The organism is Nonlabens sp. SCSIO 43208 (assembly GCF_050703575.1).
In the GTDB taxonomy this organism is placed as follows: domain Bacteria; phylum Bacteroidota; class Bacteroidia; order Flavobacteriales; family Flavobacteriaceae; genus Nonlabens; species Nonlabens tegetincola.
The window spans coordinates 1,038,089-1,095,759 of the sequence record NZ_CP065365.1 but is presented as its reverse complement, the minus strand read 5'-3'; the positions used below and the strand labels follow the sequence as shown (position 1 = coordinate 1,095,759).

The 57,671-nt window shown below is 35.7% G+C and carries 49 protein-coding genes and 2 pseudogenes (2 of these 51 running past the window's edge); 19 read left to right on the top strand and 32 right to left on the bottom strand.

Features of this window, described 5'->3' with window-relative positions; translation table 11 throughout:
- The 9 genes from ruvB to I5168_RS05190 form a co-directional block, all read right to left on the bottom strand.
- Positions 1 to 177 carry the 5' end (the start) of a Holliday junction branch migration DNA helicase RuvB gene (gene ruvB / locus I5168_RS05230; RefSeq protein ID WP_105018015.1) on the bottom strand. It extends 852 nt beyond the left edge of the window, so only the first 177 of its 1,029 coding nucleotides appear in the window; the start codon lies at positions 175 to 177; the stop codon falls past the left edge of the window.
- A 168-nt stretch (positions 178 to 345) separates the two neighbouring features.
- Complete coding sequence (locus I5168_RS05225) at positions 346 to 2,169, bottom strand: cytochrome c oxidase subunit I (RefSeq protein WP_060523684.1); 1,824 nt, start codon at positions 2,167 to 2,169, stop codon at positions 346 to 348.
- A gap of 4 nt (positions 2,170 to 2,173) precedes the next feature.
- Positions 2,174 to 3,253, bottom strand: coding sequence for a cytochrome c oxidase subunit II (locus I5168_RS05220; protein WP_042279518.1), 1,080 nt, complete (start codon positions 3,251 to 3,253; stop codon positions 2,174 to 2,176).
- A 27-nt stretch (positions 3,254 to 3,280) separates the two neighbouring features.
- The gene (locus I5168_RS05215) at positions 3,281 to 4,642 is read right to left on the bottom strand and encodes a quinol:cytochrome C oxidoreductase (RefSeq protein ID WP_105018014.1); all 1,362 of its coding nucleotides are present in this window, start codon (positions 4,640 to 4,642) and stop codon (positions 3,281 to 3,283) included.
- An 18-nt stretch (positions 4,643 to 4,660) separates the two neighbouring features.
- Positions 4,661 to 5,359, bottom strand: coding sequence for a c-type cytochrome (locus tag I5168_RS05210; protein WP_060523680.1), 699 nt, complete (start codon positions 5,357 to 5,359; stop codon positions 4,661 to 4,663).
- Entirely contained in the window at positions 5,359 to 5,895 is a 537-nt protein-coding gene (locus tag I5168_RS05205) for a DUF3341 domain-containing protein (protein ID WP_042279511.1), read from the bottom strand. Before I5168_RS05205 ends, I5168_RS05210 begins: the two co-directional genes overlap by 1 nt.
- A gap of 5 nt (positions 5,896 to 5,900) precedes the next feature.
- The gene (nrfD, locus tag I5168_RS05200; protein WP_042279509.1) at positions 5,901 to 7,337 is read right to left on the bottom strand and encodes an NrfD/PsrC family molybdoenzyme membrane anchor subunit; all 1,437 of its coding nucleotides are present in this window, start codon (positions 7,335 to 7,337) and stop codon (positions 5,901 to 5,903) included.
- A 27-nt stretch (positions 7,338 to 7,364) separates the two neighbouring features.
- Positions 7,365 to 10,436, bottom strand: a complete 3,072-nt coding sequence (locus tag I5168_RS05195; protein WP_431472617.1) for a TAT-variant-translocated molybdopterin oxidoreductase — start codon at positions 10,434 to 10,436, stop codon at positions 7,365 to 7,367.
- A 20-nt stretch (positions 10,437 to 10,456) separates the two neighbouring features.
- Complete coding sequence (locus I5168_RS05190) at positions 10,457 to 11,794, bottom strand: c-type cytochrome (protein ID WP_431472616.1); 1,338 nt, start codon at positions 11,792 to 11,794, stop codon at positions 10,457 to 10,459.
- A 189-nt stretch (positions 11,795 to 11,983) separates the two neighbouring features.
- Here I5168_RS05190 and I5168_RS05185 point away from each other — a divergent pair, with 189 nt between their 5' ends.
- Positions 11,984 to 12,349: a translation initiation factor IF-2 gene (locus I5168_RS05185; protein ID WP_042277213.1), complete on the top strand. Its 366-nt coding sequence runs from the start codon at positions 11,984 to 11,986 to the stop codon at positions 12,347 to 12,349.
- Between the two features lie 150 nt (positions 12,350 to 12,499).
- Here the strand turns inward: I5168_RS05185 and I5168_RS05180 are convergent, their stop codons facing one another.
- From I5168_RS05180 to I5168_RS05170, 3 genes are all read right to left on the bottom strand, one after another.
- A complete protein-coding gene (locus I5168_RS05180) occupies positions 12,500 to 13,864 on the bottom strand; it encodes an OmpA family protein (RefSeq protein ID WP_431472615.1) in 1,365 nt (454 codons plus the stop codon).
- A gap of 117 nt (positions 13,865 to 13,981) precedes the next feature.
- Entirely contained in the window at positions 13,982 to 15,175 is a 1,194-nt protein-coding gene (kbl, locus tag I5168_RS05175) for a glycine C-acetyltransferase (protein ID WP_431472614.1), read from the bottom strand.
- A gap of 33 nt (positions 15,176 to 15,208) precedes the next feature.
- On the bottom strand, positions 15,209 to 18,349 hold the full coding sequence (locus I5168_RS05170) for a UvrD-helicase domain-containing protein (RefSeq protein WP_431472613.1): 3,141 nt from the start codon (positions 18,347 to 18,349) through the stop codon (positions 15,209 to 15,211).
- A 150-nt stretch (positions 18,350 to 18,499) separates the two neighbouring features.
- Here I5168_RS05170 and I5168_RS05165 point away from each other — a divergent pair, with 150 nt between their 5' ends.
- Complete coding sequence (locus I5168_RS05165; RefSeq protein WP_042277203.1) at positions 18,500 to 19,108, top strand: superoxide dismutase; 609 nt, start codon at positions 18,500 to 18,502, stop codon at positions 19,106 to 19,108.
- Positions 19,109 to 19,185: 77 nt separating this feature from the next.
- Here I5168_RS05165 and I5168_RS05160 read toward each other — a convergent pair whose 3' ends face one another.
- From I5168_RS05160 to I5168_RS05150, 3 genes are all read right to left on the bottom strand, one after another.
- Positions 19,186 to 21,084 (bottom strand): amidophosphoribosyltransferase, encoded by a 1,899-nt coding sequence (locus I5168_RS05160; RefSeq protein WP_431472612.1) that lies wholly within the window; start codon positions 21,082 to 21,084, stop codon positions 19,186 to 19,188.
- Between the two features lie 66 nt (positions 21,085 to 21,150).
- Positions 21,151 to 22,071 (bottom strand): PfkB family carbohydrate kinase, encoded by a 921-nt coding sequence (locus I5168_RS05155; protein ID WP_042277198.1) that lies wholly within the window; start codon positions 22,069 to 22,071, stop codon positions 21,151 to 21,153.
- A 68-nt stretch (positions 22,072 to 22,139) separates the two neighbouring features.
- A complete protein-coding gene (locus tag I5168_RS05150) occupies positions 22,140 to 23,660 on the bottom strand; it encodes a GH3 auxin-responsive promoter family protein (RefSeq protein ID WP_105018009.1) in 1,521 nt (506 codons plus the stop codon).
- Between the two features lie 64 nt (positions 23,661 to 23,724).
- Between I5168_RS05150 and I5168_RS05145 the strand changes: the two genes are divergently transcribed.
- Positions 23,725 to 24,519: a DUF2797 domain-containing protein gene (locus I5168_RS05145; protein WP_431472611.1), complete on the top strand. Its 795-nt coding sequence runs from the start codon at positions 23,725 to 23,727 to the stop codon at positions 24,517 to 24,519.
- Here I5168_RS05145 and I5168_RS05140 read toward each other — a convergent pair.
- The 3 genes from I5168_RS05140 to hflX form a co-directional block, all read right to left on the bottom strand.
- The gene (locus I5168_RS05140; protein ID WP_431472610.1) at positions 24,516 to 29,921 is read right to left on the bottom strand and encodes an AAA domain-containing protein; all 5,406 of its coding nucleotides are present in this window, start codon (positions 29,919 to 29,921) and stop codon (positions 24,516 to 24,518) included. The genes I5168_RS05145 and I5168_RS05140 overlap by 4 nt on opposite strands.
- Positions 29,908 to 31,149, bottom strand: a complete 1,242-nt coding sequence (locus I5168_RS05135) for a M48 family metalloprotease (RefSeq protein ID WP_431472609.1) — start codon at positions 31,147 to 31,149, stop codon at positions 29,908 to 29,910. Before I5168_RS05135 ends, I5168_RS05140 begins: the two co-directional genes overlap by 14 nt.
- 198 nt (positions 31,150 to 31,347) lie before the next feature.
- On the bottom strand, positions 31,348 to 32,556 hold the full coding sequence (gene hflX / locus I5168_RS05130) for a GTPase HflX (RefSeq protein ID WP_105018005.1): 1,209 nt from the start codon (positions 32,554 to 32,556) through the stop codon (positions 31,348 to 31,350).
- A 169-nt stretch (positions 32,557 to 32,725) separates the two neighbouring features.
- On the opposite strand from hflX, the gene I5168_RS05125 reads away from it, so the two are divergent.
- The 6 genes from I5168_RS05125 to I5168_RS05100 are packed head-to-tail and all read left to right on the top strand — an operon-like array spanning position 32,726 to position 37,240.
- The gene (locus tag I5168_RS05125) at positions 32,726 to 33,892 is read left to right on the top strand and encodes a hypothetical protein (RefSeq protein ID WP_431472608.1); all 1,167 of its coding nucleotides are present in this window, start codon (positions 32,726 to 32,728) and stop codon (positions 33,890 to 33,892) included.
- Positions 33,864 to 34,643: a hypothetical protein gene (locus tag I5168_RS05120; RefSeq protein ID WP_431472607.1), complete on the top strand. Its 780-nt coding sequence runs from the start codon at positions 33,864 to 33,866 to the stop codon at positions 34,641 to 34,643. The genes I5168_RS05125 and I5168_RS05120 overlap by 29 nt, the downstream gene beginning before the upstream one ends.
- Before the next feature lie 2 nt (positions 34,644 to 34,645).
- The gene (locus tag I5168_RS05115) at positions 34,646 to 35,413 is read left to right on the top strand and encodes a hypothetical protein (protein WP_431472606.1); all 768 of its coding nucleotides are present in this window, start codon (positions 34,646 to 34,648) and stop codon (positions 35,411 to 35,413) included.
- 58 nt (positions 35,414 to 35,471) lie between these two features.
- Positions 35,472 to 36,035, top strand: a complete 564-nt coding sequence (locus tag I5168_RS05110; RefSeq protein WP_431472605.1) for a DNA-3-methyladenine glycosylase I — start codon at positions 35,472 to 35,474, stop codon at positions 36,033 to 36,035.
- Positions 36,001 to 36,600 (top strand): hypothetical protein, encoded by a 600-nt coding sequence (locus I5168_RS05105; RefSeq protein WP_431472604.1) that lies wholly within the window; start codon positions 36,001 to 36,003, stop codon positions 36,598 to 36,600. Before I5168_RS05110 ends, I5168_RS05105 begins: the two co-directional genes overlap by 35 nt.
- On the top strand, positions 36,581 to 37,240 hold the full coding sequence (locus tag I5168_RS05100; RefSeq protein WP_105018002.1) for a DUF2490 domain-containing protein: 660 nt from the start codon (positions 36,581 to 36,583) through the stop codon (positions 37,238 to 37,240). The genes I5168_RS05105 and I5168_RS05100 overlap by 20 nt, the downstream gene beginning before the upstream one ends.
- A 27-nt stretch (positions 37,241 to 37,267) precedes the next feature.
- On the opposite strand, the gene aat is transcribed toward I5168_RS05100, so the two are convergent.
- From aat to I5168_RS05085, 3 genes and pseudogenes are all read right to left on the bottom strand, one after another.
- Positions 37,268 to 37,918: a leucyl/phenylalanyl-tRNA--protein transferase gene (gene aat / locus I5168_RS05095; RefSeq protein ID WP_105018001.1), complete on the bottom strand. Its 651-nt coding sequence runs from the start codon at positions 37,916 to 37,918 to the stop codon at positions 37,268 to 37,270.
- Between the two features lie 160 nt (positions 37,919 to 38,078).
- Positions 38,079 to 38,693: a MarC family protein gene (locus tag I5168_RS05090; protein WP_431472603.1), complete on the bottom strand. Its 615-nt coding sequence runs from the start codon at positions 38,691 to 38,693 to the stop codon at positions 38,079 to 38,081.
- 62 nt (positions 38,694 to 38,755) lie between these two features.
- Positions 38,756 to 38,992: pseudogene (locus I5168_RS05085) on the bottom strand (DUF3127 domain-containing protein); the annotation flags it as partial.
- A gap of 159 nt (positions 38,993 to 39,151) precedes the next feature.
- Between I5168_RS05085 and I5168_RS05080 the strand changes: the two are divergent.
- Together I5168_RS05080 and I5168_RS05075 are read left to right on the top strand one after the other, a co-directional pair.
- Positions 39,152 to 39,565 carry a hypothetical protein gene (locus I5168_RS05080; protein WP_431472602.1) on the top strand — a complete coding sequence of 138 codons (414 nt, stop codon included), beginning with the start codon at positions 39,152 to 39,154 and terminating at the stop codon, positions 39,563 to 39,565.
- A gap of 23 nt (positions 39,566 to 39,588) precedes the next feature.
- Positions 39,589 to 40,137: a hypothetical protein gene (locus I5168_RS05075; protein ID WP_105017998.1), complete on the top strand. Its 549-nt coding sequence runs from the start codon at positions 39,589 to 39,591 to the stop codon at positions 40,135 to 40,137.
- Positions 40,138 to 40,223: 86 nt separating this feature from the next.
- Here the strand turns inward: I5168_RS05075 and I5168_RS05070 are convergent.
- The 3 genes and pseudogenes from I5168_RS05070 to I5168_RS05060 form a co-directional block, all read right to left on the bottom strand.
- Positions 40,224 to 40,626 (bottom strand): annotated as a pseudogene (locus I5168_RS05070) (GNAT family N-acetyltransferase).
- 45 nt (positions 40,627 to 40,671) lie between these two features.
- Positions 40,672 to 41,046, bottom strand: a complete 375-nt coding sequence (locus I5168_RS05065; protein ID WP_431472601.1) for a DUF3127 domain-containing protein — start codon at positions 41,044 to 41,046, stop codon at positions 40,672 to 40,674.
- Position 41,047: 1 nt separating this feature from the next.
- A complete protein-coding gene (locus tag I5168_RS05060) occupies positions 41,048 to 41,902 on the bottom strand; it encodes a flavin reductase family protein (protein WP_060523649.1) in 855 nt (284 codons plus the stop codon).
- 181 nt (positions 41,903 to 42,083) lie between these two features.
- Here I5168_RS05060 and I5168_RS05055 point away from each other — a divergent pair, with 181 nt between their 5' ends.
- From I5168_RS05055 to pbpC, 3 genes are read left to right on the top strand one after another with little or no spacing between them, the layout of a single operon-like run.
- The gene (locus I5168_RS05055; RefSeq protein ID WP_431472600.1) at positions 42,084 to 44,483 is read left to right on the top strand and encodes a M28 family peptidase; all 2,400 of its coding nucleotides are present in this window, start codon (positions 42,084 to 42,086) and stop codon (positions 44,481 to 44,483) included.
- Positions 44,473 to 45,252, top strand: coding sequence for an NAD(P)H-binding protein (locus I5168_RS05050; protein WP_431472599.1), 780 nt, complete (start codon positions 44,473 to 44,475; stop codon positions 45,250 to 45,252). The genes I5168_RS05055 and I5168_RS05050 overlap by 11 nt, the downstream gene beginning before the upstream one ends.
- A 35-nt stretch (positions 45,253 to 45,287) precedes the next feature.
- Positions 45,288 to 47,672 (top strand): penicillin-binding protein 1C, encoded by a 2,385-nt coding sequence (pbpC, locus tag I5168_RS05045; protein ID WP_431472598.1) that lies wholly within the window; start codon positions 45,288 to 45,290, stop codon positions 47,670 to 47,672.
- Here pbpC and I5168_RS05040 read toward each other — a convergent pair whose 3' ends face one another.
- Both I5168_RS05040 and I5168_RS05035 read right to left on the bottom strand, forming a co-directional pair.
- Positions 47,673 to 48,170, bottom strand: a complete 498-nt coding sequence (locus tag I5168_RS05040; protein WP_431472597.1) for a YciI family protein — start codon at positions 48,168 to 48,170, stop codon at positions 47,673 to 47,675. It lies immediately after the preceding gene.
- Positions 48,164 to 48,634 carry a CYTH domain-containing protein gene (locus I5168_RS05035; RefSeq protein ID WP_431472596.1) on the bottom strand — a complete coding sequence of 157 codons (471 nt, stop codon included), beginning with the start codon at positions 48,632 to 48,634 and terminating at the stop codon, positions 48,164 to 48,166. Before I5168_RS05035 ends, I5168_RS05040 begins: the two co-directional genes overlap by 7 nt.
- Before the next feature lie 43 nt (positions 48,635 to 48,677).
- Between I5168_RS05035 and I5168_RS05030 the strand changes: the two genes are divergently transcribed.
- Complete coding sequence (locus I5168_RS05030) at positions 48,678 to 49,448, top strand: UDP-2,3-diacylglucosamine diphosphatase (protein ID WP_105017992.1); 771 nt, start codon at positions 48,678 to 48,680, stop codon at positions 49,446 to 49,448.
- An 85-nt stretch (positions 49,449 to 49,533) separates the two neighbouring features.
- Positions 49,534 to 49,863 (top strand): hypothetical protein, encoded by a 330-nt coding sequence (locus I5168_RS05025; RefSeq protein ID WP_105017991.1) that lies wholly within the window; start codon positions 49,534 to 49,536, stop codon positions 49,861 to 49,863.
- Here I5168_RS05025 and recJ read toward each other — a convergent pair.
- On the bottom strand, positions 49,860 to 51,560 hold the full coding sequence (recJ, locus tag I5168_RS05020) for a single-stranded-DNA-specific exonuclease RecJ (protein WP_431472595.1): 1,701 nt from the start codon (positions 51,558 to 51,560) through the stop codon (positions 49,860 to 49,862). The genes I5168_RS05025 and recJ overlap by 4 nt on opposite strands.
- Before the next feature lie 87 nt (positions 51,561 to 51,647).
- Here recJ and I5168_RS05015 point away from each other — a divergent pair, with 87 nt between their 5' ends.
- Genes I5168_RS05015 through I5168_RS05005 form a run of 3 tightly spaced genes read left to right on the top strand, consistent with a single transcriptional unit; the run spans position 51,648 to position 54,410 of the window.
- Positions 51,648 to 52,238, top strand: coding sequence for a carboxymuconolactone decarboxylase family protein (locus I5168_RS05015; protein ID WP_431472755.1), 591 nt, complete (start codon positions 51,648 to 51,650; stop codon positions 52,236 to 52,238).
- A gap of 52 nt (positions 52,239 to 52,290) precedes the next feature.
- A complete protein-coding gene (locus I5168_RS05010; protein ID WP_431472594.1) occupies positions 52,291 to 53,802 on the top strand; it encodes a hypothetical protein in 1,512 nt (503 codons plus the stop codon).
- 5 nt (positions 53,803 to 53,807) lie between these two features.
- The gene (locus I5168_RS05005) at positions 53,808 to 54,410 is read left to right on the top strand and encodes a DUF6705 family protein (RefSeq protein ID WP_431472593.1); all 603 of its coding nucleotides are present in this window, start codon (positions 53,808 to 53,810) and stop codon (positions 54,408 to 54,410) included.
- A gap of 19 nt (positions 54,411 to 54,429) precedes the next feature.
- On the opposite strand, the gene I5168_RS05000 is transcribed toward I5168_RS05005, so the two are convergent.
- The 5 genes from I5168_RS05000 to I5168_RS04980 form a co-directional block, all read right to left on the bottom strand.
- Positions 54,430 to 55,230 carry a hypothetical protein gene (locus tag I5168_RS05000; protein WP_431472592.1) on the bottom strand — a complete coding sequence of 267 codons (801 nt, stop codon included), beginning with the start codon at positions 55,228 to 55,230 and terminating at the stop codon, positions 54,430 to 54,432.
- Between the two features lie 30 nt (positions 55,231 to 55,260).
- On the bottom strand, positions 55,261 to 56,259 hold the full coding sequence (locus I5168_RS04995) for an acyl-ACP desaturase (protein WP_105017988.1): 999 nt from the start codon (positions 56,257 to 56,259) through the stop codon (positions 55,261 to 55,263).
- A gap of 72 nt (positions 56,260 to 56,331) precedes the next feature.
- Entirely contained in the window at positions 56,332 to 57,075 is a 744-nt protein-coding gene (locus I5168_RS04990) for a lysophospholipid acyltransferase family protein (protein WP_060523637.1), read from the bottom strand.
- A gap of 86 nt (positions 57,076 to 57,161) precedes the next feature.
- Complete coding sequence (locus tag I5168_RS04985) at positions 57,162 to 57,572, bottom strand: BrxA/BrxB family bacilliredoxin (protein ID WP_042277158.1); 411 nt, start codon at positions 57,570 to 57,572, stop codon at positions 57,162 to 57,164.
- 86 nt (positions 57,573 to 57,658) lie between these two features.
- On the bottom strand, positions 57,659 to 57,671 hold the final stretch of the coding sequence (locus I5168_RS04980; protein ID WP_431472591.1) for an ATP-binding protein. Its footprint extends 1,445 nt past the window's final position; the window shows 13 of its 1,458 coding nt (coding positions 1,446-1,458); the start codon falls outside the window, past its right edge; its stop codon occupies positions 57,659 to 57,661.

Sequence of the window (57,671 nt, the reverse complement as noted above, 5' to 3'; positions counted from 1 at the left end):
TAAGGTATGATCTAATGCTTCACCACGAAGATTTGCGGCTTGAACAAATACCTTCAAATTCTCGAGCACTTGATCCTGACCTGCAAAATCATCAAAGGATAACGGTCTCAACGCACGTTCAATATCGTGCTCCTCATTGCTTAAATTTTCACTAGACGCGTCCAAATATTCATTCATATCTCAAAGATAAGTCCTACGATAATAGAAATAATAACAAAAGAAATGTTTGTGATAAATACGCTTTCACGAAAGCGAACATAATTATACACACTAAGAAAGCAGAAGTAGAATATACGACATAAAAAAAGCGCCTATAAGAGGCGCTTAATATTTTTGAAATAAATCCTAGTGATTCATTTCCTCTTCACCATCTTGAAGAGGTATGTGTTGAGGAGCATAATCCTGTCCAGGAATTACATACTCACCGTTTTCATTTACTTTACTGTAATCGTAAGCCCATCTATAAACATGCGGTATAGGACCATCCCAGTTACCATGAATATGCTTATCACCTGTTGTCCACTCTAAAGTGTTAGACTTCCATGGGTTTGCAGGAGCTTTCTTTCCGTAGAAAATAGACTTAACAAAATTGTACACGAAGAATAACTGTGCTAATGCTGTGAAAATAGCGAACCACGTTATCAACTTATTAGTATCAGCTAAATCATCGAAATATGGAAAGTTTGTATTTGTATAATAACGTCTTGGTAAACCAGCCATTCCAATAAAGTGCATTGGGAAGAATACTCCGTAAGCACCAATTGCAGTTAACCAAAAATGTGCATATCCAAGATTTTTATCCATCATGCGGTTGAACATTTTAGGGAACCAGTGGTAAACCCCAGCAAAAAGACCATACAACGCTGATATACCCATTACCAAGTGGAAGTGAGCAACAACAAAATATGTATCATGTACATTAATGTCCAACGTACTATCACCTAAAATAATACCTGTTAATCCACCTGTAATGAATGTAGAAACAAGACCGATGGAGAACAGCATCGCTGGATTCATCTGTAAGTTACCTTTCCATAACGTAGTGATGTAATTAAAGGCTTTTACAGCAGATGGAATCGCGATTAATAAGGTAGTAAAGGTAAATACCGAACCTAAGAAAGGATTCATACCTGATACGAACATGTGGTGACCCCATACAATAGTTGATAGGAAAGCAATTGCAAGTATAGACGCAACCATGGCACGATATCCAAAAATTGGTTTACGTGAATTAGTTGCAATCACCTCAGAGGTGATACCTAATGCAGGCAATAAAACGATATATACTTCTGGGTGACCTAGGAACCAAAATAAGTGTTCAAAAAGAACTGGTGAACCACCTTGATGTGCTAAAACCTCTCCTTTGATATAAATGTCTGATAAGAAAAATGAAGTACCAAAACTTCTATCCATGATTAATAACAAAGCAGCTGATAAAAGAACTGGGAATGATACTACACCAATAATTGCTGTCACGAAGAACGCCCATATAGTAAGAGGTAATCTAGTCATCGACATACCTTTAGTTCTCATGTTAATTACAGTAACAACATAATTCAAAGACCCTAAAAGTGATGAAGCAATGAAAATTGCCATGGAAACTAACCAAAGTGTCATACCAGCACCTGAACCTGGCATAGCTTCTTCTAATGCACTAAGAGGTGGATATATAGTCCATCCAGCAGCAGCTGGTCCTGTTTCAACAAATAATGAAGCAATCATTATTACTGAAGACAAGAAGAACAACCAGTAAGAAACCATGTTTAGGAATCCAGAAGCCATATCACGAGCACCAATCTGTAGCGGTATTAAGAAGTTTGAGAAAGTACCACTCAAACCTGCGGTAAGTACAAAGAATACCATAATTGTACCATGCAGCGTTACAAGTGCTAGATACATATTAGGATTCATTACACCCCCTTCTGCCCATCTTTCACCTAAGAAAAGTGAAAACAAAGCATTAGGCTGCTCTGGATATGCTAATTGTATTCTGAATAGTATAGACATTGCTATACCTATTGCTCCCATAATCAAACCTGTAATAAGATATTGCTTTGCAATCATCTTATGGTCTTGAGAGAAGATATATTTAGTTACAAATGTTTCTTTATGATGGTGGTGTCCATCATCATGTGCATTTTCTGTTGAAACTGAAATAGCCTGTCCCATAATTTTAATTTTCAGCGTTTGCTAAAGTTGTTCCTATTGTTTTTTGTTCTGCAATCCATGCATCGAAGTCTTCCTTCTCTTCAACTACTATTTTCATTTGCATGTTGTAGTGTGAGGCACCACAAATCTTATTACAAAGTAAATAATACTCAAACTCGTATGGATCTAAAGCTACGTCGCCGTTAGCTTCTAATTCCTTACTTCTTTGTCGACGAATTTCATTAATCTTACTAACTTTTTCCGTCATAAACTCTGTACTCTTATATTCTTCAGAAGTTACAGTAGGAGTAAACTTAAATTGAGTAACCATTCCAGGAACCACATTCATCTGTGCTCTAAAATGTGGAAAGTATGCTGAGTGTAGAACATCCTGACTTCTAAACTTGAAAAGCACTGGACGATCCACAGGTAAGTGTAATTCTGTAGTTACTACGTCATCTTGACCGTCGGCATCGGTAGGATCAACTCCTAATTGATTAGCACCTTCAATAAATCTAACATTTGCATCACCTAACGTATTGTCAGCACCGCTGTATCTAGCTTTCCAACCAAACTGGTAAGCATAAACTTCTACAACAATTGGATCATCATCCATGTTAGCGTCCATAATGTCATTCCATGAGAATAAACCCCATAAAATTAGTCCAGCAAGAACTACTACCGGAATTGCTGTCCAAATAAACTCTAAACGATCGTTATCGGCATAAAACAAGGCTTTTTGACCTTTTTTACCGTGGTATTTATAAGAAAAATAGTGTAATAAACCTTGGGTAAGCACCTGTACAATCATGATAATAATTGTAGAAGTAAATAAAAGGCTGTCATACTCAGTACCATGTTCAGATGCTGCATCAGGTAAGAAAAAATCATCATACGCAATAAAACATGCGATCATCATGATGTAAATACCGATACCAAAGTATAGCATGAACTGGCCATTACGTTTGTTATCTTCATCGTTAGCTATTTGAGCCTCGGCACCATTGGAACCAGATGAAGCTTTACCTAAACTAACAATCTTTGAAATTTGCCATGCTGAAACGGCAATTAAAGCTGCGATTAATATGATAAGAAATGCTGTCATTTCAATAGTTTTCTTTTGTTAAGTAGATTAATAATGGAAATGCTTACTCTCTTTTAAATAAGGATCTCCTTTGGCCAATAATGGTGCTTTAGAAATGGTGTTAAACACATAGAATAAGAAGATTCCACCAAACATTAGGAATGATCCTATTTCTGGTAAACCTATGAACCATGATGCACCTACTGTAGCAGGCATAACCATAACGTAAATATCTAAATAATGACCAACTAGTATAAATAAACCTGCTGTTACAACAAACCAGTTAATTCTCTTAAAGTCAGAATTCATAAGTATAAGCAATGGAAACAAGAAGTTAATTGCTACCATTCCAAAGAATACTAAGTTATAATCCTCTATACGAGTTACGTAATAAGTTACTTCCTCTGGAATATTAGAATACCAAATAAGCATAAACTGAGAGAACCATAAATATGTCCAGAAAATACTAACACCAAACATGAATTTAGCTAAATCATGTATGTGTGAGTCATTAACAAACTCCAAATATCCTTTTGACTTAAGATAAATTGTTACCAAAGCAATAGTCGTAATACCAGAAACAAACATACTTGCAAAAACATACCAGCCAAATAATGTTGAGAACCAGTGTGGATCAAAACTCATGATCCAGTCCCATGACATTATTGATTCGGTTACAATGAAGAATACAAGAAATGCTGCACTGTGCTTAAAGCCTTTTTTATACCATGCAATATCACCGTCTTTTGCCTCATCTTGTTTTAAGGAGAACTTACGAATGTTCCAACGATATAAATTCCATCCTATTAAGAATGCTGCAGCTCTTGCAAGGAAAAATGGAATATTTAAAAAGCCGGTTTTACCTTGAATAATTTCATCGTGTGCTACAACATCTTCATCCATCCATATAAAAATGTGGTTTAGATGAAATGCAGATATTAACAATAAAATAAACATGATGATTCCTCCAGGCAGTATATAACTACTGATACCTTCCATAACCCTAAACAACACAGGAGACCAACCAGCCTGAGCAGCTTTTTGAATAGCATAAAAGGCTAAAACACCTAAACCAATCATAAAGAAAAAGAATGCTGCAACATACACAGCAGACCAAGGTCTGTTAGTTAATTGGTGGTAAACATGCTCGGCATGTGACATTTCGTGAGATTCACCATGAGCTTCATCACCGTGTGATTCCTCACCATGAGTGTTATGATGATCATTCGTGGCATCCTCAAAATTCACTGTACTTGCTCCATGATGATCACCATGATGCTCGTTTTCCAGCATTTGTTCTACTTCTGCAAGATCTGCTGGACGGTTTATAAAACCAAACACAGTCATAATAAGACCTACTACAAACAGTATTCCTGCAAAAACTTTTAATTTACTTGATAGCGTATACATAAATATCTATTTACGGCCTTACTCGCCTTCAGTTGTTGTTGAATTGTTATCAGTATCGTTTGAATCAGCTTGCTGAGTTTCATCAGCAGGTGCTTCCATAACAGGAGCCTTACCAGCATCATCTCCATTTACAAATTCTCTTTTTTCCTCACCTTTAAGATCACGAGTAAGTGCATCAACATGATGAGCGATTTGCCATCTTTCCTCAATCGAGGTTTGTGAAGCATAGGATCCCATAGTGTTTATACCATAATACATAACATGGTATATAGAACCTTGAGTTATTTCTCTACTGTCATAACTAGGAACACCTAGGATCTTTTCATTCTTCACTAATATTCCTTTACCATTTCCACTTGTTCCGTGACATACAGCACAGTATATATCGTATAATTCTTTACCCTTTGCTAGGTTAGCCTCGGTATACGGTAATGGGTTATTTAGGTTCGCTTTCGCGGAAGCGTAACCTTCATTATTATTTTCATAATCATACGGCATCCAACCTCTAGAAATCGTTCCTTCAACAGGTTTTTGGGCCTCTACATTACCAGGAAAAATTTCAGCCTCTTGGTAAGTTTCATACCCAGCTGACCTGTACATGTTTGGGAAATACTGAACAGAACGATCTGTTTTAGTACTTGTTTCGTTATCATTCATACAAGAAACCATAACAAGTCCCAATGCTGCGTAAATGAATGTTTTAAAAATTCTATTCATTAGTGCTCTTCTTTGTCGATTACTTTAATTTCTGTTGCTCCAGTGTCATACATAAAACGAGACATTTCTTCAATATCACCTTTTACATCAACTTCCATAAGGAAATGATCATCTGTAGTTCTTACGTCTGGGTTTTCAGCCTTTTTAAATGGCCATAATCTACTTCTTAAGTAAAAAGTTATAACCATAAGGTGAGCTGCAAAAAATACCGTAAGTTCAAACATAATAGGTACAAATGCTGGCATATTTTCTAGATATGAAAAACTAGGTTTACCACCGATATTTTGTGGCCAGTCTTCTATCATAATATAGTTCATCATAGTAGTTGCTACCGCTAGACCTACTAATCCGTATAAGAAAGCGTTAATCGCTAATCGCGTATCTGCTATTCCCATAGCTTTTTCAAGACCGTGAACAGGAAAAGGAGTAAAAACTTCCTCAATATGATAATGCTTTTCTCTTACTTGCTTAACTGCATTAAGCAAAACATCATCATCGGTATACATTACATGTAATTTCTTATTTGACGCTGCCATAATTATTATGCGTTAGGATGAGCTAAAGTGTCGCCAGAAGCATCACCGTGAGTTGTCGTTTGTTTGTTATCTCTAAGAGCTTTGTATTTACTACCACTTGCTTTAAGGATAGATTTCACCTCGGCCTGAGCTATTACTGGGAATGTTCTTGAGTACAGTAAAAACAGTACAAAGAAGAATCCTATAGTACCGATGAAAATACCTGCATCAACAAATGTTGGTGAGAACATAGTCCATGATGAAGGTAAGTAGTCACGGTGTAGAGATGTAACAATAATCACAAAACGCTCAAACCACATCCCTATATTTACTACTATCGAGATAGCAAATGAGAAAAGAATACTAGTTCTTAATTTTTTGAACCACATAAACTGTGGAGAGAATACGTTACAAGTCATCATTGCCCAATAAGCCCATGCATACGGTCCTGTTGCTCTATTTAAGAAAGCATATTGTTCATACTCAACTCCTGAATACCAAGCAACGAATAACTCTGTTATATAAGCCACACCAACTATAGAACCTGTAATCATGATTACAATGTTCATAAGCTCAATGTGCTGTATAGTTATATAGTTTTCGAGATGACAAACTTTTCTCATTACAATAAGAAGAGTATTTACCATAGCAAATCCAGAAAAGATTGCACCAGCAACAAAGTATGGAGGGAAGATAGTCGTGTGCCATCCTGGAATCACCGATGTAGCAAAGTCAAACGATACAATGGTGTGTACTGAAAGTACCAGCGGAGTCGCTAGACCAGCTAGAACTAACGATACTTCTTCAAATCGTTGCCAGTCCTTTGCTCTACCAGACCAACCAAATGACAGTAAACTGTATATTTTCTTATTGAAAGGAGTTATTGCTCTATCTCTAAGCATTGCAAAGTCAGGAAGTAAACCTGTCCACCAGAAAACTAATGAAACCGATAAATAAGTTGAAATTGCAAATACATCCCAAAGTAATGGAGAGTTAAAGTTAACCCATAAAGAACCAAATTGATTAGGAATAGGTAAAACCCAGTATGCTAACCATGGTCTACCCATGTGAATAATCGGGAATAAACCAGCTTGAATTACGGAGAATATCGTCATTGCCTCCGCAGAACGGTTAATCGCCATTCTCCATTTTTGACGGAATAATAAAAGTACTGCCGAAATCAAGGTACCTGCGTGACCAATACCTACCCACCAAACAAAGTTGGTGATATCCCATGCCCAACCAATAGTTTTATTTAGTCCCCATACACCGATACCAGTAGCAACAGTATATGTGATACAACCTAATCCGTAAAGGAAAGCAATAAGGGAAATGGTAAATACTAACCACCACTGCTTATTTGCGACACCTTCAACTGGTGCTGCAATGTCTCGAGTAACATCGGTATAGGTTTTATCACCGGTTACTAGAGGTCTTCTTATGGGCGCTTCATAATGAGCCATACTATCTAGAATAAATTTCTTAGTTAATTATACGTTTCTCACTTTAACCTGATACATCACATTAGGTTCAGTTCCTACTTCTTCTAATAAGTGATACATACGGTCTTGTTGCTTTACTTTAAATATCTCAGAATCCTTGTCGTTGATATCTCCAAATGTAATGGCTCCATCAGAACAAGCATTTGAACATGCCGTAGCAAATTCACCATCTTTAACTGGTCTACCATCTTTCTTAGCCTCAAGGATTGTCATTTGAGTCATTTGTATACATAGAGAACACTTCTCCATTACACCACGAGATCTAACGGTTACATCTGGATTAATTACCATACGACCTAAATCATTATTCATGTGGTAATCAAACTCATCATTTCCATTGTATAAGAACCAGTTAAATCTACGTACCTTATAAGGACAGTTGTTTGCACAATATCTCGTTCCTACACAACGGTTGTATGCCATGTGGTTTTGACCTTGACGACCGTGAGAAGAAGCAGCCACAGGACAAACAGTTTCACAAGGTGCGTGATTACAGTGCTGACACATCACAGGCTGAAATGCTACTTGTGGATTGTCTGCTGGAATTTCTAATTCACCAAATCCTCCTAAAGAACCATTATCTCCAAATAAGCCTTCAAACCCGTCTTTTTTAGACTCATCTCCTTCAAAGCTTTCAGTGGAAGAATAATATCTATCAATTCTTAACCAATGCATGTCACGAGATTTTCTAACCTCGGTTTTTCCTACAACTGGTACGTTATTTTCAGCATGACAAGCTATTACACATGCACCACAACCAGTACACGCATTTAAGTCAATAGACATATTGAAATGATGCCCTACTGATCTGTCAAAACTTTCCCATAAATCAACATCAGGAGATGTTACTGGTGTCTCGATATGATTTAACGAAACTTCAGGCATAGGATTGAACTCATCCTTGTTACCCGTTTTATAGGTAGCTAAATCTGTTTCCCTGATGATATCACGACCCATCATCGTGTTTTGCAATTGCGTACAAGCAAATTCATGAATACCATCAGCAAGAGCTACGCTAGCAGACTGCACGTTTAAACCATCTTTATAAAATGGATAAGCGTTTACACCTGTTTGCATTTCCTCTTGTATAGCCTCTTTCTTACCGTAACCTAGAGCTACACCGATAGTTCCAGGAGCTTGACCTGGCTGGATAAGTGCTGGAAGCTTTTCTGTCTTTCCATTAACCGTTACATTAACATAACTACCATCAAGCGCACCATTTGCTACGTTATAGTTTTCTACACCTAATGATTCAGCATCTTTTTGAGAAATAGTAACGTAGTTATCCCAAGTCGTACGAGTTATAGGATCAGGTAATTCTTGCAACCATGGATTATTTGCCATGGTTCCATCACCTAGACCAGCTTTTGTATATAAAACAAGTTCATAGTTACTAGGTTGTTTCGCAGAGCTTAGCTTACTTAAAGCTGAAGCAGCGCTTACTGTAGAAGAAACTGGAGCATCAACTTCTCCTTCTTCTACAACAGGACCAGAATAAGCGTAAAAACCATCGTGTAAAGATTGGTTCCAGCTAGCTCCATTTATAGAAGCTGTTTCCTTAACTAAATCACTGTAACTACTCGTTGATCCAGCCCAAACAAGAAGAGAATCTTCCGCTTGTCTAGTATCAAACAATGTATTAATCGTAGGCTGTGTTAAATACACATACCCTTTTTTTATTTCAGTATCACCCCATGCCTCTAAGTAATGAGGAGTTGCTGCTACATAATCACTTTTAACAGCAGTGGCATCAGCACGTGTTGCTAATGATATCTTAGTAGATACTTTTGTTAACGCTTTCGCGAAAGCGTCATTATCATCATAACTATAAACAGGATCAACATCTGCAAATATCACAACACCTACTTGACCTGCATTCATTCTAGAAACCAAACCTTTAACGGCTTTTCTGTTTCCTTGACGTGTCATAATAGGCGCTTTAACATCTGCAATCGAACTTGCTAAAGCCTCATTTATCTCAAGCGTAAGAAGCTGTGCTTCCATACTAGGTAAACCACAAAGAACTACAGCTTTACTACCAGCTCTTTTTAAACTAATTGCAGCTTGCTCAACAGCCTTAGACAGCTTATCAGAAAGCTTTGGACTAGGTCCGCCAACAATCTTACTATACAAAGCAGCAATGATGTGCTTTTGTTCAGTTGGAGTTACAGGGAAACGTCTGTCAGCATTTGCTCCAGAAAGCGACATATTAGACTCAAACTGAATGTGCTGTGACATCTTACCGTTTTTAGGAACACGTGACTGCCCATAGCCTTTATTAAAACCACCACCTTGCCAATCACCAACAAAATCTGCACCAACGGAAACTATAGAAACAGCATCGGTGAAATTATAATCAGTAAGCGCTCTTACGCCGTACTTTGCATTAAATGCATCTAGCGCTGCGTCCTCACTTACCGTATCATAAACGGTAATAGTTGTGGTAGGATAAGCTTCTTTAAACTTCGAAATCACTTTGTTGTACGTAGGACTTGCAAAAGTTCTAGACAAAATCGCAATCTCTTTACCAGCAACACCTGCCAATTTTTCTTTTACTTGACGATCAAGCTGAGACCACTCAACTTGCTCACCATTTGCAGTTGGATACTGCAACCTATTAGTATCATATAAAGAAAGAACAGAAGCATGAGCTCTAGCACTAGCACTACCACGGAAGGCAGCATCTTTATTATTTTCAACTTTAATAGGACGCCCTTCCCTAGTCTTAATTAAAACACTTGCGAAGTCGTAACCGTTTGCTATGGTTGTTGCATAATAATTAGCCATACCAGGAATAATCCTTTCAGGCTGATTAACGTATGGTACCGAATTAATTACAGGACCTTCACATGCAGCAAGTGATGCTGCTGCTGTACTAAAACCAACATACTTTAAAAAGTCACGTCTAGAAGTACTTGAAGACTCCATAGCCTCATCATTACCTAAGAACTCATCTGTAGGTATCGGACTAGCGAATTCGTTTTGCTCTAAGCTTTGGATAATTTCATTATCATCCTGAAGCTGTGCTGTACTTTTCCAATATTTCTTTGTAGTAGCCATATATCTCTATAACTATTTTATTAATAGTGGCATTTACCACATTCAAGTCCACCAAGATCAGCGATAGTCAATTGACGTCCACCTCTTTTCTCAGACAACTCTTTATGAATTTGCTCGTAGTATCCATTTCCTTTAAGATCTACGTTTGTTTCTCTGTGACAGTTAATACACCATCCCATAGTTAATGGAGAATACTGATACATAACTTCCATTTCCTCTACAGGACCGTGACAAGTTTGACATTCTATCTTACCTGCCGTAACGTGTTGAGCGTGGTTGAAATAAGCAAGATCTGGAAGATTGTGTATTCTTACCCAACGCACTGGCTCACCTTCACCTGCATACTTCATTTCATCTGGATTCCAACCAGTTGCCTTGTATAGCTTCTGAATTTCTTTATTGTAATCAATACCATACTCATTCATACCTTCTTGATACGTTTCTTCAGAAACCTCGGCAATAGACTTGTGACAATTCATACAAACGTTCAATGAAGGAATACCTGAATGCTTTGACTCTCTTGCACTAGAGTGACAATATTTACAATCAATTTGATTTGTTCCTGCATGGATTCTATGCGAATAATGAATAGGTTGAACTGGCGCATAACCTTGATCAACACCAACACTCATCATTGCTCCATATACAAAGTACAGACTTGCAAACAATAAGACAATTGATGTAACAAGAACTAAGAATTGATTTTCAACGAAAGCTTTCCATATAGGCTTTCTATCCAATTCTTCCTCATCAATGATTTCTGTCTGGATACCATTAGCTTCAGCAAAACGCTTAAGCGTTTTATTCACCCCTACAAGCAACACTACAAGCAACAATAACACTATAGCTAAAGCAGCCAATATAATATTGTTTGTCATGGAGTTATCACCACCTGCCACTGCACCACCTTGCTGAGCACCTGCCACAGCACCAGCGGCTTTTTCTGGCTTTGGAGTATCTGTATAAGCAAGAATATTATCTATATCCTGAGTAGAAAGACCAGGAAAAGCATTCATGTTTTGTTGTCCCCACTCGTTGTAAAGTGCAACCGCTTGCGGATCACCACTAGCTATAAGCGCTGCAGAGTTGTTTATCCATTTATACAACCATTCTCTGTCATACTTTTCAGAAACACCGTTAAGCGCAGGACCTACTGCTTTTTTGTACAGCTTGTGACATGCAGCACAATTAGCATTAAAAAGCTCTTTACCCTTGGCCGCATCTGCTCCACTAGCCTGAGCTGCTGCCGGTTCACCTGCACTTGCGTCATCTTGAGCCATCGCTGTTGTTGAGAACAACACAATTGCGAGGGCTAGGACAAATCGCCATGCAGAAAAATGCAATTTTTTGTTTATCATTTCGTTATTGATTATTACAATAAATTTGGCATAATTATTTCAGTTATTCACTGAATTTAAGCTCCTGCAAAAATAGGTTATAAAAGGTTTATTTTTGCATGAGTGAAATTGACTAAAATAATTTATAATCTGTCTAAATAAAGATATCGATAGAATCTATATCCCTTTATTTACTAAGTACTGGTCGAAATGAAAAAATTAATCTTACCAATTGTTTTTATAGCATTTAGTATAAACTCAATTGCACAAAACAACACACAAGTAGAAGAAACTACTGTGAATGAATTATTTGCAAAAAAAGTAGCCCTAGAAAAGGATGGTAAATTTAAGGACAGATTTACTATACAACTTATCTACGGAGGTCGAGAAGTAGCTACAAAAACCAAGGCTAAATACGATAATTTAAATCTTTCTTGGCCCAGTGAATTAAAATGGGAATCACCTAATCATAAAGTTTGGATTGGCAAATTCAGAAATCGACTGGAAGCAGATCGTGCACTTTTAGAAATTCGTGAGCACTTCCCAGATGCCTTTATACTTAAACCTCAGAGTTAACATTATTTAATTGAATGTATTAATGCCAGATCTCATTTTATTGATTCTGGCATTTTTTTATGCTTTCGCGAAAGCGTAGATAAAGAATTCACAATAAAAAAGCCACCTTATTAAGGTGGCTTTTTATTATTAGGATGTAATATTATTACATTACTTTTTCAAGTTGATCTCAACACGACGGTTTTGAGCTCTACCAGCTTTAGTATTGTTTGAAGCAATTGGTTTAGTTTCACCGTAACCCATTGCACTCAATCTAAATTCTTGGATACCGTTTTGAACTAAGTATTCTTTAACAGAAAGCGCTCTGTCATTCGATAATCTTTGATTAAAGCTATCAGAACCTCTACTATCAGTATGACCATCGATAGAGAATTTTGCATCTGGATATTTCTTTAAAATTGAAATAATGTCTGCTAGCACTTCTTCAGATTGTTTTTTGATAGAAGCTTTAGCCGTATCAAAAAGAATAGTCTTTGCATATTCGTTTAATTGTGCTTGCTCTTGTTGAGTAGGTACAGCAGGCTTAGGACAACCTTGCATTTCTTTAACACCTGGAGTTTTAGGACACTTGTCTTCAGAATCTTTTATACCATCTCCATCAGTATCAGGACATCCGTTGAATGCAGCAAGACCTTTTACATTTGGACAATCATCTGCGCTATCTTTAATACCATCTCCATCAGCATCAGGACAACCCATTAAAGCTACAAGACCTGCAGTTTCAGGACACTGATCGTCTTTATCAAGAACACCATCTCCATCAGTATCAGGACATCCTTGATTTTCTGCTGGTCCAGCATTATTAGGACAAACATCTTCACTGTCTTGGATACCATCACCGTCAGAATCTGGACAACCCATGAACTCTTCTAATCCTGGAGTTTCTGGACACTTGTCATTATTATCAGTTATACCATCTCCGTCTGTATCAACAGCACCCCAAATGAATTTCACACCAGCAGAGTGTTGCCAGTGCTTAGGAAGACCATCTTCAAACGAGTGCTTATAGATAGTATTAACATTGAATAGAACATTCTCCATCACTTTAATATCAAATCCAGCTGTACCGTTAAATGTTCCAAACCCATCTTCTTCTAACCATTGGTATGAACCACCTACTCCTAAATAAGGATTAAAAACATCAGATCCATTCCATATCTCACGTAAGTTGTAGCGTAATCCACCATCAAGAGCTACATATGATAGCTCTTCAATTTTAGTATCACCTGCTTGATCTATCCTGTTTAAAGAGAAAGCTCCAGTAGCGACAATACCATCACCTACATAGTATCCTAATTCAAAACGACTAGGTGCAGGCATAAGGTTATAATGATCTACATTAAAAAACTGATCAAAATAATCTCCTAGACCTTGATCTTTTTCTCCTACAGGATACAAATCGATAGCATTTACTCCTATAGAGAAAGACCATCTATTTGAGGCATCCTGAGCGTTTACAAACGCCGCAGAAACTAAGGCAGCTCCTACAACAACATATTTTAGTATTTTCTTCATGTTGGGGTTATTATTAAATTATTTACGGACAAAATTAACGGCTTACTCACTTTTTACAAGTTTTTTCCGATATATTTTACACAAATTCAGACTTTTTGTCAAAATTTTAATGTTTAATTATATAATACCTAACTCTTTACCGACTTTTTCAAAGGCTTTAAGAGCTTTATCTAAGTGAATTTGATCATGAGCCGCACTTAATTGTACTCTTATTCGTGCTTTTTCTTTTGGAACTACAGGATAAAAGAACCCTATTACATAGACACCTTCTTTTAATAGTGCATCAGCCATATTTTGTGAAAGTTGTGCATCGTATAACATAACCGGAACAATTGCACTATCTCCATCTATTATATCAAAACCTAAATCTTGGAGACCTTTTTTGAAATAAGCTGTATTGCTTTGCACTTTATCTATTAAAGCAGTACTAGAGTCTATTAACTCCAAAGCTTTAATACTTGCTCCCACAATTGATGGGGCTAATGAATTACTGAATAGATATGGTCTAGATCGTTGTCTAAGGATTTCAATAATTTCCTTTTTGGCACAAGTATATCCACCCATAGCACCACCTAAAGCTTTTCCTAAGGTTCCTGTGATAATATCAACGCGACCTAAAACACCTTTTGCCTCAAGCGTACCTCTTCCTGTATCTCCCAAGAATCCAGCTGCATGACACTCATCAACCATGACAAGAGCATCGTATTTATCAGCTAAATCACATATTTCATCAAGAGGAGCTAGCAATCCATCCATCGAAAAAACACCATCTGTAACAATCACCTTAAAACGAGCCCCATCTTCATTTGCTTGAATCAGTTGTTTTTCAAGATCTGACATATCACCACTGGCGTACCTATACCTACCTGCTTTACACAATCTAACACCATCAATTATTGATGCATGATTTAAAGAATCAGAAATAATTGCATCCTCTTTTGTGAGTAAGGGTTCAAAAACACCACCATTGGCGTCAAAACAAGCCGCATACAATATAGTATCTTCTGCTCCATAAAAATCTGCTAACTTCTGTTCCAGTTCTTTATGAATATCTTGAGTTCCACATATAAATCTTACTGAGCTCATTCCAAACCCATGAGAATCCAATGATTTTTTTGCTGCCTCAACCACTTCGGGATGAGATGACAGTCCCAAATAGTTATTGGCGCAGAAGTTAATCACCTCACTACCGTCATTCAATGTTATTACCGCATCTTGAGGAGAAGTTATTATACGTTCCCTTTTATATAATCCGGCCTCTTTAATTTCGGCGATTTCTTTTTGTAAATGTTCTTTAATTGATCCGTACATAAACTTAATTTTACAACAAAGATAAGACCTAGCTCACCATTTAATAATGGTCATCGTATCTAAATAAACCAAAACCTTGCTGGTAACTAAATATCCCATATTATCGTAAAGAATACCATAATGGTCCACCTGTTCTTTGTGTGAAATATCTGGTTTTCCTGTTTTATAATCTATAATAGTAACCTCATCCTTATAAATTACCACTCTATCAGGTATAAATTTGAAACCATTTTTATCAATAATCGGCCTTTCTATCAACACCTTGAACTTATTATTAAAATAGTCTTTTATTTCGTCATGAGCTATGAGTTTTTCGCAAGTTGAGCTCAATTCTAGCTTTTCATCCTTGGAAAGCGTAGTAGACTGATGAATTAATTCTTTAACATTACTTAGGTCTTCTTGAGTTATTAATTTTTCTAGATAATGATGAATCAAGTTACCTCTTTCGATGGAAATATCTTTACCAGTTGACCATAACTGCCCTTTTCTAGTGCTTATTTGAATACCAGAATGATTGCTATTTGAATGAAATTGATCCAAATACATAGGCATATCAAGTGCATGACTAGTGGAGAGCTTCTCATCCTGACCTAGCGCATAGCTAGTAAAGTTTTCAAACTCCTTACTGGATAACAACATTGAATCATTAACATATTGTTCCAAAAATTCAAACATAGTATCCTTTTTACTATAAGGCTTCTGCGTATTAATATACAGTCGTTCTACCGACCTAGTAAAGGCAACATACCAAACATTAATGTTATCAAGCTTTTCTTGTTCTAGACTGCGTTCATATAGTTTTGGAACAGGATCAGGATACTGCTTACATTCTTCTTTCATAGACAACAACAAATATTCAAATCCTTCAAAATCATTTGGGTCGACTTGTAACCACTCACTAGTTCTTTTAAGATCGTTGTATTTGGTATCACAACCAGCCACAATTACAACAGGAAATTCAAGACCTTTAGATTTATGAATTGTCATAACTTGAATAGCTCCAGCTGTATCGCTACCCGATAAGCTCAGCTTATTTTCAATAGTGGCCCAATGTTGCAACAAGCCTATAAGACCAGTTTGATTTTGACTTGAAAACTCAAACACCATTTCCAAAAATTGTGAAAGCCTAGCATCTTGCTTTTGCATGATTGCTGTACACTCTACTATCCATTGAACGAAACTATACAAAGAGCGCCTACTTAATTCATCCCTTAATGAAGGTTGGTCAAACAACTCCTGAAAAATTAATTCTTGTGATTTATTCATTAAAGAATTAATGAAATCATGTCTATTCTCAGTCTCTGAATATAAACTGTGCTCTAGCAGAAAATTATACTTAAGCTCTGGTTGATCACTAGCTATATAATGTAATAGCGCAACTAAATAAGCAACCTTTGGAGAGTGACTAACCAGCATACTTTCGGCTGATACAACTCGCTCACCGTTCAATTCTAAAAATCGAGCTATTTCACTTGCCAAAGAATTATTGCGAACCAGGATACAAATTTCATCATTCAAATATCCCGCTGTCCTAGCATGTTTAATTTGTTCTAGCACATGATAACTACTAGCCTTACTAACTTCTGGAATAAGCTTTTCTGGGTCCAGATAATCCAAATAATCATCCTTAAGAATATCTATTTGAACATAACCACCTGGCTTGTTAGAAGTTTTTTGTGTCAGGTAATTTCTATAAAGTTCATTGTAAACAGGACTTTGAAGTTTATTACCCAAAAACGTAAAAAAATCATTATTGAAATTTACAATCTCATCATAACTACGCCAATTAAATTCTAAAGGTTCCTTATTAACTCCAGTAAAAAATAATTCCTGCGAGCTCATCAATTCCAAAAATTGATTCACGTCACCACCACGCCATCTATAAATGGCTTGTTTTGCATCACCTACTAACATCAATGTACCACCTTGTTCATCTATAGACATACTTTGAACAGCATGAGCAATAAGCGGTTGTATGTTTTGCCATTGCATCACACTAGTGTCTTGAAATTCATCAATGAAATAATGACGGTACTTCTCACCTAGCCTCTCATAAATAAAAGGAGCCGGCTCATCCTTAATCTGTTCACGCAATAAGGTATTAAACTCATAAATAGGAAGCAGCCTTTCTTTATCCTTGATTTTTTCTATCTCTCTAGCAATCACACCTAGTAAGGACAATGGCACAAGACTATTGTAAATATTATTTAATAAGAACAATTGTTGCATACTGCTCTTGTAAACCGGTATATAATCATCAATAAGTTTTATGAACGAGTCTGTCAACTCAATTCTTGTTGACTTTGGTAGTAAATTACCTTCATTTGCATTAAGCAGCCTAGAAGATAGTTTCAAATCCCAGTTACCATCACTTAATTTTTGAATTTGCCCAATTGCTCCAGTCGATTTATACGAAAAATCGTTAATCGTCCATCCCATTTTCAATCGTTGAGAATCAATTTCAATGGCTCCATCGGTGATTGATTGACGTAAGGAGTGAATTTTCTTTTTTACGCTTTCGCGAAAGCGAACAAAATCACTAATATCCTTGCTTTTTAAGTCCTTCAAATACCGGTAGTTATTTTCAGAACCTATGCGTTTAGCCATTTTTTGTAAATCAATAGCTATATTCCAACTGCGATCATTATCTATTTTTTCAAGAGCGTATTCTACTAATATATCAGTAAGTTGTTTATCGTTACCTGCCCTATCGATGACCTGATTAACCGCTTTCTCAATTAATTCATCTGTGTCAAGTGCCACCTGAAATCCATCAGGCAACTTCATATCTTTTGAAAACGTGCGCAACAACCTATGATTAAATGTATCAATAGTAACTACATCAAAAGCGGCATAATCATGTAGTAAATATTGCAGTACTCTATGAGATTTATCCTTAAGTTGCTGTTCACTCAATCCTGATTGTGATTGAACATGTTGGGCAATAGGCACAATTTTATCGCTCCATTCTGCTTGCCCTAATTCTTTAAGATATTCTAGGATTCTAGTCTTCATTTCGGCCACAGCTTTATTAGTAAAGGTGACAGCAAGGATGTAGCGGTATCCTCGATTTGTTTTTTGTGAAAGTAACTTGGTTAAGAAATCCCTGGCAAGCGTATATGTTTTACCTGATCCTGCACTAGCGCTATATATGGTGGTAGGTTGTTGCGTCATAATTCAAAAATAAGAAAGTTAATCACCGCTTTTATATGATTATGAAATAGTTGTCACTGTTTAGGGAATTTATAACAATAATTACTTTAACACTTAGGCTATTGTGTTTAACTTTAGCACTTTAAACATTAACACTAAAAATTACACGATATGTCATTTGAACTACCAAATTTACCATATGCACACGATGCACTAGAACCACACATTGATGCAAGAACCATGGAGATTCACCATGGAAAGCACCACGCAGGTTACACCTCAAAATTGAATAATGCCGTTGAAGGAACCGATTTAGAAGGAAAATCTATCGAGAACATTCTTTCAAATCTAGACATGAGCAATACAGCTGTTAGAAATAACGGTGGTGGTTTTTATAATCATAGACTTTTTTGGGAAGTAATGTCTCCTAATGGCGGCGGAAATCCTGATGGAGAACTAGCAACAGCCATCAACGAATCTTTCGGATCATTTGAAGATTTTAAAAATAAATTTAGTGATGCTGCAAAAGGACAATTCGGTTCTGGATGGGCATGGCTTTGTGTTCATGAAGGTGGAAAGTTAGAAGTATGCGGTACACCTAACCAGGACAATCCATTGATGCCAGAGGTAGGATGTGGAGGAACTCCAATTTTAGGTCTAGATGTATGGGAACACGCATACTACCTAAATTACCAAAACCGCAGACCTGATTATGTTGAAGCTTTCTTCAATGTAATTAATTGGACTGAGGTATCAAAACGCTATGCTGAAGGTAAGTAATCACTTAATCGCTTAATTAAAAAGCCTTAACATTCATAAAATGTTAAGGCTTTATTTTTTATCTAAAACAATTACTATTAATAAGCTCTTTCTTTATTTCCTTCAAAGAAATTAATAAAGGCTCTATTAACTACACGATTTCCTCCTGGTGTAGGATAATTACCTGTAAAGTACCAGTCACCTAAATTTTTAGGACAAGCTTTATGCAAATCGTGCACTTTTTGATAGATAATTTTTACCTCGGCATTTAAATCTTCATCGGAAAGTAAAACGGCAATTTTATTTGAGATCTCTTCATCGGTAAATGGATCGTAAAATTCTTTTACGTAATTGACTACATCAACATCTTCAAAATTGACTTGAGTAAGGCATTTTTCATAAATATCTTCAACCATTTGATACGTACCTCTTTCCTTGTGTAATTCTAATGCTGCTCTAAATGCTACCAAATCCTCTAGTCTGGCCATGTCAATTCCATAGCAATCAGGATAACGAATTTGTGGCGCACTAGACACGACAACTATACGTTTAGGCTGTAATCGATCCATCATTTTAAGAATAGACTTTTTCAATGTGGTTCCTCTTACAATTGAATCATCTATAATCACAAGATTATCATCTTGTTTAACCACACCATAAGTAACATCGTAAACGTGTGCCACGAGGTCGTCCCTAGAACTATCTTCAGTTATAAAAGTTCGCAGCTTGGCATCCTTTATAGCAATTTTTTCAGTTCTCAGCTTTCGCGAAAGCGTACTTTCAACCTGTTCACGAGTTAATTGACCGTTACCAGCAAGAATAGCATCGGTCTTTTGTTGATCAAGTGCTGCATGCGCGGCTTCAACCATACCGTAGAAAGAAGTCTCTGCAGTGTTTGGTATAAAGGAAAAAACAGAGTTTTCAATATCGTGATCTATGCTATCCATTATTCTAGGAAACAATAATCTTCCTAACTCTTTGCGTTCTTTATAAATCTCGGCATCACTACCTCGAGAGAAGTATATGCGCTCAAAGGAACATGCTTTTCTTTCTAACGGCTCTTTTATTTGTTCAATACTCACGCGGCCATCTTTTTTTATAATGATGGCGTTACCTGGTTCTAATTCTTGAACTTGTTCAAAAGGAGCATTAAAGGCTGTTTGAATTACTGGTCTTTCACTGGCTATGGCTATCACCTCATCATCTTGATAGTAATAAGCAGGACGTATTCCTGCTGGGTCACGCAGCAAGAAGGCATCACCATGCCCCATTAAACCACCCATTGCGTAACCACCATCCCAATCTCGAGCACTTTTACGCAATATTTTTGCAACATCTAGTTCCTCAGCAATTTTTGGACTGGCTTCTACTTTTGAATATCCTTCGTTTTTAAACTTCTTGTAGAGTTTACGAACTTGTCTATCTTGAAAATGTCCTACTTTTTCCATCACGGTGATCGTATCAGCTAGATCTTTAGGATGCTGTCCAAGAGAAACTAATTTATCAAATAACTGTTTAACATTTGTCATGTTAAAGTTACCAGCCATAATAAGATTACGGTGCATCCAGTTATTTTGTCTAAGGAATGGATGAACACTTTCAATACTGTTTTTACCAAAAGTCCCATATCTAACGTGACCTATCATCACTTCACCTAAATAAGGTATTTGAGATTTTTGAGCAGCGACGTCTTCTCTAATTTCTGGGCTATTGTACAATTCATTATTAATACGGTCGTTAATTTGGCCAAAAATATCTTGAATAGGTTGTGGTTGATTACTGCGTACTCTCGAAATATATCGCTGCCCAGGATCCACATCAAGTTTAATACTCGCAAAACCAGCCCCATCTTGTCCACGATTGTGCTGCTTTTCCATCATAAGGTACATTTTATTTATTCCATAAAATGCTGTACCGTATTTTTCTTTGTAGTATTCTAGTGGTTTAAGTAGTCTAATTAGTGCTATACCACACTCGTGTTTTAACGCGTCGCTCATGAGGGAATTCTAAAAGGTAAAAGTAGTAAAAATGCCCGCGTTTAGGCGGGCATTTTTTATTCATATTTAAGCTTTCATTTCAAATTTTGTAAGCGCCTGAAATTGTTTTAAGCGCGTTTCAATTTCGTCGTTCGTAATGGACTGCATGCGTTCTGTACCAAATCGTTCTACACAAAAGGAAGCAAAATTTGATCCGTATATAATAGCACGCTTCATGTTTTCAAAACTGTAGTCGCCGCTTGCTGCAAGGAAACCAGCAAATCCACCAGCAAATGTATCTCCAGCACCAGTAGGATCAAATACTTCTTCTAATGGTAAGGCTGGAGCAAAGAAAATATCTCCATCATGGAATAATAGCGCTCCATGCTCTCCTTTTTTAATCACTACATACTTAGGACCCATTTCGTGGATCTTTTTTGCAGCATTTACAAGTGAGTACTCTCCAGATAATTGTCTAGCTTCTTCATCATTAATAGTAATTACATCTACTCGTTCGATTACTTTTTTAAGTAGTTCTAATTCTATATCCATCCAGAAGTTCATGGTATCTAAAATAACCAATTGAGCATTTGGAGTTTGGTCTAGCACACCCATTTGAACTGCTGGGTGTAGGTTACCTAACATCACAACCTCGGCATCCTTATATTCTTCAGGAACTATAGGGTTAAAATCTGCTAGTACGTTTAATTCAGTAACTAGTGTATCTCTAGAGTTCATATCGTTGTGGTAACGACCTGACCAAAAGAATGTTTTTCCATCTTCTACCACCTCGATACCGTCAATATTCATACCTCGGTTTTTCATCATCTCTAGATATTCTTGTGGAAAATCACCACCTACAACGCTTACTAGAGCAACATCGGTGTTAAAATGAGAAGCACTTAATCCAATAAAAGTAGCTGCTCCACCTAAAATTTTATCTGTTTTACCAAATGGTGTTTCAATAGCGTCAAAAGCTACTGTTCCTACCACAACCAGTTTACTCATCTTCTTAATTTTGGTGCAAAAATACGTTATTATAATCTTCTAATTGCACCCATTAACTTTTTGTAGAATTAAAGAGAGTTATGGATTTTTAAAAGTTCTTCCATGTACTCACGGCTGTTGCTTAATCTAGGAATTTTGTGCTGTCCGCCTAGCTTGTTTTTATCCTTCAACCAGTTATAGAACGTATTTTCTTTTGCATGGTGAATTCTAGGTGCGGTTAAGGTTGTATTGTTGTATCGTTTTGCCTCGTAATCGGTATTTACTTTTTGTAGATTTTCATCTAGCGCTTTCGCGAAAGCGAACTCATCAACTGGTGCTGTATTAAATTCTATCATCCATTCATGCGCTCCCTTTTCCTTGCCTTGCATGAAAACCGGAGCAACCGTATATTCCTTTATAGCACAAGGCACGCTAATCATCGTATTTTTAAGAGCTTCTTCAGCATTTTCAATAATTAGTTCTTCACCAAAAACATTTATGTGATGCTTAGTTCTTCCTGTTACTTTAATGCGGTATGGCGATGTACTAGTAAAACGCACTGTGTCGCCAATTTTATAACGCCACAATCCTGCATTGGTGGTTATAATAACTGCATAATTTTTTCCTAGCTCGACCTGGTTAAGAGGTATTATCTCTTCATCGGGTGTGCCATAATTATCCATAGGGATAAACTCATAGAAAATTCCATAATCCAACATAAGCAGCAATTCTTTACTATCGTTTTTATCTTGAATGGCAAAGAATCCTTCACTGGCATTGTAAATTTCATAGTACTTTACTCGATCGCTAGGAAGTAATTTCCTGTATTCTTCTATGTATGGATCAAAACTAACGCCACCATGAAAGAACACTTCCATATCAGGCCACACTTGAAGAATGTTGTCCTTTCCTGTTGTTTCTAATACTTTGTTTAGTAAAACCATCATCCAGCTGGGTACTCCTGCTAGACTGGTAACTCTCTCTTTTATAGTTTCATTTACAATGGCAGGTAGTTTTGTCTCCCAATCGGCAAGTAAAGCTGTTTCGTTGCCTGGAGTACTGCTGTAATCGGCCCAAAAAGGCATGTTGTCAATCAATATACTGCTCAAATCGCCTGCAGCAGTGCCAGCCTTTTTATCTAGTTTTTTACTACCACCTAGTCTTAGTCCTTTCCCTGTAAACAGTTTTGATTCTGGATTGTTATTAAGATACATGCACAGTAAATCTTTGGCAGCGGCATAATGACAATCCTCTAGCGACTCTTGACTTACAGGAATAAATTTACTACGAGCACTCGTGGTTCCACTACTCATTGCAAACCATTTAATATCTGTAGGCCAGAAGATATTATTCTCTCCTGATTTACAGCGCTCAATATCGGCTTGAACATCACTATACTCCACAACTGGCATGATAGCAGCAAAATCTTTATAGGATTTAATATCTTTAAATCCGTATTTTTTACCATACTCTGTATTACGTGCAAAATAAATAAGGTCTTGCAACACATTATCTTGCAGCTCTTGAGGATGCTTAATAAACAACTCCATATCATGAATGCGTTTCTTAAGAAACCAGCTTACGACAGAATTAAGTATTGTGTTACCCATTTGAGTGGCTTAGAGTATTTTTGTGATGGTAAAGATATAACCTCTACAGTATAAAATTCATAAAATGAAGGTAACAGGTACAGTACGTAAAATGCAAACTGAAATTCAAGAACAAGTTCAATATTATTTGGTTTTTCCAGATCAATTTGTTCATATGAACCAGTTACTTGATAAATCTATTACCATAAAACATGTGGCAAACGAGTGTTTGAATTGTGGACTAGATAAAAAAATATGGCGACAAGGATTTTGTTATGATTGCTTTACCGCTATACCACAAGCCGGTGACTGGATTATGAAACCAGAATTAAGCAAGGCTCATCTAGATGAAGAAGATCGCGATTTAGAGTATGAAAAAAAGGTACAATTACAACCTCATATCGTTTATTTGGCCAATAGTAGCAACATTAAAGTAGGTGTTACTCGTAAATCACAAATTCCAACTAGATGGATTGATCAAGGTGCCCACGAGGCCATTGCTATACTTGAAACTCCTAATCGATATCTTGCTGGAATAAGTGAAGTTGCGCTTAAGGAACATGTTTCTGACAAAACCAATTGGCGTAAAATGCTAACTAATGACGTAGAGGATGTTGATTTATTACGCTTCCGCGAAAGCTTACTACAGCACTTACCTCAAGAGGCCTTACCCTACACGCTTGATAATGCTAAAGAATGGGAAATTGTATTCCCAGTATTAGAATATCCAAAAAAGGTAAAAAGCGTGAATTTAACCAAAACACCAGAACACAATGGCGTGCTTAAAGGTATCAAAGGACAATACTTGATTTTTAAGGATGGTCACGTGATGAACCTGCGCAGCCATGAAGGGTTTGTCATTGATATTGAGGTGCATTAAGACCTGCGATAGCCTTTACGTAACTTTACTCCGGTTAATCGCATTTCTTCTTTAAGTGCATCGGCACGGGTAGACAGAGATTTCACATTGGTTTGAGGTTGATTACCTATTCTACCATAACGTGTGTGTACTTCATTACCTATTACTTTTATTTCCCAGAATTTATTGCTATTCCCTTGTACATACTCATACCTTTTAAAGTCATCACTAGTTTGTGATGATTGTGACTCTATAGTACTATCAGAAACTTGTTGCACATCTTCATTAATCTTCTCTTGCTTTTCTCGTTCATGATTTGTTGCTGTTACAGGAGATAATTTTTCTTCATTTTCTATTGTTTGTCTTATTCTTTCTAACACTCGATTGGGTTGTTCCACCCAATCCTTAACATATACGCGTAGTATTTTCCAACCAAAAGTTTCCAACACGCTTGTTTTTTGACAATACTGCTCTAGTACATTATCACCGTGATAATGACTTTTATAATCCAATAGGATACCCATTTTGAATTGAGTGTCATTAGGTGAAATAATCGCAATATCTACCTTAAAATGTGACTGCCCTATATCGTTATAAACCTCATATCCTTTTGCTTTTAGAACCTCTTTTAACTTGGATTTAAGCGGTATTTCCTTGCCTTTTAAATCTAGGTTTTGAGATACATGTAAACTATCTAATATGGAAGAAGCATTCTGTATATTACCATCAGAAATTTGTTTAGCGTACTGTAGAAAGCGTTTAAAATACCTAGCTCCTTCGTTGTAATCGTTTTTAATGTGCTCTCCTAAAATGCTAGAGACAATCATCATATTTCTCTTTGCTCTAGAGAATATGACATTGAGTCTTTTTTCTCCGCCACGTCTATTTATAGGGCCAAAATTCATTAACATTTTACCTTGTGTATTGAAACCATAACACACGCTCATGATGATAATATCTCTTTCATCTCCTTGGACATTTTCAAGGTTTTTTACAAATAACCCTGTAAACTGATCCTCTTCGGTACGATTATATTCTTCCTCTAAAAGTTTACCGAAATGGGTATCCAACAGTGCTAACTCTTCTAGAGCAGACTCGATAACAGATTGTTGTTCCATAGAAAAAGCCACTACACCTATACTTTTATTAACTTGTTGAGTAAGTAGTTTTCTTACTAGGTGAGCTATATAAGTAGCCTCATCTTTATTTGATCTTTTATGATAAACTGCGTTTTCAAGGTAGTGGTAACTTATACTACGTTGAAGCACATCATTAATATCTATTTCTTGATCAGGATTTAAAACATGTGTGAGTTCGCCTGCTCCATGAATCGATAGTTGATTATCTGGAATGGTAAGTAGTTCCCTTTTGTAAAAAGCAGCATTTGAATAGCTTATTAAACTTTCTCTACGGCTGCGATAATGCCATCCCAGCATTACTGATGGTAATTTTCTTGCTCCTTGATTCAATAGACTGTCGGCATCTAGATTGATACCTATACGTTGCTCTTGTTCTTCTTCATCCTCATCTACATCAACACTTGTTGTACTGAAAAAATTGGTAGGAGGCATTTGCATTTCATCACCTACAATAATCGTTTGGTGTGTTCTAAATAGAGAAGGAACGCCTTCTTCTACTGTTATTTGAGAGGCTTCATCGTATATAACAACATCAAAAATGGAAGTATCAATAGGCATTGAATCACTTACACTCAATGGACTCATCAACCAGACAGGCTTTAAACTTGTCATAATTTCTTGTGCCTCGCCAGTTGCCAACTCTCTGATAGACTTATACCTCATCTTTTTATTGAATTCATTTTCTAATATTTTGCGAGATGATTTGTATATCTTTTTGAGTTCCTTTTCTTCATTTGTTAATTGAGCGGCTGTGCTTTCAGTAATTCTAATTTTATTGAGAAATTGATCTCTTATTCTAGAACGTATAAAAGCTACATTGGCATTATAGTATTTATCTAATAAGTTCTGAATTTCCCTTATAGAGAATTGCAGGCTATCCTCATTCATTTGGGCAAATACAGGATTATTATCACTATTATCTAGAATTGTTTTGTACGCACAATGAAAATTTATCTCATCTTCTCTCCAATCGCGATCCCTCAATAGCGATTGCAATTTAAAATCGGCACTATTAAGTTTTTCTATGTGAGGCTTAAATAAGGATAAACTATTAGTCATCGTCAAAGCACTACTAATTCTATCTTCTAGAGTTGCTATTGAATAATTACCGAAACTCTTAGCGATTTTAGACAACGAATTTCTAAGACTATTAAACAAAGGTAAAACACTAATAAGTCCAGATAAATAATCTCTATTATCGATTTCTATCCACTTGGCTACAATCGGACTACCTGTATTGTGTAATTGCTTTAACCATTGAATACCATCGTCATAATTTGTAAAACCATAACGATTTTCTAATTTTCTTTTTTCATTTTCAAAACTATTAAGAAGGTCATATTCGTCTACCAATCTGCTTAATACTGAATCGATTTCTGGTTTTACTTTATGTTTTTGAAAGTCATAAGCTTCTTTGATTTGCTTCTTTAATCGATACCATTTGGGGTTCAAAAATTTTAGAATGTTAGCATTAGCTCGGTCCCATTGATTTTTTATCTCATAGGCGTCAATTGCATTCCACTTTACTTTCCAAAAACGATTTTCATCTTGCTTATCTTGCCACTTCTTACGTGATTTTTCAAGCTTTTTATTATCGTTCAGTAAAGCTGTAGCTTGTGGATTATCAGGAGTTAAAATAGCAAGGTTTCCTTTTGCAATAATCACTTTTGATTTTTCCATCAGATTGACTTCCTTAATCCAATCATCCCATACCATAGTGGTATCTCCATCATTTTCATCAATCCATTCATTAATCTGCTCCAATATGGTAAGAGCACTGCTTAACTCTTTGTGAATTGTAGTCTTATAGTCAGATGTTGATAATAGTTCTGGACTTATACCGTTTAACGGAAAGTTTTTGATGCTATCACCATAATGGTTGATCCTTATTTGATTTAAGAATTCCTTGATCCAATTTTCATTTGATTTCCACTCATCAAAATCAGGGATTACAAAATATTCCGCCTTGGCAAGTCTCTCAAACTTGTTAATATCACTAATTACCTCTTGATAAACTTGAAAGATAGGAGTATCGCCAGATCGCATTATGTTATGAAAGCTCTCTAGTCGGTTAATGTGCGTTTGTATTTTATCGATTATCTCATTTCTTTCCTTAACTATAGCATTAGACTTCATCTTATCTTTTAAAAAGGACTCATAGGTCCCTTTTAAATTCATAATAAAAGATTTTTTGTCGGTCTGTGAATCATGAATTAAACAACATAATTCGTCCAATTGTTTGTTTTTTAAACGATGGTAAACCACATCAAGTGCAGCGCGCTTTTCACAAACGAAAAGTACCTTTTGATCTCTGGCGACATAATCTGCTATCAAATTGGTTATCGTTTGAGATTTACCGGTACCTGGTGGACCTTGAATAATATAATTGCGACCACTGCGTGCTTTATAAACGGCTTTTGTTTGTGTAGGATCAGCTGCAATTATGGGGTATAAATCATTCAATTGAGTACTGATGCCTTCTTCTTCAATTAACTTTCGAGGATTCTCACTAAATAATTCTTCAAAGACTTCATCCTTAATATCAGCATTAATAATATCGTTGTAATCACGAACAATACTCATTTTACGATAATTGAAATTACCTAAAGTCATGTTGCAGGTATCCACTTCCCAAACCAGTGGATTTACAACGCCATAATTATCATTACGATAGAAGCTGCGCTCTTTTTCTGCAACAGCTAGATCACTGTAAGGATTGATATCTTCATTAATTATATATTCAAGATCATTAATCTTTTTATGAACCAAAGTTTTGAAGAGTTCAATTCCTAAAGGTTTAAAATCATCCTCTTTATAGGAGTAATCAAATTGTCTTAAATTTAAATTACTCGTGCGGCGATTAAGTTTACGCTTTTTGAGTTTGAAATTTCGTCGGGCAGCTTTATGAATAAGTTGAATTTGCGGTTTTTCTCGCCATTGAAGTTCTACTCCATTACCTGAATTAAGAATTTGATTACGTATGTTACCTATTAAATCTTCAAGTGAACTTTCCTTTAAATCTATAAAATCGGGAAGTTCTATATTATATAAATCTTTAAGATAGTAACTAAGAACTGGATTGATCTCTGCATCAGTAGTTGTAACCTCTAGTTGATACCGATCTTCTACTCCTTTTTTCTTTACTAATGAAACTGGAAGCAACAGCAATGGAGAAGAAATACGTTCTTCCCTATTTTCTTTAAAATTATACCAGTGTAAAAAAGCAATAACTAATCGCAGTTGATCAAATCCGTATTCGTTACGGCTTTTTCTTGCTTCCAACCTTATTTTGTTGAGTATAGGATTTAAAAACCTATTGTTAGTTATATCAAGATACCTATTTAACAGAAGTGATTTTTTACCCAATAATTTACCTTCCATAACTGGTCCCCAAAAGATGATATCCTTCTCGGTAATATTTTTGTGATCTAGCAATAAAGGTATAGATGCTTCAGTAAGGTTTAAAAAACTGCTTGTTGATTTGAAGTAAAGAAGTTTATTTCTACGAGATATGTCAAACAAGCGTCGTCGTAATTTATCTAGAATATATGTTCCACGTTCCTTGATGTTAATTGATTTGAATCCTATTGTCTCGGTAAGGTCTTGATAATTTTCAGGATTAAAATCTTGGTAATTTTTAAGTTTTGCTACAACCTCTTCTAAATTTGGAATACGATCTTCTCTGTAAACCGGAGTCATTTCTCTTATGACATGATGAATGGTAGGATCTAGCTCTTTATTCAAAAAGTATAACCGTTCTCTATTTTCTACAAAGCGTAACAATTCATCCTTATCGCGAAAATCTAGACCATAAGCTAGGCTAGCCATTAACATACCTAGTAAAAACACTTCTGTTAAAGGATCGTATGTTCCCATCTCATAATCCCATGCTTTATAATGCATGACATAGGCAGGATTTTTTACCGGACTAGCATTATCCAAATGCAAGTAATCACTTTGATTTTCAAATGAAGTGACGTTATTTGATCTATTTTGATAAATAGTATCCGACACCTTGACTGCTCCATCTTCTTTTGGTTTTTGAGGTAGACCAGTCGAGATTACTGCACTACTAGTTTCTTGTTCAATGATTAAAATTCTACCATTATAAAGAACTTGATCTATGCTAGTGATCTTTAAAACTTTATCTTGATTATGAGCATATAGTGCTTTTTCAAGCAATGGTAAAACCTGAGCAATAAAATCCACCGTAGTATTTCCATTTGAAGCTTTTATCTCATCTAATAAGCTGAAAAAACTTTTCCTGTAATCATTCATGGTCATAAATACTTCTTTGTTCTTGAGACAACTTATTCAAGTCTTTCATTGCTTCATCCTTGAGAGATTTAAACTCCCTAATAGTTAGTTGATATTCCTTTCTAACAATACGTTCATACTCCTCTTTTATTCCTAATAAATTCGCAATTTCAAGTGTGTGAGCAAGAGGTAACAACTCAAGATCTGCATCTAGTTTACTAAAATCTAGCAGTACATAGCATAGGTAATTATGTGTGCCAATTGCTGCGTCATTAATAAACTTTTTGATACTATTGACTTCTTGCTTTTCATCACTTACATAAAACTTAGAAAAGAAACTTGAAGCGTGTGTCATATTTCTAGAAGTACGCATCCATTCTGGTAACAGAATAAATTCTAAAAATTGATACGTGAATGAACTTAGTTCCTTTTGTTGAAAAAGGTCTAAATTATTCACATCTATCTTACCTATGATAAGCGGTTTAATGACCTCTTCAAGATTATGAGCGCTTCTCGATAGTTGATCTAAGGCAAAGGTTCTTATGTATGTTTCTGGATGTGTAGTGTTTAATGAGCTGTTTTCTTCTCCTTGTAAAATCTCTTTGGCTTGATCTAGATAGCTTTGAGCATTTACTCGTTTTAGTCCTGTTGAAACCTTGACCAAACATTGTATGACAGAATAGTGTTCCCTGCAAACTTGAAAAGAACAAGCATCACAAAAAAGTTCCAAAAACAATTGAAATTTACGAGCAGTTTCTACAAAAACAGGATCACTTTGTGAATCATTGGCAAGGGCCAGAATAATACGTTGGGTAATTTCAAACTCACCATTTTCTATTTTAAAAAATAAAAAATGTCCTAATTCATGAGCTATCAATGCGGTTAATTGTCGCTCATCCAACAATTCTAAAAGATTCCCTGAAAAAACTATATGAGCCTCATCTTCAATAATTGAAATAGCACAATTATCTTGAATGCTATTTTGCTCTTGATAAAAGGTGACTTGAGCTGTCAGGTTCAAATTTTCACATACTTGATCGCTTACCTTATACAAGTCAAAATGTGAATCCCTATCTAGCCTGTAGGTATTCTTTAATAAAGATGATTTTAACGCATCTATTTGATGTGACTTTACCTTTTCATCTTTAAACCACTGCCAGGTTTTGGACCTCGATTTAAAATAGTCTCTGATTTTTTTATGATAGTTGAATGTGGGTAGGGAACGCTGTAAAGGCGTTTCAGTTGATTGGTTCATGTGCAACTATTAAGCTATGGCTTAAAAATATGAAATTAAGTAGGCTTTTTACTTAACTACATGTATATAAATACGATCAGTCATGTATTTAGGTAGAGAATATAGATAGTTGTGGATTCGCTTTCGCGAAAGCGAACCCTAAATCAATCTAGAGTAATCAAAAACGGTTTTACTTTTTAACAGAAAATAAATAGAAACCTACTCTTCCTCTTCACTATAATCAGGATATAGGAATGCATTATAAGGAAAACGCGACACATGAATTTCTCTTACTCTATCGTATACCTTTTTACGAAACTGTTCCATGTTTTCTTTTTCAATCGCACTTATAAAAATCACATCATCACCTGCACGGTTCATCCAGGTGCGTTTCCAGTCTTCTAGTGTGTTGTGTGCCGTGGTGCGTTCGTCAAATTCATCATCATATTCTTCCGGCTGGTATTGATCGATTTTATTAAAAACCATAATAGTAGGTTTATCAATCGCCTCAATATCTTGTAAAATTGCATTTACACTATCAATATGATCTTCAAAGCTCTCGTGCGAAATATCTACTACATGTAACAATAGGTCCGATTCTCTAACCTCATCTAGGGTAGATTTAAAGGATTCTACTAACTGGGTAGGTAGTTTTCTAATAAAACCTACCGTATCAGTTAATAGAAAAGGTAGGTTTTTAACAACTACCTTTCTTACCGTTGTATCTAGCGTTGCGAATAATTTATTTTCTGCAAAAACATCACTTTTAGAAACCACATTCATAAGTGTGCTTTTACCCACGTTAGTGTAACCTACAAGAGCAACGCGCACCAATTTACCACGATTTCCTCGTTGGGTTTTCATTTGCCTATCAATGGTAGTGAGTTTCTTTTTGAGTAATGAAATACGATCGCGCACTATACGACGGTCTGTCTCAATCTCGGTCTCACCAGGACCACGCATACCTATACCACCACGCTGGCGCTCCAGGTGAGTCCACAATCCAACTAATCTAGGTAACAAGTACTCGTACTGGGCTAGTTCAACTTGAGTACGAGCATAACTAGTTTGTGCTCGTTGTGCAAATATGTCTAGAATCAAATAGGTACGATCTATGATCTTTGCCTTGAGGATTTTCTCAATATTACGTTGTTGAGTAGGCGTTAACTCATCATCAAAAATCACTGTCCCAATATCGTTTGCTTCAACAAACTGTGCTACTTCTTCCATTTTTCCAGTTCCTATAAAGGTTTTTGGATTAGGATGTTGCATTTTTTGAGTAAAACGACCTTGTACACTAGCACCAGCAGTGTAAGCGAGAAACTCTAATTCATCAAGATACTCAGTTAACTTTTCTTCAGACTGTTGTTGAGTTACAATTCCTATTAAAACGGCGTTTTCGTATTCGTGACTTTCTTGTTCTAGCATATAGATTATTTCATACAAAGGTAAATAGATACAAATAATATCATCTTGTTCTTATGGTAACTTTAATTCATATTAATTAATGGTCAAAACAAGAAAATACCCATTATAGGGTATTTTATGAATAAAAATTAATTCTACCTTTGAGACTATAATCAACTAAATGAATATTATGAAAAAATTAAAATTTGGAGCATTAGCTATGCTAACTCTCTCTCTCTCTCTCTTTAGCTGTTCAGAAGAGGTAACTGAAAGCACAAATGACACAGCACTTCAGAAATCAGAAGGTGATATTGCAAACAATTGCGAGTTTCAACCTTATGCTTTGTATTTTGAAAACGGAACGAGCGTTGATTGTGCTAACAATATGATGCATTTTTCTAGCTGGGATTCATTTGATCAAACATTAGAAACTTTAGAAGATTCCAACGATGCTCATGATGACAATTTTTTAGCTATTTATGGTCATTTGGATGAAGACGACTTGAATGATACAGAAGAATTAATAGGTCATCATCCGGATCAACCACTAATCGATTTTGAGAACTCCCATGATTTTTGCTCATTGAGAAAATTCGAAGAAGATGCGGAAAATGCATGGCTTGATTCATCAGATCAATCAGGTTGGTCTATAGACGACTGGAATGAAAATGAATTTATAGTAGATCCTGTTGAACAATCTGTTTACAATCAATGGAATGAGGTAATGATTTGTAATTTAATTTATAAAGATATGGAAGGTGGTTTATTGATTATAGACACAACTCATCCAGACGCAACAGCTGCACTAACAAGTGCAAATAATGGGAACAGTTTACAAAGTGTTTTAGAAGCGTTTGGTGGAAATGAAGAAACACCAGGAGCTGCAGATGGACATATCTTCCCACCTGATTCTGAATGCTTTTATAGATCTGCAAAAAGTAAAGGCGTTACTTTAAGTAGTACTTATAAGTTAAGAGCTTCTCACCAAATGAGAGCAAGAACTTTTGACAGTGGATCTGGAGACGTAAATGTATTCAAAGCTTTTACAAGAAATTACAAGAAAAAAAGAGGAAAGTGGAGAAAAAGAAGAATTAGAAGCAGTGCTAAAATTTATGGTGAGCTTTATTCAGTTGATGTATCGTTAAATTCAAATCCAAACTCTAGCACTCCTGCAAATATCTGTTCATTCAAAGATGATATTGATAAAGAGGGTGATTACAAAAAGAAGCGACGTTCAAAAGTAAAAAAGAGAGCACAACATCCTTCAAATCTAATCACGGGCACTGCTCAAAACAAGTTGTTTTCAGAACATAGGCAACGACCTTACTATGAAACAATTACTTTTGAAGAAAGATAATTATTATATGCTACTAGTGCTATTTTTTAGCACTAGTAGTTTTTTGTTTAGTCAAGAAAACGACCAAGAGATTCGTAGTTTCCCGGTTGGGTTACGTATAGGAGTGCATTACGATTTTTTTTCTAATACTAACGAAAATGCGTCTATAGGCTTAAATTACAGTAATAGATTGACGTTGATAGGTGGTTTTGACATTGAAGTAATGCGTAGGAAAAGATGGTTGTTAACAACTGGATTTTACATAAAGAATATTTCCTTAAAACGAAACTATAATATTAGGTCAACTCAACTTGGGGAAAATTTTGCAATAGAAGAATCTTTTTGGCAATCACCATATTGGACATATCATCTACCCATTGAAATATTAATAAAAATGAAAAGTCCAATGAGAAGTCCGCTATATCTAAAAGCTGGTTTGGAATTACAATATTACGGCTACACATCTGGGCGATATCAAAGTAACTATTTGCGACTGAGGAATAATCCATTGTTAATAGGCGATTATCAAGATTATCCAAGCCCTATAACGTTTGGACTGAACCTAGGGTTCGCAAAAGATCTTTATTTAAAGGATCGTAGCAAATTTAGATTTGCAGCCTCTGGACATTACCATTTTCAATATATTTATGTTACTAAAATAACCTCAACTAACTTGACAATACCAGAGGCCACTTCCACACACCGATGGACTGGACATTATCTGAATTTTTCCTTAACCTACTTTCCTAAATCAGGATTTTTGAAATTTTAATTATGAAAAAATTATTTATAATATTATTAATTCCTATCACTCTGCTTTCTCAAGACAACAAACGAGGCAACGCACAAGAGTTGAGGGACAATGCATATCATTTAGGTATAACTACAGGATTATTGTTTAATAATGTAGAAAACTCAAGTACATCTGGTTACTCCTATGAATATAATGCCAACCCTAACTTTATGATAGGGCTTGATTGGAATTACGCCGCTACAGGAAAGTTTTTATTTAATGCCGGCTTTTATTATGAACAGCTTTCCCTTGACGCAACAGGAAATATACCGGGAACTTTCTTCAGCTCTTCAAATGACATAAACTTAAATTCAAGTAGATCTTTCAACATATATACGTTCAACCTAAAATTTGAATATGTTCATAAAATTAATTCCATTCACTTTATAGCTTTGGGAGTGAACTTAAATAATAGATGGTTCATTAAAGACGACTTGATAGGAACTTCAGAAACATTCGGCAATAACTCTAACGATAACACATTAATTATTGGTAGACCTGATGTTAGTGATGTGATAATTAGAACTCCATTATCATTAAGATACACATTTAAAAATCAGAATCTCGGAAACTTTTCCTTGTCAACAACCTTTACATTAAGAGATGATTTTTACATAAGAGACATTGTAACCATAAATGATCGAGTAAACCAAACATCCTCTTCATCTGTGCATTTTATAGAGGATAATTTCATAAGTTTCAATTTAACTTGGTTTCCCATAAACTCACTCTTTAAAAAGAAAAAATAATCAGACTTTATTATAAAACACCTGCTTTACCGCAGGTGTTTTTGTTTACATTAGTATTATGAACAAAAACAAATGCGGCTGGTGTATAGGCGATGAGCTTTATGAGCTATATCACGATACAGAATGGGGCGTACCTGTTTATGACGATAAAACCCTATTTGAGTTCTTAATCCTGGAATGTATGCAAGCTGGTCTAAGCTGGATTACTATTTTAAGAAAGCGAGAAAACTATAGACAAGCTCTAGATCAATTTGATTATTACAAAATTGCTCAATATGATAATCAAAAAAAGCAAGAACTACTTCAAAATCCAGGAATCATAAGAAATAAATTAAAAGTAAATGCTATTGTGACCAACGCTCAAGCATTTATAAATACACAACAAGAGTTTGGAAGTTTTTCCCATTACATATGGTCATTTGTTGATAATCAACCTGTTAAAAATGCAGTTTCTGATTATAAAGAAGCTCCTGCTAACACCAAGTTGTCAGATCAGATATCAAAAGATCTTAAAAAAAGAGGTTTTAAATTTGTAGGTAGCACCATCGTATATGCCTATTTGCAAGCCTGTGGAATAGTTAACGATCATGAAACCAGCTGTTTTAGATATGACCAGATTTAAGCACATCATCTACTTACTATTTTTTCTAGTTACCACAGTGGTAATTGCTCAAACTAACGCTCTTAAAATAGAGCATGAAGAACGAATAAAAAGTAGTGAGTTCCCTTCTCTATCCAAACAAATATTGGATAGCCTGATTCCGCTTAGGGTAAAAATGAAATATTATCAAGAAACCGACGGTGATTCTAACAGCTACGAAGCAAAATTTAAGTATAAGGGCAAGAAATACAGTATAGAATTTTTTGAGAATGGAGCTTTAAAAGAAACAGAAATTGAAATAAAGAAAAACAAACTGTCAAAAATAGTTATTGATTCGATCAATAAAAGACTTGATACCGTTGCTCGTAAGTTTAAAATAGAAAAGATACAAGAGCATTACAGCCCTAGCTCAATTCTTAGTTTAAAACAAAAATTACAGCAATCAAATCCTGATGGATATGAAATAATTGTTGCTTTTAAGGATAAGCGTAAGATTTATCGCAGGGAATATTTATTTGATAGAAGAGGTATGATCCTAGAGGTTAAAGATGTTAAACGATTAGAGTATGACTTCTTATTATTTTAGAATCTTAATCGTCCTTTTATTATCACAAACTGCCGTAAGTCAAATTGTCGATAATACTTTATTTCAAAATGCCCTTAATATTTCTTACGACAATAATTACCGATGGTCATTTGTAAGCGCGCTAGAACAACGCAGCCTAACAGGTGACAACGCAGGTCTACTACATATACAAGCCAGTCATTACACCAATTATGAAGTAGGATTTTATGGTCAAATAGGTATAGGGATCATGTATCGTGATCTTAGAAACTCAAATACCAGTGAGCTCAGGATTACCGAACAATACGCTTATTCAAGAAAATATAACCAACTTAAAATGGCACATCGTATACGGTGGGATCAACGATACCGTGGTGATAGAATAACGCACAGATGGAGATATAGGTATTCCATTGCATTGCCTCTCAATGGAATACAAACAGATAAAAATGAATGGTACCTGGGTGCGTCAATCGAAACTTTATTTATTGCAGAAAATCGGACGAAACCCTTCTGGGACCAACGCCTCATTTTTAATCTAGGAAATCAAATTAGCCGTAACTTCAAATTACAATTAAGTACCGAATACCGATGGGAATCATTTACCCAAAATACAGAACGCTTACTGTTTATAAATCTAGGAGGTTACTGGAGTTTGTAGCGATTAAATTCTTGTAGTGTATAGTAATTAAATATTAAGTAATTCAATAAAACTTTCCCTAGGAATCTCAACTGCTCCTAAGCTTGCTAGATGATCGTTATAAATTTGAGCATCAATAATTTTATATTCCTTTAATTGCAATTTTTCTACTAAATGCCACAAAGCAATTTTACTGGCATCTGGCTGCAAAGCAAACATGCTCTCACCGCAAAACACCTTTTTTTCTGGTAAATCGATACCGTATAATCCACCTACAAGTTCACCGTTTTTAAAAACTTCAACACTTACCGCATGGCCTAGTTGATGCATTTTTGAATAAGCCTCGATCATTTCATCCATAATCCAAGTACCTTCTTGATCAGGCCGAGAGACTTGTGCGCATGCTTTCATAACCTGTTCAAAACAAGTGTTTTCTTTAATAAAATAACCTTTATTCTTCCTACTTTGTTTAAGTGATTTTGTAATCCTCATAGGCCTTTCCGATTGCAAATCAAATATCATTCTGGGATCTGGGCTCCACCAGCAAATAGGCTCACCATCGTTGTACCAAGGAAAAATTCCATTGTTGTAAGCAAGTAATAATCGGTCTACTTTTAAATCACCACCTACAGCAAGCAAACCATGGTCAGGTGCTTGATTAACAGGAGGAAAATAAAGCTCGTTCTGTAAGATATACACGTTAAACTTCTATGTTTGTTTGGAAATACTGTTAATTTTGTTAATCTTTGATACGGTCTTCAAAACTAATTTATTTTCATCATTGCTTTTTTTGAGTTTCTTTTTGAAGACCAAACTATTTAAAAGAGAATCCCGACAAAGCCAGTCGGGATTTTTGTTTTTATGATCCAATGACGAAATAGCTATTAATACCAGAGAGTATATTTTGTACTGCATAAGATGCTAGTATAAGCCCCATCACTTTACTTATTACAGTTATTCCATAACTACCTATATATTGCTGTAATTTATTTGCTGCTAGAAGTATAAGACAAGTAAGTGCTATTACCACGAGCACTATAGCAGTGGTCATGGTTTGTTGTTCTATAGAAAATAAGTGATTGTCAGTCATAAGTACCACTGCCATTATAGCTCCTGGTGATGCAATGGACGGTATCGCTAAAGGAAATATAATGACGTGTTTATAATCGGTAATTCCTTTTTTTTCTCCTTCTGGTTTACCATCTCCAAAAATCATTGTGAGCGCAAAAAGAAATAAAATTACTCCGCCAGAAATTTGAAAGGCATCCAAAGACACGGACATTGATTCCAAAATAATTTGACCGATTACAATAAAAAATAATAGAATAAGAAAAGCCACACCGGCAGCTTTTATAGCAATTAGTTTTTTATGTTTCTTATCAAATTGTTTAGTAGCTTCAAGATAAACAGGAATTGAGCCTATAGGATCTATTACCGCAAATACAAAAAACAATGTGCTCAAAAATTCGATCATAAAAATAAAAAAGCTTTCCCATAAAAATACAGGAAAGCCTAGTCTTTAAAAGTAAGTATTTGTTAAAATGGTAAATCGTCGTGATCTTCGGCATTTGTATTTGATACCGGCTCGTATTCATCAAATGGTGGAACCTCAGGAGCACCTTGTGGTGCTTGAGCTCCTACTTTTTCTATACGCCAACCAGAGATAGAATTAAAATATTTAATCTCGCCCTGTGGAGTTTGCCATTCTCTACCTCTTAAGTTTATACCTACTTTCACTGCATCTCCTACTTGGTAACTATCCAATAAATTTGTTTAGTTTTAGAAAAAACAATAATGTATAAAATTTCACCATGAGAGAAGTTCAAGAAGCTTTAAAAAATGCAACAGATTTAGACGATTACAGATCAAATTTAAATGCACTAAACAAGGATAACCCCACTGATGTTTTACAACTTTTTAATAATTGGTAAAATGAAAAAACTACTTCTTATAGCTTTATTGTTTTTATCCTGTGTAAGACATGAAGATGAAAGAGCTACTTGTTATTCGTTTATAAATGGAACTGACAGAAATGTCAATTTAGAACTTTACAGTTTTAACTCTGGACAGTTTGTTAGTCTAATAGATTCATTCTCTATTAATGGTATGGGTTTAATTGATCAGAAATGTGATAATAGTCTTAGAATACTTAGTCCAGTAAATGTTTACAGGTTTGATTCAGTTATTGTAAAGTTTGACAACCTAAAAAAATTAACTTACTTAAGAAGATTTGAAGGTCAAGACGATGAATTCTTTTTTAGTTCATATTACGAGCGAGACGGTAACTCTCGAAACTTTTCTTATACTTTTACAGAAGAAGATTATAACAACGCAATACCATTTTGATATTAATTTATAAAACACAAACAATGCAATATCGTTTAAAATATATCGCTTTTGCCTGTATCCTCATTGCTTTAAGCAGCTGTAATCCAGATGATGATAATTCTTCTAATGAAGAGGAACCTGTAGCAGTAAATGAATTTACTCTAGGAGATGATAATTACAGCCTAGAACAAGGTTATAGATCGCAAAGCTCAGAGGATAGTCCAAATCTTTTTCTTACAAACGTCGTCCTTTCTGGGCCAGGATTAACGCTCAACAGTTCAAATATACTTTCAGGAAACGGCGATATAGTAGGATTAGAATTCTACACGACTGTAAATGATGGTTTACAGCCAGGAACGTATAACCTAGACAGTCTTAATCAACAAGCTCAAACGGTATATGCCTTTATAGGCGTTGATTATAACGCACAATTGGGTGAGGCCATTATTGAAGACGAGATTTTTTCTGGAACGATTACCGTAGAACTATTAGAAAATGGAGACTATAAGATTACTGGTAGCGGTACTGCAGACGATGCAAATGAAGGGTTCACTATATCTTATACAGGTGAATTAAGATTGATCATTTAGCCATCTTAAAGAGCAACCGAACTTATAAATCAAAAGCCGATTTCTTAAACAGAAATCGGCTTTTGAGTTTTAGATTTTACCGTTTTTTACGATTTAAACTCCTTCCCGAAACACACGCTATTCTCCATATCCTTGTAAGGTCCATAACAAGGGATTTTGTAATAACCGCATTTCTGGTAGAAGGAAAGAGCTTCAGTTTGTCGTTGACCTGTTTCTAGCTGCACTTTTTTAAAACCTAAATCGCTTGCCCAATTTTCTAATTCATTAAGCTATACCTTGATTTCGAGCTGCAGTGGCTGTAAACATACGTTTAATCTCTACGGTTTGGGAATCGTATTGTTTAAAGGCACCACATGCAACTGCGGTTTGATCATTTATCACTAGAACCACATGATTCAAATGTTCAATGCAATTAAATTGATTATAAAAAGAATGCTCATCTCCATCTTTAACAGCGAGATAAGCATCTAATTGTTGAACTAAACACATAAACTCTGGATGTTTAGAATCCGTGCGTACTAGTTGTATGTTCATTTAGAAAGGTAAATCGTCGTGATCTTCGGCATTTGTATTTGATACCGGCTCGTATTCATCAAATGGTGGAACCTCAGGAGCACCTTGTGGTGCTTGAGCTCCTACTTTTTCTATACGCCAACCAGAGATAGAATTAAAATATTTAATCTCGCCCTGTGGAGTTTGCCATTCTCTACCTCTTAAGTTTATACCTACTTTTATTGCATCTCCTACTTGGTAACTATCCAATAAATTTGTTTTGTCTTGAACAAATTCAATAAGCAAATGTTGTGGGTATTGCTCTTCCGTTGTTACTACTAATTCGCGTTTTTGAAATCCGTTATTTCCATAGGTTTTTGTTTCACCTATCAACTTTACTTTTCCTTGTACTTCCATGTTAAAATAATAAAATGTTCCAGGCATTCATCAACTGTCCAGCTGCTATATATTCTTTTGCCCTATTATGTTTTTCTTCTATCGATAATGCTGGTAATTGTTCCGCTTTCGCAAAAGCGATCACCTCATCACGCTCTGGCACACGTTCTACATTACCTAATTTACCTAAATCATTACCTGTAAGCACGTGACTGTTTCTTGCGTGTTCTGGTAATGCGTCAACTCCTACACCTAATGAGGTTAAAGGTTTAGGCACCTCAAACATAGCATCTTTTGAACGGCAGTACCAATTACCACCCATTCTTGCTACTGTATCAATTTTAAAAGGATCGATTTTTTGATCGTCAGTTAGAACTTCGTCCTTAATGTGCACTTTTACGACCTCGCAAATAATTAAATTACCTGCACCACCTTCTTGACCTAGTTCAACTATTTCCTTTACCTTACATTCAAAAGCTGCTGGGCTTTCTTCAACTCTAGGTGGTTGTACCAGATCACTTTTTACCGCTGTTAATCCAGATTTTACAAACTCATCAACACCAGCATCATATTCGGTGCTGCTCAATGACATTTGCTGTACAATATCGTAATTGACAATATTAATTACCACTTCTTGGGTAGCTTGTGCATTAAGCAAGGTATGTTTTACTGTGTTATTGCGCACTCTCCTAGCCGATGAGAATATCATAATCGGTGGATTTGCACTAAAGACATTGAAAAAAGAATAAGGTGATAGATTCACATTACCATCAACATCAACTGTACTAGCAAATGCAATAGGTCGCGGTTGAACTGCTCCTAGCATGAGTCCATGTAACTGGGCTGTAGAAATTTCTTTAGGATCTACTGTCAAAATGCTTACCTTTTAATGAATTTTCAAAGGTATTATTTTTAAACGAAACTATAGGTATTATGATATTACAGTCTGCTTTATCTAGCAACCTAATTAAGTAAGAAAAGGTTAATTTAATAAGAAACACAATAAGCAGTATTTTTTATTTAATTTCACCATCTTACTGACAAGAAACCACACAACCATGAGACCTAAATCACACTTCTCATCTGCAATATCGTTTGTAATTATTCTTTTACTTGTTTTTTACGCATTCTATTCTCAAACACCATCTAGTGAGGTTAAGGAAAACGTTCCAGCCTCTGAGTGGTCAACAGCAAGAGCACTTGAACACATACAAGCACTTTCAGTCGAGCCGCATTATCTAGGAAGCAAGGCACACGATAAGGCAAGGGATTACATCATTACACAACTAAAATCTTACGGGCTTAATGTTACAACACAATCTGCTTATGATATTAGCTGGAACGGAAATATGTCAAAACCTGAGAATATTCTAGCACGTATTAAAGGTCGCACCGACTCTAAAAATGCCCTATTGTTACTTTCTCATTACGACAGTGATCCTCACAGTAGTAAAGGAGCAAGTGATGCTGCAAGCGGTGTAGCCACTATACTAGAAGCAACAAGAGCTTTTCTTGCCAAAAATGAGCAACCTGAAAACGATATTATCATTTGCATTACTGATGGTGAAGAGCTAGGCTTAAATGGCGCAAGCACTTTTGTCAATAAACATGAGTGGGCACAAGATGTTGGATTCGTTTTAAACTTTGAAGCGCGCGGTAGTGGCGGCCCTAGCTATATGCTAGTTGAAACAAACGGTGGTAATAGAAAAATCATCGAGGCATTTAGCAAGTCAGGAGTTGAATATCCTGTAGCTAATTCACTAGCCTATAGTATTTATAAAATGATACCTAATGATACCGACCTTACCATTTTTAGAGAAGACGGTGATATTAATGGATTAAACTTTGCTTTTATAGGTGATCATTTTGACTATCATACTCAACTAGATTCATATGAACGCCTAGATCGCAACACACTTGCTCATCAAGGCAGCTATCTCATGCCGCAGTTAGATTATTTTTCTAGCATTGATTTGACTGATAGACTTAAAACTGAAAAAAATGATGATGTAGTTTACGTACCCTTACCATTGATAAAAATGGTGCAATTTCCATTTAGCTGGTTAAGTGGTTTAATAATAGTAGCATTTGTATTAATGATAACTCTTATTGTTTACGGAATAAAACGCAGGCGAATTCAACTTACTTATTTATTGGGTGGTTTTGTACCGTTTCTAGGAGCACTTATTATAAGTTACTTAATTACTAACTACACGTGGATAGGGATTAAAGAATCTGAGTTTTACATACATCAATTACATGGATTCCCGTATAACGGATACTGGTTGATTGCGGCAGCTGCGTTTATTGCTCTTACCATTAGCTTTTTCTTATATCACAAGTATTACCACCGTGATCGCATACCTAGTTTAAGCGTTGCTCCCATTTTTATTTTATGGCTTATCTGTTTACTAGTAGCGTTTCCTGTAGGCGATGGCGGTATTCTAGGTTCGATCTTTTTACCAGGCGCAGGATTTTTGATCATTCCTGTTTTTTGCAGTTTAATAATGCTGTACATCAATATACAGCAAAAAAGACCTAGCTACATCCTTCTAGTCCTATTATCTGTTCCCGCAATTTTTATTCTTTCACCATTTATTAAAGCTTTTCCAGTAGCACTAGGAATGAGTATTTTATTTGTAGCATCTGTTCTTACTGCGTTACTGTTTGGTTTGTTAGTTCCTATCACAGGACATTATAGAAAGAAAGGATTACTAGCATTTATGTCCTTAATTATAACTATTGGTTGTGGTGTTTACGCTTTCGCGAAAGCAGAATTCTCACCATCCCAACCCCAATCCACCAGCCTAGTTTACATTCATAATCAAGATGAAAACAAAGCCCAATGGGCGACCTATGATCCAACCTTAACCGATTGGGTTAAAGAAAAACTAGGTAACAATCCTCAAAACGCTAGAGAACTTAATAAAAACAGTATTGACTCAAAGTATGGAACTGGTTTTAGTTATGTAGCACCAGCCGAATACAAGAAACTAGCTTCACTTGATATAGAGATATTAAGCGATACACTTGTAGGAGAAGACCGTAAGGTTAAATTGAAAGTGAGCAGCACAGAAACCCTGCATCGTATAGAAGCATTTACCACAGACAAGGTTCTATTTAAAAGAGCAGTGGTAAACGGCTTGCAAGTTCCTAAAACAGGTAAGAGCGAGACACCCTTTGGCTATAGATGGGGAAATCGTCTATTAAGTTATTATATAAAAGATAATGAGCCTTTGGTTATGGAATTAGCCTTTTCGGTCCAGGATAATCCAGAGCTTATTTTTTATGGAGCGAGTTTTGATTTAATGCAACGGTCCGAATTTGAAATAACTGCAAGACCTATCGAGCAAATGTCTATGCCGTTTGTTCTTAACGATGCTGTTCTTAAAAAGCGAAGTATTAAACTAGTAAACCAGCAAACAATAGTTGAAGAACAAACTGCTGATGAAAAATAACAAGAAAACAATCGGTATCTTAGGTGCAGGATGGCTAGGAAAAGAGCTTGCATTCCAGTTAAAGGCTTTAGATTTTACATGTAGAGCTACTGTGAGACAACCTGATGATGTCGCAATTTTAGAACAGTCTGGGATAAAAAGCTATATAATCGACATAAAGGAAGATAAAATTTTTGGCGATTTAAAAACTTTTTTAGAAGGTCTAAATACTTTAATAGTTGCTATTCCACCAGGATTGCGCAAAAATCCAGATAGTGATTTTGCCTATAAAGTAAGGATGATTGCTAAGTTTGCTTTGGTGTATAAAATACCAGATTTTATTTTTGTTTCTAGCACTTCAGTATTTCAAGACACTTTTCCTATTACCACATATTCGGAAAACAATATACCAAACTCGCAATCAAATACAGGCAAAAAGATTATTGCTGCCGAGGAAGAATTAAGAAACTGGTATCCCAATGCAACAATACTAAGGCCATGTGGTCTAATTGGTGACGACAGGCATCCTATTAATCATTTAAAAGGTAAAACAGATTTAAAAAATCCCGACATGCCAGTTAACTTGGTTCATCGCAACCACGTTATAAACTTAATCATTGGTTTAATCAATGAAACTATTAAAACAAAAGTATTACACGCAGTAAGTGAACCACACACTAGTAGGAAAGAATATTATCAAGACGCTGCTCGACAACGCGATCTAGCACCACCAGAATTCCTTGATTCTTCAAAACAAGAGGGAAAAATAATCACTTCTATTTATTCTTAGTTGCAAGTAATATGAGCTATCTGTAGAGGCGAAAAATGAAGAATAAACTAGGGCATTTAATACTTAAACATAAATGGAAAATAATGTTTTTCCTCGTACTAAGTATATGGTACTATTTCTGTCTACCGCAAAGACTTTTTAACGTCCCTTATTCCACAGTCATTGAAAGTAAAGAAGGTATTTTACTAGATGCACATATTGCTAAAGATGAACAGTGGCGTTTTCCTCGAGTAGATAGCGTTCCTTATAAGTACAAACAGAGTGTACTTTTCTACGAGGACGAGCACTTTTATTCGCATCCGGGATTTAATCCTATCTCGATTTTAAACGCCATGCGACAAAATTTTGAGGCTGGTAAGGTTGTACGTGGAGGAAGCACTATTACTCAACAAGTCATTAGATTAGCTCGTAAAAAAGAACGCTCCTACTATGAAAAGTTAGTTGAATTAATATGGGCAACTAGATTAGAATTAAAACTTTCTAAAGATGAAATTCTAGAACTCTATGCCTCACACGCACCCTATGGCGGTAATGTAATCGGACTAGAAATGGCATCATACCGTTATTTTGGAAGAAGTCCGCATGAATTGAGTTGGGCAGAAAGTGCAACACTAGCTGTATTGCCCAATGCACCAGGTCTTATCTATCCAGGTAAGCGACAAAATCAATTAAAACAAAAACGCGATCAGCTATTGTTTAAATTAAAGGAGAAAGGAATAATAGATCAAACAGATTACGAATTATCAATTGCTGAAAGAGTTCCTGACAAGAACTTTAATATTCCTAGAAGTGCACCTCATTTACTCAATAGAATTAATAAGGAATATGGTACAGCTAGAGTAACCACTACTATTGAGCATGATATGCAGCAAATGGTAAACCGTATTGTAAATAATCATTACCAAAAACTAAAGCTTAATGGAGTACACAATCTCTCTATGCTAGTACTGGATATTGACAATATGGAAGTGGTAGCCTATGTAGGTAATTCACCTACCACCAGTGAACATGGTAAGGATGTAGACATTATTACAGCACCGCGCAGTACAGGAAGCGTATTAAAACCTTTCTTATATGCCAGCATGATGGATCAAGGTGAATTGCTACCCAAAACATTTGTTCCAGATGTCCCTACCCTAATCGACGGCTTTAGAACCGAAAATTTTAATCGTTCTTATGCAGGAATGATTCCTGCTGATAAAGCACTGGCGCGATCTCTTAACATTCCTGCTGTACGGTTATTGCAACAACATACAGTTCCTAGGTTCTATAACAAGTTACAAGAACTACAATTGACTGATGTAAATAGAGGAGCAAACACGTATGGGCTGAGCCTAGTAATTGGCGGTGCAGAAAGTAGTTTATGGGATATGTGTAAAGCCTATGCCGTTCTTGCAAAACAGCTTAAGGATTATGAAGCTAACAACAGTGAGTATCATTATGGGTTATTTGAGCAACTTACTTATATCAAAAAAGCTGATGGCGATTCCGCTTTCGCGAAAGCAGAATTAACAAAAAACTCAGAGGAAACCAACTGGTATCTAGAACCAGAGATATACGGAGCTGGCAGTATTTACCAAACCTTTGAAGCAATGAAAACGGTAAATCGACCTGAAGGTGAAGAAATCTGGCATTTTTTCAATCCAGATAAAGAAATCGCCTGGAAAACAGGAACAAGTTACGGTAACCGAGATGCGTGGGCTATAGGAGTAACACCAAAGTACGTTATTGGTGTATGGACAGGAAACGCCGATGGTGAAGGCAGGGCAGCAATGACAGGAATAGACAGTGCGGCGCCGGTACTTTTTGATTTATTTAATCGATTACCGCAAGAGCCTTGGTTCAAGCCTCCGTACGACGATCTAGCACACATAAACACATGCTCAGTTACCGGTTACTTGCCTAACCCTGATTGCCCACAAACTCTATCCTATATTCCTAGCAATGGTACCCGTTTTGCGGCTTGCCCTTTTCATAAAAAAATTAATATCGATAAACAATCGGGAAAAAGAGCTACAACCGATTGTAGAGAAGTAGGTGATCTGGAGCAAAAAACTTACCTAATTCTACCGCCCATAGAATCTTATTTCTACCAAAAGTCCACTCCTGCTTTTACCGCTGTACCTGATTACTTAGAAAATTGTTCTTTAAAATTGGAACCTATAATGAGTATAATGACTCCGCAACATAATAGCATCATAACTAATACCATCAATGTAAATGGAGAACTTAATCCGGTAATATTTCAACTGGCTCACAAACGTAACAACAACACAGTGCACTGGTATAAGAATAATGATTACCTAGGTGTTACTCAAGGAATCCATGAAATGCCAATCACTGCACAAAAAGGAAAGCATTTAATTACCGCAGTTGATGAAAGTGGCTATCAAATTATAATCCAACTCACGTTTAAATAATTACCTAAGCCTACCACCTTTTTCGGTCCACCAACCGGTGGTCTTTACTTTTAAGGCACCACTTTTTACAAGCGGATCCTGATTGGCAAGACTGTCTGCCATTTTAAAACTGGGTGTGTTATAAACAACAATTCCTCTCCATTCCTTACCGTTATTCATGGGTCCTATTAAAGAAGCATGACCTAGGTTATACAATTTAGAAAGGTAGGCCAAATGATCTTGTTGTAATTGAGACAACACTTCCTTAGGAATACTATCATTATCACCAGATAGCAATTGAACCATAAAATACTCTTGCATTAAATAATGTTTGTTTGCTTCTTTATAAGTAAACACATTATACCCGAGTTTTTTCAAGGAATCAGATTTTTGAATCAATTGGATTGAATCCGTAATTACTTCATCTGGAAGATTGTTTTCTATTTTTGAAGTTTTATTTGAAGTATTGCAGCTTAAAATTGTAGTAATTAAAATTAAGCTAATCCAATATTTTACCATGTTGAAAAGGGATTTTTACTAATGTATGAATTATAGTATTTATTATTTCCTGTTACTTCTTCACCTAACCATTCCGGCACATCAAATTCATCTAACTCTGAATTCAGCTCAATTTCGGCTATGATTAAACCGGCGTTATCTTTTTGAAACAGATCGACCTCAAAATAATGGGTACCTATCGGTATCTTATATCTAATTTTATGAATAGGCGTTGGTAAGCACAGTTCCAATAAAGCTTCTGCTTCACTTATACTAATTTCCTTTTCCCATTCTAGGCGCTTAAGACCGTCATCAGTACTAGGTCCTTTAATCGTTAAATAACCACTATGTTCTTGTATTCTTACACGTACAGTGCGACAAGGATCGGTAGTTAAATAACCTTGAATCAATTGCACACCTTGATATTCTTTTAAAAATTCTGTGTTGGATACTAAAAATTTACGCTCTATTTCCTCATTAATCATGGCATAAATATCGTAAAAGCTAGGGTATATTTATATTTGCTCTATGCAAATTCCATCTGGAAAGAAAATATATTTTTCAAGCGACAACCATCTAGGCGCTCCTACTCAAGAGTTAAGTAAACCTCGAGAACAACATTTTTTGAATTGGTTAGACACCATTGAAAAGGATGCCGCAGCACTTTTCTTGTTAGGAGATTTGTTTGACTTTTGGTTTGAATACAAAAGAGTGGTTCCTAAAAATCATGTAAGAGTTTTAGGTAAACTCGCTACTATGGCAGATAATGGGTTGCCTATTTACTTTTTTGTAGGAAACCACGATTTATGGATGTTTGGTTATTTTGAAGAAGAATTAGGTATACCTGTATTTCACAAACCCAAATCTTTTGATTTTAACGGCAAAAAATTTTTAATAGGTCATGGTGATGGTTTAGGTCCTGGTGATAAAGGTTACAAACGCATGAAAAAGGTATTCACCAACAAGTTTTTCCAGTGGTGTTTTAAATGGATTCATCCCGATATTGGGGTAAAACTAGCGACCTATCTTTCCGTTAAAAACAAACTTATATCAGGCGACGAAGACGCTAAATTTTTAGGTGAAGAAAATGAGTGGCTTGCTCAATATGCTAAAAGAAAACTTACTAAGGAACATTATGATTTTTTCATATTTGGTCACAGGCATATGCCCATGACTATCAAAGTTGGTGAGAAAAGCACTTATTATAATTTAGGTGATTGGATTTCACATTACACCTACGGAGTTTTTGATGGTAATGATTTTCAACTAGAGCATTTCCCGTTTAATATTAGGGAATAATTTATCATTTCTAAGGATTAATAGATAGTTATTTAAGTGGTAACCGGTAGTAACTTTGTACCATTAAACTTTTATAACCACAATCATGAAATCATATTTACAATTTATAAGTATTATACTTTTGCTTTACAGTAGCTTATCCTACTCACAAGATTATAAAGACAGAGATAGTCTACCTGAAATTACAGTCACCGCAACATCTGACAAAACGTATAACTCTACCGTCTTTAAGAGAAGTACTTTACGTAAAAGCGCACGATTAAGTAAAGGAAATTTAGAACAATTCAAAAACACATTAAAAACCCAAGTTTCTAAGAAACTGGTTTTAACTGAAAAGGAATGGAATTTACTTTATAATCAAGCTCAAAAACTTACTTTGAACTATAAATTAGATGAATTACCATCTGTACTTTAATGCGGTTTAAGGTCCTTGATACGTAGCTGCAAACTCGTTACACCTTGCCAGCTATTCTCCTCAAGGACATAAACCACATCAAATGGCTTGTTGTTCTGTATTATGGAAATACAATCTCCTAAATTAAAACCTATGGCAGGTATTTGGAGAGATGAGTTTACATGGGGTTTGATACCAAGTTTTAAATGCTTTCCGTTTTCTCCTACACGCTTTGCATATCCAGAGTCATAGACCGCTCTGCTCAAAAATACCGGCCTCATATTTCTGGGACCAAAGGGTGCCATTTGCTTTAAAATTCGATACAATTTACCTGTAATTCGTTCTAAAGGAAGTAATGCATCTATTTTTAATTCTTTAGTAAGTAATTTTTTATCTATAGTGGCACAAACCACCTCTTCAAATCTCTTTTTAAAATTTAAAAATTGTTCTGGTTGCATGGTAAGTCCAGCTGCATATTTATGTCCTCCAAATTGCTCTATGAACTCACTGCACTGTTCTAGAGCATTATAAACATCGTAACCTGAAACACTGCGAGCACTAGCTGCAAGATTATCTCCATTTTTAGTAAAAACCAGTGTAGGCCGGTAATGCGTCTCAGTGAGTCGCGACGCCACTATGCCTATAACACCTTTGTGCCAGTCTTCCTTAAAAACAACACTAGTAAAAAGTTTTTCTTCCTTGTTGTCGTGAATTTGTTGCAAGGCTTCTTCAGTAATAAGTTGATCTAGCTCGCGACGATCTTGATTGTATATATCAATTTCTTTTGCCTTTATTCGGGCTTGATCGAGATCCTGTTCCACTAAAAGATCAACAGCATACAGACCATGCTTCATTCTACCAGCTGCGTTTATACGTGGTGCTATAATAAATACAACATCGGTAATGTCTAAAGTATTTTTTTTAACCTGTTCAATAATGGATTTGAAACCAGCTCTAGGTGATGTGTTTATAACATTGAGACCATGGTAACACAAAATTCTATTTTCGCCAGTTATAGGAACAATATCTGCTGCTATAGCAGTTGCCACCAAATCTAGATAAGGTATAAGTATTTCAAATTCCCAATCGTTGTGTTGCACTAGCGCTTGACAAAGCTTGAACCCAACTCCACAACCGCACAGTTCATCATACGGGTAAGAACAATCATGCTGTTTAGGATCAAGTACAGCGACTGCATCAGGAACAAATTTACCTGGTCTATGATGGTCGCAGATTATAAAGTCTATTCCTTTTTCTTTGGCATATTTTACCTTGTCGATAGCTTTGATACCACAATCCAAAGCTATGATTAATGAAATATCATTATCGTGGGCATAATCAATTCCTGCATAGCTTATCCCGTAACCTTCCCTATATCTATCTGGTATGTAGGTAGTAACCTTATCATAGAAACTACTTAAAAAGGAAGACATCAAAGCAACTGCCGTAGTCCCATCTACATCATAATCACCATAGACCATTATAGTTTCATTGTTCCCGACGGCTTTTTGAATACGATGAACAGCCTCATTCATTCCTTTCATTAAAAAAGGGTCATGTAACTCCTCTAGACTTGGTCTAAAAAAGGATTTCGCTTTCGCGAAAGCGTCAATACCACGTCCTACTAATAAACTAGCAAGAATAGGGTCTACATTAAGTTCTTTTGAAAGCTGCTCGACTAAAACAGCATCAGGTTGTGGTAATAAAGTCCAACGCATAACCTCAAATATAATCGCTACATGAAAAAATCCTCATGCCTTCAACAGATAAATTCTCTATTTTTAAGAAAACAAAATTTTAATTCTATGCCATTAGTCACACCACTAGATGCTAATCACGATCCCGAAACCAAAGAACTCGCAACGTTTTTTAATGAGACACTAGGTTTTTGCCCAAATTCCGTTCTTACTATGCAGCGTAGACCAGCAATTTCCAAAGCTTTTATTCATCTAAACAAAGCGGTAATGGCAAATGAAGGACTAGTGACTAGTGCATTAAAAAGAATGATTGCCTGGGTAAGTAGTAATGCAACTGGTTGTCGCTACTGTCAAGCGCACGCAATACGTGCCGCAGAACGCTACGGTGCAGAACAAGAAAAGCTGGACAATATTTGGGAATATCGTACACATCCCGCATTTAATGAAGCCGAGCGCGCAGCGCTGGATTTTAGTCTAGCCGCCAGTCAGGTACCTAATGCAGTCGATGAAACTATAAAAAAGCGCCTGCACGAGCATTGGACTGATGGTGAGATAGTAGAAATGTTAGGAGTGATTTCTCTCTTTGGTTATTTGAACAGGTGGAATGATTCTATGGGAACTACCCTAGAACAAGATGCTATCGACTCTGGCAATCAGTATTTAGGTAAACATGGTTTTGAGGTAGGTAAGCATGTGTAATAAATTTTGTTTTTACTCGTTATTATTTAAATTCGTGAAAATTCTAACCACCATGAGAAAAATTGTTGCGCTTGATGTGCTGTTCTTTGCAGGCTTTCTATTTTTAATTAATAGTTGTCAACAAGATGATTTTCTGGAAGAATCAAATGAGAAAACTATCAAATTCCCTAAATTAAGTGGTGAAATAGTTCCCTTTGAAAAGCTAGCTCAGCAGCCAAAGTTAACCAAAAAACTTACTAAACTTTCAACAGGTATAACGGCAAAATCATCTAATTCGAGTATACGAATTGATACTTCATATATAAAGATGATAGAGACAGATTTGTATAAGAGTTATACTTTTCAAATAGTTCAAGATAGTCTAGAAAAAGAAAGAGTATTAAAGAATTATGTATTAACTGTTGTTAATGACACCACACTTATTCAACATCTTGTCGAGTATGATGTACTTAGTGAGGATGTATATGACATGGACAATATTAAATTAAACAGAGTAACGGGTGATGATTTAATACCAAACAACTTTAAATGTGGTGGAGTGGATGTGATTTGGTATACCTATACAACTTGTTACGAGGTTGAGTGCTCTGGCATAAGTCATCATAGTGTTGGAGAAGCTTGTCCGATTGCAGATGGCACTCAATCAGGAACAGCTGCCTACATTAAGTGTGTAACTACTTGGGCTTCAATTAGTATAGCAGAAGAACCATGTGGAAATTCGGGTGGTGGTGGATCTAGTGGTGGCAACAATCAGATAGGTGGCGGCGGCCAGACTGGTACCGGAAATCCACCTGGTGGAAATAATACTAATAATCCACCTAATACCGATCCCAACGATGATCCCGACGACACCTTATTTCTAGGTGTAGACCCTAACGATGGGCCACCGTTAATCATTGATGAAGACGGTTCTAGTAGAAAGAGATTAAAAGATGTATGGAATGATCCAGTAGTTCAAAATCAAATCAATAGATTAATTCCTTTAATAGATTCTCAAAACTCTGGTAACTATGAAGAAGATGGTGCCAGATTTAGTTATCAACCAGGTAGTCCAACAACCTTTAGATTACCTGATCGTAAATTTGGTAATCGTATTTCCTACAATACACCCATGCAAGAAGGTGAAAATGTAGATATGCATGTTCATCAAACAGAAGGTGCTCATGGCTCGCAAATAAAGGAAACCTATCCAATATTTAGTAATGGAGATGTTATAGGGTTCGCTGAAAATACAAAGGATGCAGAAGCTGTAAATGACACCGATTTTGCAGAAGATTATATAAGCATAGTTTTAACAGAAAAAGGAGCCTTTGCACTTACGGTTGATGATATTGAGGATGTAAAAGCTTTTGAAGTAGCTATGCAAGATCCAGTGCAGAAAGCACAATTTTATGAGGATTTTAATCTTGAGATTTATGCTAGAGCAACTAATGACAACGATGTCATTGAAAACCTTGCTGATTTTTTAGAAGATTATAGGGTGAACAATAGGCCTCTAGGAATTTCAATATGGGAAGCTTCTTTTAATTCAGAAGGAACCTTAAACAAATGGAATAAAATTTAAACAATATGAAAAATTTAATCATTCTTTTGCTGCTTTTAATACCAGTTTCACTTTATGCCCAGACCATAATACCAATAGAACAATTGTCTAGTCAATTGAAACGAGAAGACACACCTAAATACTTCAAAGACGTTAATGGGATTTACGATAAGTTTCTAGGTGATTGGAAATATGAAGACCCCTCAAATAGCAGTACTTATTTAGAAATAAGTATTATAAAACTAGAAAGGCAACCCTCATTGAATCACTTTTATGATGAAATTTACATAGAATTTGAATATGTAGAAAATGGAAACACAGTCTATGATAGTTCCACTTACTCTGACGAAAGAGTTAAAAGTATGATATCGGGCTTAATTAAAATTTCCAACCCTTTTAATACAGTATGTTTAATGAGCTACAATGAACCCACTAACATACCATGGAGTTATAAAGCTTACAAGGACTGTTTATCTCCAAGCTTAACCATCGAACATGTCAATGAAATAGACATGAATAATGGTCAACGCACTTACCTCAAATGGGATATATGTTATGTAGTTGACCCAGCACAAGGTGAGGTATGGCCTTTTAAGATTCCTAATAATATTGAGTTGGAGCGTATCTAATTAAACTGATTATAGTCAGTTATCTAATCTGCACATGCACATGATCATCGTGTCTAACTGCATAACAACCGTGATATCTGATTTTACTATTTTTTAAATCCAATCTTTTTACAAGGTGCGGTTCTATAAAAATCTTTGTAACCTGGGCATTTTTTGTCAATGAATTAATTAGATCTCTTGTAGCAGTTTCATGCAGTTTTAAGCCATTATTAATCGTTCCAAAAGTTAAGAATCTAGCATAATCGTATTGAAAATACCCTTGTTCCTTACAAGCCATAGGTTGGTCATGCTCATGTGATTTAGGTTTTACAAAAAAACCATAACCTGATAAGGTAGGAACCTTATTAACAATACGGTTATCATTTGAATAAATAAAGGATAAATCTAATTTTTTACCATCGTTATGGCTTAAGTGAGGAAAAAGAGGAAAGCCATGCCAAAAAGGAAAATTAGCATCAAGTAGATTAATTTTAATTCCTGGATATTTTTTTGCTAGTTCTTCTGAGCTTTCTAGAACAATTTGATTTAATTGTGGCATAACATAGTTACGGTTACATAATATATAAAACCTAGAAACATTTTTTACGAGATCAGATTCTAAGACTTTTTCTCTACCAAATTGTGGAGCAAGGAAAGGTATTATCAAAAACGTACTAAAAACGTAAAGCGATAAAAACAATACAGTTGTTTTTATCGCTTTATAAGATTTTGTGTTTCTAAAAAGGACTCTAGAAATAAGATAAAGCAATCCACCTATTTGGGTAATCAGTGTAAGGATTACGATTAAAAATAAATCTCCTAGATATTTAAGAACCTTCAAAATACTTCTAAAACATAATCATTTAAAAGGTTAAACCAATTTAGGCTCTAGAACCCATTTAAATTTTGTAATGTCTTGTGAAATTTTCATTCGTTGCCCTATGCGTTCCATACGAGCTGGTAGCTTCATTAAATAATCACGAGCTTTTTCTGCTTCTTCATTTAAACCTTCGATATTAGGAATGTCCCATTTATCGATAAGCTTTCTCATAATATCAACATAGTCTTGTGCAGTATAGACACCTATACGTTGAGCACTCATAGAAAAATCCTCAAATGCTTGTCCGATTCCTTGACCAGATTCTCTCAAAAAGTGAGCTGGCATGACGATCTTATTTACCATCATATCCTTAAAAGCAATCATCATGTTTGATGGATCTACTTTAAAGATCTCATCTACAAACGTACAATAGGCTTGATGGTGTCTCATCTCATCTCCAGAAATCACACGACACATCTTTGATAGGGCCTTATTTCCATATTCCCTAGCAAGCTTTGCCACTCGGTTATGCGAGATGTAAGTAGCAAGTTCTTGAAAACTTGTGTAAATAAAGTTTTTATAAGGATCTCTATCAGTTCCTATATCAAATCCATCATTAATCAAATGGTGTGTGGTAATTTCTACCTCACGCATATTTACACGTCCTGATAGGTATAAGTATTTATTAAGCACATCACCATGACGATTTTCCTCGCCAGTCCATTGACGCACCCATTTTGACCAAATATTTCCCTTACCTTCTACTTGATTTACGCCTTCTACATCCATCAACCAAGATTCGTAAGTTGGCAAGGCTTCTTCTGTAATAGTATCACCTACTAAACATACCCAGAAATCGTAAGGCAATTCTTTAGCTAGCTCACGCAGTTCTTTTACATCTTCCTGCCAATTATCTTTAGTAAGATCAGGAAGAAAATCTGTAGGTTGCCAGATTTTTTCTACCGGGATTAAAAATTGATCCATGAATGATTCTACCTTACTCTCTAAGGACTGCATCACTTCAATTCTGATATTTTTTAGATTTTTCATATTTCTTTTTTGTTGGGGAAATTATTGCTATTACGCTTTCGCGAAAGCGCTATAAAAATAGCTCATATCTATTTAAACAGCTGTACTTGATATATTATTGTGAACAATTTGCTGTGCTTGTAGTATAACTTGCTCGTGATCCTGACCTTTTATAGGTATGGGTTGATGTGTGGTAAAATAAATGTGATTACCTATACCATAAGGAAATTTACCATATCGATCAATTTTCCAACTGTTGTTCACGCTTACTGGCACTACAACAGCATCGGGCATATATTTAAACAAAGTGAGTAATCCATTTTTTTGAAATGGTTTAGGAACTCCTGTTCTTGAACGAGTTCCTTCAGCAAATATGACTACAGATCTTTTTTTCTCGTGAGCGTTTTTAGCAAATCTAGTAAGAGCAGTGATTGCCTGCCTGCGATCTTTGCGGTCAATGGCGCAATTTTCACCTATTCTCAGATTCAAGGATATGCTAGGAATCCCTTTAGCTAGCTCTATTTTTGCCACAAATTTTGGGAAATATTTTCTTAGGTAAAAAATAAGTGGTGGTATATCAAACATACTTTGATGATTACACACAAAAATATAACTGGGTCCTACGGGTAAATCGTGTTCAAATTTTGCACTAAAAGTATTAAATAATGGCAGTTGGGTCATCATCAAAAACCAATTGAGAGTAGCAACTGATTTTTGATGCAAATCATGTCCACCTATCCTGTGCGCTATTAGTTGAATAGGATGAAAAATAACTAATGACAGAAAGAACAACAAAAAGTGTACTACCGTCAAAGGATAAGAAATGATTTTTTGCATGTGCAAATATAAAATTCAATGCGTGCATACGATATGATTAAACCATCAATCGGTATGCACGCATAGTAAGTTGTATTAAATACTGATTAACAGTGCTCGTTGTAAGCTTCTTTTAGATTTTCGGCAATCATTTCTGCTGGCCTACCTTCTATATGATGACGCTCTAACATGTGCACCAATTCTCCATTCTTAAACAATGCCATAGATGGTGAACTAGGTGGAAAAGGAATCATTTGAGAACGTGCAGCGTCCACAGCTTCTCTATCAACACCTGCAAAAACTGTTACTAAATTGTCTGGCTTCTTATCGTTTTCTAACGAGTACTTTGCTCCTGGTCTAGCATTAGCTGCGGCACAACCACAAACAGAGTTTACAACAACTAATGTTGTACCTTCTTTTGCTAGCGCATCATTTACTTCTTGAGCTGTATATAAGTGTTCAAAACCTGCGTTACCTAAATCATCACGCATAGGTTGTACTAATTCTGCTGGATACATAATTTATTTTTTTACAAAGATAATAGGTTAATTAACTACCACATTATTTATACTATAATAAAGAATGATTGTAATTGAGTTTTTGACTATGAATGCAAC

Bases quoted from the DNA above. Each gene is read 5' to 3' on its own strand.
- I5168_RS05225 (WP_060523684.1), bottom strand. From the start codon at position 2,169: ATGGGACAGGCTATTTCAGTTTCAACAGAAAATGCACATGATGATGGA.
- I5168_RS05220 (WP_042279518.1), bottom strand. From the start codon at position 3,253: ATGACAGCATTTCTTATCATATTAATCGCAGCTTTAATTGCCGTTTCA.
- I5168_RS05215 (WP_105018014.1), bottom strand. From the start codon at position 4,642: ATGTATACGCTATCAAGTAAATTAAAAGTTTTTGCAGGAATACTGTTT.
- I5168_RS05210 (WP_060523680.1), bottom strand. From the start codon at position 5,359: ATGAATAGAATTTTTAAAACATTCATTTACGCAGCATTGGGACTTGTT.
- I5168_RS05205 (WP_042279511.1), bottom strand. From the start codon at position 5,895: ATGGCAGCGTCAAATAAGAAATTACATGTAATGTATACCGATGATGAT.
- nrfD (WP_042279509.1), bottom strand. From the start codon at position 7,337: ATGGCTCATTATGAAGCGCCCATAAGAAGACCTCTAGTAACCGGTGAT.
- I5168_RS05195 (WP_431472617.1), bottom strand. From the start codon at position 10,436: ATGGCTACTACAAAGAAATATTGGAAAAGTACAGCACAGCTTCAGGAT.
- I5168_RS05190 (WP_431472616.1), bottom strand. From the start codon at position 11,794: ATGATAAACAAAAAATTGCATTTTTCTGCATGGCGATTTGTCCTAGCC.
- I5168_RS05185 (WP_042277213.1), top strand. From the start codon at position 11,984: ATGAAAAAATTAATCTTACCAATTGTTTTTATAGCATTTAGTATAAAC.
- I5168_RS05180 (WP_431472615.1), bottom strand. From the start codon at position 13,864: ATGAAGAAAATACTAAAATATGTTGTTGTAGGAGCTGCCTTAGTTTCT.
- kbl (WP_431472614.1), bottom strand. From the start codon at position 15,175: ATGTACGGATCAATTAAAGAACATTTACAAAAAGAAATCGCCGAAATT.
- I5168_RS05170 (WP_431472613.1), bottom strand. From the start codon at position 18,349: ATGACGCAACAACCTACCACCATATATAGCGCTAGTGCAGGATCAGGT.
- I5168_RS05165 (WP_042277203.1), top strand. From the start codon at position 18,500: ATGTCATTTGAACTACCAAATTTACCATATGCACACGATGCACTAGAA.
- I5168_RS05160 (WP_431472612.1), bottom strand. From the start codon at position 21,084: ATGAGCGACGCGTTAAAACACGAGTGTGGTATAGCACTAATTAGACTA.
- I5168_RS05155 (WP_042277198.1), bottom strand. From the start codon at position 22,071: ATGAGTAAACTGGTTGTGGTAGGAACAGTAGCTTTTGACGCTATTGAA.
- I5168_RS05150 (WP_105018009.1), bottom strand. From the start codon at position 23,660: ATGGGTAACACAATACTTAATTCTGTCGTAAGCTGGTTTCTTAAGAAA.
- I5168_RS05145 (WP_431472611.1), top strand. From the start codon at position 23,725: ATGAAGGTAACAGGTACAGTACGTAAAATGCAAACTGAAATTCAAGAA.
- I5168_RS05140 (WP_431472610.1), bottom strand. From the start codon at position 29,921: ATGACCATGAATGATTACAGGAAAAGTTTTTTCAGCTTATTAGATGAG.
- I5168_RS05135 (WP_431472609.1), bottom strand. From the start codon at position 31,149: ATGAACCAATCAACTGAAACGCCTTTACAGCGTTCCCTACCCACATTC.
- hflX (WP_105018005.1), bottom strand. From the start codon at position 32,556: ATGCTAGAACAAGAAAGTCACGAATACGAAAACGCCGTTTTAATAGGA.
- I5168_RS05125 (WP_431472608.1), top strand. From the start codon at position 32,726: ATGAAAAAATTAAAATTTGGAGCATTAGCTATGCTAACTCTCTCTCTC.
- I5168_RS05120 (WP_431472607.1), top strand. From the start codon at position 33,864: ATGAAACAATTACTTTTGAAGAAAGATAATTATTATATGCTACTAGTG.
- I5168_RS05115 (WP_431472606.1), top strand. From the start codon at position 34,646: ATGAAAAAATTATTTATAATATTATTAATTCCTATCACTCTGCTTTCT.
- I5168_RS05110 (WP_431472605.1), top strand. From the start codon at position 35,472: ATGAACAAAAACAAATGCGGCTGGTGTATAGGCGATGAGCTTTATGAG.
- I5168_RS05105 (WP_431472604.1), top strand. From the start codon at position 36,001: ATGAAACCAGCTGTTTTAGATATGACCAGATTTAAGCACATCATCTAC.
- I5168_RS05100 (WP_105018002.1), top strand. From the start codon at position 36,581: ATGACTTCTTATTATTTTAGAATCTTAATCGTCCTTTTATTATCACAA.
- I5168_RS05090 (WP_431472603.1), bottom strand. From the start codon at position 38,693: ATGATCGAATTTTTGAGCACATTGTTTTTTGTATTTGCGGTAATAGAT.
- I5168_RS05080 (WP_431472602.1), top strand. From the start codon at position 39,152: ATGAAAAAACTACTTCTTATAGCTTTATTGTTTTTATCCTGTGTAAGA.
- I5168_RS05075 (WP_105017998.1), top strand. From the start codon at position 39,589: ATGCAATATCGTTTAAAATATATCGCTTTTGCCTGTATCCTCATTGCT.
- I5168_RS05065 (WP_431472601.1), bottom strand. From the start codon at position 41,046: ATGGAAGTACAAGGAAAAGTAAAGTTGATAGGTGAAACAAAAACCTAT.
- I5168_RS05055 (WP_431472600.1), top strand. From the start codon at position 42,084: ATGAGACCTAAATCACACTTCTCATCTGCAATATCGTTTGTAATTATT.
- I5168_RS05050 (WP_431472599.1), top strand. From the start codon at position 44,473: ATGAAAAATAACAAGAAAACAATCGGTATCTTAGGTGCAGGATGGCTA.
- pbpC (WP_431472598.1), top strand. From the start codon at position 45,288: ATGAAGAATAAACTAGGGCATTTAATACTTAAACATAAATGGAAAATA.
- I5168_RS05040 (WP_431472597.1), bottom strand. From the start codon at position 48,170: ATGGTAAAATATTGGATTAGCTTAATTTTAATTACTACAATTTTAAGC.
- I5168_RS05035 (WP_431472596.1), bottom strand. From the start codon at position 48,634: ATGATTAATGAGGAAATAGAGCGTAAATTTTTAGTATCCAACACAGAA.
- I5168_RS05030 (WP_105017992.1), top strand. From the start codon at position 48,678: ATGCAAATTCCATCTGGAAAGAAAATATATTTTTCAAGCGACAACCAT.
- I5168_RS05025 (WP_105017991.1), top strand. From the start codon at position 49,534: ATGAAATCATATTTACAATTTATAAGTATTATACTTTTGCTTTACAGT.
- recJ (WP_431472595.1), bottom strand. From the start codon at position 51,560: ATGCGTTGGACTTTATTACCACAACCTGATGCTGTTTTAGTCGAGCAG.
- I5168_RS05015 (WP_431472755.1), top strand. From the start codon at position 51,648: ATGCCATTAGTCACACCACTAGATGCTAATCACGATCCCGAAACCAAA.
- I5168_RS05010 (WP_431472594.1), top strand. From the start codon at position 52,291: ATGAGAAAAATTGTTGCGCTTGATGTGCTGTTCTTTGCAGGCTTTCTA.
- I5168_RS05005 (WP_431472593.1), top strand. From the start codon at position 53,808: ATGAAAAATTTAATCATTCTTTTGCTGCTTTTAATACCAGTTTCACTT.
- I5168_RS04995 (WP_105017988.1), bottom strand. From the start codon at position 56,259: ATGAAAAATCTAAAAAATATCAGAATTGAAGTGATGCAGTCCTTAGAG.
- I5168_RS04990 (WP_060523637.1), bottom strand. From the start codon at position 57,075: ATGCAAAAAATCATTTCTTATCCTTTGACGGTAGTACACTTTTTGTTG.
- I5168_RS04985 (WP_042277158.1), bottom strand. From the start codon at position 57,572: ATGTATCCAGCAGAATTAGTACAACCTATGCGTGATGATTTAGGTAAC.